The 49,234-nt window shown below is 62.4% G+C and carries 46 protein-coding genes; 16 read left to right on the top strand and 30 right to left on the bottom strand.

Features of this window, described 5'->3' with window-relative positions:
• Nucleotides 1–120 (bottom strand): hypothetical protein (locus tag VK804_RS28110; protein WP_325376309.1); only part of this gene is annotated, 120 nt, incomplete at its 3' end.
• 152 nt (nt 121–272) lie between these two features.
• A complete protein-coding gene (locus VK804_RS28105; protein WP_325376311.1) occupies nt 273–485 on the bottom strand; it encodes a hypothetical protein in 213 nt (70 codons plus the stop codon).
• 155 nt (nt 486–640) lie between these two features.
• Between VK804_RS28105 and VK804_RS28100 the strand changes: the two genes are divergently transcribed.
• The gene (locus tag VK804_RS28100) at nt 641–1,777 is read left to right on the top strand and encodes an alpha-hydroxy acid oxidase (protein WP_325376305.1); all 1,137 of its coding nucleotides are present in this window, start codon (nt 641–643) and stop codon (nt 1,775–1,777) included.
• A gap of 141 nt (nt 1,778–1,918) precedes the next feature.
• On the opposite strand, the gene VK804_RS28095 is transcribed toward VK804_RS28100, so the two are convergent.
• The 14 genes from VK804_RS28095 to VK804_RS28025 form a co-directional block, all read right to left on the bottom strand.
• Nucleotides 1,919–2,536 (bottom strand): hypothetical protein, encoded by a 618-nt coding sequence (locus VK804_RS28095; RefSeq protein WP_414642857.1) that lies wholly within the window; start codon nt 2,534–2,536, stop codon nt 1,919–1,921.
• A gap of 90 nt (nt 2,537–2,626) precedes the next feature.
• Nucleotides 2,627–3,253 (bottom strand): hypothetical protein, encoded by a 627-nt coding sequence (locus VK804_RS28090; RefSeq protein ID WP_325376301.1) that lies wholly within the window; start codon nt 3,251–3,253, stop codon nt 2,627–2,629.
• A gap of 168 nt (nt 3,254–3,421) precedes the next feature.
• Nucleotides 3,422–4,261 (bottom strand): shikimate dehydrogenase, encoded by an 840-nt coding sequence (locus VK804_RS28085; protein ID WP_325376299.1) that lies wholly within the window; start codon nt 4,259–4,261, stop codon nt 3,422–3,424.
• A gap of 142 nt (nt 4,262–4,403) precedes the next feature.
• Nucleotides 4,404–6,152, bottom strand: a complete 1,749-nt coding sequence (locus tag VK804_RS28080) for a SulP family inorganic anion transporter (RefSeq protein WP_325376297.1) — start codon at nt 6,150–6,152, stop codon at nt 4,404–4,406.
• A 56-nt stretch (nt 6,153–6,208) separates the two neighbouring features.
• On the bottom strand, nt 6,209–6,475 hold the full coding sequence (locus tag VK804_RS28075) for a helix-turn-helix transcriptional regulator (protein ID WP_325376295.1): 267 nt from the start codon (nt 6,473–6,475) through the stop codon (nt 6,209–6,211).
• 233 nt (nt 6,476–6,708) lie between these two features.
• Nucleotides 6,709–8,757: an elongation factor G gene (locus tag VK804_RS28070; protein WP_325376293.1), complete on the bottom strand. Its 2,049-nt coding sequence runs from the start codon at nt 8,755–8,757 to the stop codon at nt 6,709–6,711.
• A gap of 1,304 nt (nt 8,758–10,061) precedes the next feature.
• Nucleotides 10,062–10,313 carry a cupin domain-containing protein gene (locus VK804_RS28065; protein ID WP_325376291.1) on the bottom strand — a complete coding sequence of 84 codons (252 nt, stop codon included), beginning with the start codon at nt 10,311–10,313 and terminating at the stop codon, nt 10,062–10,064.
• Nucleotides 10,314–11,639: 1,326 nt separating this feature from the next.
• On the bottom strand, nt 11,640–14,036 hold the full coding sequence (locus VK804_RS28055; RefSeq protein ID WP_325376289.1) for a bifunctional diguanylate cyclase/phosphodiesterase: 2,397 nt from the start codon (nt 14,034–14,036) through the stop codon (nt 11,640–11,642).
• Nucleotides 14,037–14,207: 171 nt separating this feature from the next.
• Nucleotides 14,208–15,221 (bottom strand): MEDS domain-containing protein, encoded by a 1,014-nt coding sequence (locus VK804_RS28050; RefSeq protein ID WP_325376287.1) that lies wholly within the window; start codon nt 15,219–15,221, stop codon nt 14,208–14,210.
• A gap of 232 nt (nt 15,222–15,453) precedes the next feature.
• Nucleotides 15,454–16,614 (bottom strand): LLM class flavin-dependent oxidoreductase, encoded by a 1,161-nt coding sequence (locus VK804_RS28045; protein WP_325376285.1) that lies wholly within the window; start codon nt 16,612–16,614, stop codon nt 15,454–15,456.
• A gap of 170 nt (nt 16,615–16,784) precedes the next feature.
• Nucleotides 16,785–17,762 carry an ABC transporter substrate-binding protein gene (locus VK804_RS28040; protein ID WP_325376283.1) on the bottom strand — a complete coding sequence of 326 codons (978 nt, stop codon included), beginning with the start codon at nt 17,760–17,762 and terminating at the stop codon, nt 16,785–16,787.
• Between the two features lie 210 nt (nt 17,763–17,972).
• Nucleotides 17,973–18,458, bottom strand: coding sequence for a DUF992 domain-containing protein (locus VK804_RS28035; RefSeq protein WP_325376281.1), 486 nt, complete (start codon nt 18,456–18,458; stop codon nt 17,973–17,975).
• A 320-nt stretch (nt 18,459–18,778) separates the two neighbouring features.
• On the bottom strand, nt 18,779–19,291 hold the full coding sequence (locus tag VK804_RS28030; RefSeq protein WP_325376279.1) for a DUF992 domain-containing protein: 513 nt from the start codon (nt 19,289–19,291) through the stop codon (nt 18,779–18,781).
• Between the two features lie 190 nt (nt 19,292–19,481).
• A complete protein-coding gene (locus VK804_RS28025) occupies nt 19,482–20,684 on the bottom strand; it encodes a pyridoxal phosphate-dependent aminotransferase (RefSeq protein WP_325376277.1) in 1,203 nt (400 codons plus the stop codon).
• A 202-nt stretch (nt 20,685–20,886) separates the two neighbouring features.
• Here VK804_RS28025 and VK804_RS28020 point away from each other — a divergent pair, with 202 nt between their 5' ends.
• From VK804_RS28020 to VK804_RS28005, 4 genes are all read left to right on the top strand, one after another.
• Nucleotides 20,887–22,116 carry a glycosyltransferase family 87 protein gene (locus VK804_RS28020; RefSeq protein ID WP_325376275.1) on the top strand — a complete coding sequence of 410 codons (1,230 nt, stop codon included), beginning with the start codon at nt 20,887–20,889 and terminating at the stop codon, nt 22,114–22,116.
• A 192-nt stretch (nt 22,117–22,308) separates the two neighbouring features.
• Entirely contained in the window at nt 22,309–22,962 is a 654-nt protein-coding gene (locus VK804_RS28015) for a glutathione S-transferase family protein (RefSeq protein WP_325376273.1), read from the top strand.
• Between the two features lie 178 nt (nt 22,963–23,140).
• Nucleotides 23,141–23,317 (top strand): hypothetical protein, encoded by a 177-nt coding sequence (locus VK804_RS28010; protein ID WP_325376271.1) that lies wholly within the window; start codon nt 23,141–23,143, stop codon nt 23,315–23,317.
• A 75-nt stretch (nt 23,318–23,392) separates the two neighbouring features.
• Complete coding sequence (locus VK804_RS28005; protein ID WP_325376269.1) at nt 23,393–23,530, top strand: hypothetical protein; 138 nt, start codon at nt 23,393–23,395, stop codon at nt 23,528–23,530.
• On the opposite strand, the gene VK804_RS28000 is transcribed toward VK804_RS28005, so the two are convergent.
• Nucleotides 23,508–23,861, bottom strand: a complete 354-nt coding sequence (locus VK804_RS28000) for a DMT family protein (RefSeq protein ID WP_325376268.1) — start codon at nt 23,859–23,861, stop codon at nt 23,508–23,510. The genes VK804_RS28005 and VK804_RS28000 overlap by 23 nt on opposite strands.
• Nucleotides 23,862–24,064: 203 nt before the next feature.
• Here VK804_RS28000 and VK804_RS27995 point away from each other — a divergent pair, with 203 nt between their 5' ends.
• The 3 genes from VK804_RS27995 to VK804_RS27985 all read left to right on the top strand — a co-directional run bounded on the left by VK804_RS27995 (nt 24,065) and on the right by VK804_RS27985 (nt 26,824).
• Nucleotides 24,065–24,880, top strand: coding sequence for a PAS-domain containing protein (locus VK804_RS27995; protein WP_325376266.1), 816 nt, complete (start codon nt 24,065–24,067; stop codon nt 24,878–24,880).
• 104 nt (nt 24,881–24,984) lie between these two features.
• Nucleotides 24,985–25,446 carry a GNAT family N-acetyltransferase gene (locus VK804_RS27990; protein ID WP_325376264.1) on the top strand — a complete coding sequence of 154 codons (462 nt, stop codon included), beginning with the start codon at nt 24,985–24,987 and terminating at the stop codon, nt 25,444–25,446.
• 439 nt (nt 25,447–25,885) lie between these two features.
• Nucleotides 25,886–26,824, top strand: coding sequence for an aldo/keto reductase (locus tag VK804_RS27985; protein WP_325376262.1), 939 nt, complete (start codon nt 25,886–25,888; stop codon nt 26,822–26,824).
• 158 nt (nt 26,825–26,982) lie between these two features.
• Here VK804_RS27985 and VK804_RS27980 read toward each other — a convergent pair whose 3' ends face one another.
• From VK804_RS27980 to VK804_RS27970, 3 genes are all read right to left on the bottom strand, one after another.
• Nucleotides 26,983–27,225 (bottom strand): endonuclease domain-containing protein, encoded by a 243-nt coding sequence (locus VK804_RS27980; RefSeq protein ID WP_325376307.1) that lies wholly within the window; start codon nt 27,223–27,225, stop codon nt 26,983–26,985.
• A 143-nt stretch (nt 27,226–27,368) separates the two neighbouring features.
• Complete coding sequence (locus tag VK804_RS27975; protein WP_414642856.1) at nt 27,369–28,604, bottom strand: DUF1501 domain-containing protein; 1,236 nt, start codon at nt 28,602–28,604, stop codon at nt 27,369–27,371.
• A gap of 5 nt (nt 28,605–28,609) precedes the next feature.
• Nucleotides 28,610–30,178 (bottom strand): DUF1800 domain-containing protein, encoded by a 1,569-nt coding sequence (locus VK804_RS27970; protein ID WP_325376258.1) that lies wholly within the window; start codon nt 30,176–30,178, stop codon nt 28,610–28,612.
• Nucleotides 30,179–30,281: 103 nt separating this feature from the next.
• Here VK804_RS27970 and VK804_RS27965 point away from each other — a divergent pair, with 103 nt between their 5' ends.
• Nucleotides 30,282–30,482: a hypothetical protein gene (locus VK804_RS27965; protein ID WP_325376256.1), complete on the top strand. Its 201-nt coding sequence runs from the start codon at nt 30,282–30,284 to the stop codon at nt 30,480–30,482.
• A gap of 148 nt (nt 30,483–30,630) precedes the next feature.
• Here VK804_RS27965 and VK804_RS27960 read toward each other — a convergent pair whose 3' ends face one another.
• The 5 genes from VK804_RS27960 to VK804_RS27940 all read right to left on the bottom strand — a co-directional run bounded on the left by VK804_RS27960 (nt 30,631) and on the right by VK804_RS27940 (nt 33,894).
• Complete coding sequence (locus tag VK804_RS27960) at nt 30,631–31,326, bottom strand: glutathione S-transferase family protein (protein WP_325376254.1); 696 nt, start codon at nt 31,324–31,326, stop codon at nt 30,631–30,633.
• Between the two features lie 231 nt (nt 31,327–31,557).
• Entirely contained in the window at nt 31,558–32,265 is a 708-nt protein-coding gene (locus VK804_RS27955; protein ID WP_325376252.1) for a glutathione binding-like protein, read from the bottom strand.
• Between the two features lie 141 nt (nt 32,266–32,406).
• Nucleotides 32,407–32,763 carry a hypothetical protein gene (locus VK804_RS27950; protein WP_325376251.1) on the bottom strand — a complete coding sequence of 119 codons (357 nt, stop codon included), beginning with the start codon at nt 32,761–32,763 and terminating at the stop codon, nt 32,407–32,409.
• Nucleotides 32,764–32,881: 118 nt separating this feature from the next.
• Nucleotides 32,882–33,118 carry a hypothetical protein gene (locus VK804_RS27945; RefSeq protein WP_325376249.1) on the bottom strand — a complete coding sequence of 79 codons (237 nt, stop codon included), beginning with the start codon at nt 33,116–33,118 and terminating at the stop codon, nt 32,882–32,884.
• A 14-nt stretch (nt 33,119–33,132) separates the two neighbouring features.
• Nucleotides 33,133–33,894, bottom strand: coding sequence for a sulfite exporter TauE/SafE family protein (locus VK804_RS27940; RefSeq protein WP_325376247.1), 762 nt, complete (start codon nt 33,892–33,894; stop codon nt 33,133–33,135).
• Between the two features lie 107 nt (nt 33,895–34,001).
• On the opposite strand from VK804_RS27940, the gene VK804_RS27935 reads away from it, so the two are divergent.
• Both VK804_RS27935 and VK804_RS27930 read left to right on the top strand, forming a co-directional pair.
• Entirely contained in the window at nt 34,002–34,934 is a 933-nt protein-coding gene (locus VK804_RS27935; RefSeq protein ID WP_325376245.1) for a LysR substrate-binding domain-containing protein, read from the top strand.
• A gap of 134 nt (nt 34,935–35,068) precedes the next feature.
• The gene (locus VK804_RS27930) at nt 35,069–35,269 is read left to right on the top strand and encodes a hypothetical protein (protein WP_325376243.1); all 201 of its coding nucleotides are present in this window, start codon (nt 35,069–35,071) and stop codon (nt 35,267–35,269) included.
• Nucleotides 35,270–35,422: 153 nt separating this feature from the next.
• Here VK804_RS27930 and pgm read toward each other — a convergent pair whose 3' ends face one another.
• Complete coding sequence (pgm, locus tag VK804_RS27925) at nt 35,423–37,072, bottom strand: phosphoglucomutase (alpha-D-glucose-1,6-bisphosphate-dependent) (protein WP_325376241.1); 1,650 nt, start codon at nt 37,070–37,072, stop codon at nt 35,423–35,425.
• Between the two features lie 177 nt (nt 37,073–37,249).
• The gene (locus VK804_RS27920) at nt 37,250–39,235 is read right to left on the bottom strand and encodes an alkyl/aryl-sulfatase (RefSeq protein ID WP_325376239.1); all 1,986 of its coding nucleotides are present in this window, start codon (nt 39,233–39,235) and stop codon (nt 37,250–37,252) included.
• A 54-nt stretch (nt 39,236–39,289) separates the two neighbouring features.
• On the opposite strand from VK804_RS27920, the gene uvrB reads away from it, so the two are divergent.
• Nucleotides 39,290–42,535, top strand: coding sequence for an excinuclease ABC subunit UvrB (gene uvrB / locus VK804_RS27915; protein ID WP_325376238.1), 3,246 nt, complete (start codon nt 39,290–39,292; stop codon nt 42,533–42,535).
• A 38-nt stretch (nt 42,536–42,573) separates the two neighbouring features.
• On the opposite strand, the gene VK804_RS27910 is transcribed toward uvrB, so the two are convergent.
• Both VK804_RS27910 and VK804_RS27905 read right to left on the bottom strand, forming a co-directional pair.
• Complete coding sequence (locus tag VK804_RS27910) at nt 42,574–43,209, bottom strand: MT-A70 family methyltransferase (protein WP_325376236.1); 636 nt, start codon at nt 43,207–43,209, stop codon at nt 42,574–42,576.
• 16 nt (nt 43,210–43,225) lie between these two features.
• Nucleotides 43,226–45,565 (bottom strand): DGQHR domain-containing protein, encoded by a 2,340-nt coding sequence (locus tag VK804_RS27905; RefSeq protein ID WP_325376234.1) that lies wholly within the window; start codon nt 45,563–45,565, stop codon nt 43,226–43,228.
• Nucleotides 45,566–45,780: 215 nt separating this feature from the next.
• Between VK804_RS27905 and VK804_RS27900 the strand changes: the two genes are divergently transcribed.
• Complete coding sequence (locus VK804_RS27900) at nt 45,781–46,056, top strand: hypothetical protein (RefSeq protein WP_325376232.1); 276 nt, start codon at nt 45,781–45,783, stop codon at nt 46,054–46,056.
• Nucleotides 46,057–47,011: 955 nt separating this feature from the next.
• On the opposite strand, the gene VK804_RS27895 is transcribed toward VK804_RS27900, so the two are convergent.
• Nucleotides 47,012–47,371 (bottom strand): hypothetical protein, encoded by a 360-nt coding sequence (locus VK804_RS27895; RefSeq protein ID WP_325376230.1) that lies wholly within the window; start codon nt 47,369–47,371, stop codon nt 47,012–47,014.
• A gap of 190 nt (nt 47,372–47,561) precedes the next feature.
• Here VK804_RS27895 and VK804_RS27890 point away from each other — a divergent pair, with 190 nt between their 5' ends.
• From VK804_RS27890 to VK804_RS27880, 3 genes are all read left to right on the top strand, one after another.
• Nucleotides 47,562–47,705 carry a hypothetical protein gene (locus VK804_RS27890; protein WP_325376229.1) on the top strand — a complete coding sequence of 48 codons (144 nt, stop codon included), beginning with the start codon at nt 47,562–47,564 and terminating at the stop codon, nt 47,703–47,705.
• 384 nt (nt 47,706–48,089) lie between these two features.
• Entirely contained in the window at nt 48,090–48,539 is a 450-nt protein-coding gene (locus VK804_RS27885; protein WP_325376227.1) for a nuclear transport factor 2 family protein, read from the top strand.
• Between the two features lie 278 nt (nt 48,540–48,817).
• Nucleotides 48,818–49,096: a hypothetical protein gene (locus tag VK804_RS27880; protein ID WP_325376225.1), complete on the top strand. Its 279-nt coding sequence runs from the start codon at nt 48,818–48,820 to the stop codon at nt 49,094–49,096.
• Nucleotides 49,097–49,234: the final 138 nt, after the last annotated feature.

Raw genomic sequence — 49,234 nt, 5'->3', positions numbered from 1 at the left:
ATGGTCGCCACGCCGGAAGGTGAGCCCCGCCGCCTGGCCCACTTTGAGCGCCAGTTCCGGCGTGATCACGCCGTTGGCGAGGCCGCGAATGCCATCGGTGCCGAAATATTTGCGAACCATTGACGGGGCCCCATGCCTCTCCCCGGCGCGGATATTAACCCGTTCTGCCTGTCGTCCGCTTCAAAAAATATTCGACATTCTTACCGGTGGAACTAACGCCTCGTTCACCATAAAACAGGCGAAAGCGAAGCGATATCAGCGGCAAGCGAGGCCTAGCGTTTGGGTTTATCGTACGGACTGTGCGGCGGCTGGGTGACGGAGACCGGGTCGGAACCAGGAAAGGTCTCCTCCAACCCCACGTCTAGCGCCTCGTCGAGCTTCTTCTTGCGGTCGGCGTCCAATTCCCGGCGATACTTGGTGTCATCGCCCAGATCGCCATCGAAGTCGTCATGGTCGGATCGGAGCGATCGATACCTGTCCATCATCGTCGTTTTCCCATTATTGCCGCCGGCTGCAGGGCGAATGTCCTGCTTGCTTGAGGCAATAACCCCCGGCAGGGGCCGTGGTTCCGTCCCGGGTGCCCAAGCGGAGCGGCCCTTTGTGCTATCAAAGGCGGGTGAGAGCTGGGACCCCGCACGCCATGAAAACCATGACCTGCATCGAGGACCTGCGGCAGACCTATCATCGCAAGGTCCCGCGGGCCTTCGTCGATTACTGCGAATCCGGTTCGTATGCCGAGCAAACGCTGCGCGCCAACCGCGCCGATCTCGAACGCATCACGCTGCGTCAGCGCATCCTGCATAACGTCGCCGATCGCAGCACCAAAACCACGATCCTTGGCGAGCCAGTGGCGCTGCCACTGGCGCTGGCGCCGGTCGGGCTGACCGGCATGCAGCACGGCGACGGCGAGATTCTGGCGTGTCGCGCCGCGCAGGCGGCGGGCATCCCATACACGTTATCGACCATGTCGATCTGTTCCATCGAGGACGTGGCGGCGGCCGTCGACAAGCCGTTCTGGTTCCAGCTCTACGTCATGAAGGACCGCGGCTTCATCAAGGAGCTGATCGAGCGCGCGATCGCGGCCAAATGCAGCGCGCTGGTGCTGACCGTCGACCTGCAGGTGATCGGGCAGCGTCATGCCGACATCAAGAACGGCATGACGGTGCCGCCGGAATGGACGATGTCGAAATTTTTCGATTTCGCCACCAAGCCGGCCTGGGTCGCCTCGGTGCTGCGCGGCAAGCGCCGCACCTTCGGCAATCTGGTCGGCCATCTCAAGGGTACCGACGACATCACCGCGCTGGGGACCTGGATCTCCACGCAATTCGACACCACGCTGAACTGGAAGGATGTCGAATGGATCCGCAGCATCTGGCCGGGCAAGCTGGTGCTGAAGGGCATTCTCGACGTCGAGGATGCCGAGGAAGCGGTGAAGACCGGCGCGCAGGCGCTGGTGGTCTCTAACCATGGCGGCCGCCAGCTCGACGGCGCGCCGTCATCGATCGAGGCGCTGCCGGAGATCGTCGACGCCATCGGCTCGCAGATGGAGATCATGTTCGACGGCGGCATCCGCTCCGGCCAGGACGTGATGCGTGCGCTCGCGCTCGGCGCCAAATCCTGCATGATCGGCCGCGCCTATATCCACGGCCTCGGCGCGTTCGGCGGCGAAGGTGTTGCCAAGGCGATCGACCTGATCGCCAAGGAACTCAGCGTCACCATGGGCCTGTGCGGCGTCAACAGAATCGCCGAAATCGACGACCATGTGATTGCGGTGTGAATCTCTCGTCGTCATCCTGAGGTGCGAGCCTCTTCGGCGAGCCTCGAAGGATGACAGGCACAGGTGCCCGCGGCCATCCTTCGAGACGCCGCGCCAGGGGCGCGGCTCCTCAGGATGACGTTCTGTCCGCGGAAGCAGCCCTCACATCGGCGGCGTGATGCCGTCGAGGCCGACGCCGACGCGGCCGGCTTCGAGCGAGCCGTCGTCCTTCTTGGTGGCGCCGAAGATGATGATCTTGGCGCCCGGCTTCAGTTCGGCCTTGTCGCCGGTGACGAACGCGACGATCGGCGTTCCCGGCGGCACCACGACTTTCTTCTCGCCGTCCTTGTACTTGACCATGATGTTCTGGCCGTCGGTGCTGGCGACCGTCTCGGCGACGGTGGCATTGGTCATGGTCGAGTTGGGACGCAGATCCCAGGGCCTGAAACCTTCCGCCGCGCCGCGTTGGGCCTCGGGGAAGATATGGACGGCGAGCGCCTTCTGGGTGCCGTCGGGCTCGGGCATCGCCGAGACGCCGATATAGGAACCCTCCTTGATGTTGGAAAGCTCGCTCTTGGCGATGCCGACCACCACCACATTGTCGGTCATGCGCACCTTCATGTCGGTGCCCTCGCGCGACTTGATCGAGAGCATGGGGCCGTCGACGGCTTCGATGGTGCCGCGGATGCGTACCGTCGGTGCCGGCTGGGCGAAGGCCGTCGTTCCCAGAACGGACAAGATCGCCAGCGAAGCCAGCGCACGCGGTAGAAACGAAGACATCGGCATGGATTTTCCCTCCCAGGGCGGTTTGCGGTCAAAGACAGAACCCCGCCATTGCCGGGCTATTCCGCCGGCCAAATGGCGCGCAAGTCACATGGGCGGGGTCAGCCCGTTGAGACCGACGCTGATCCGGGTGGCCTCATAGGAGCCATCCGGCAGCTTCTTGAAGAAGGCGATGATCTTGGCGCCGGGCTTCAGTTCGGACTTTTCGGTGGGTACATAGGTCACGACCGGGGTATCCGGCGACACCACGACCTTCTTCTCGCCGTCCTTGTATTTGACCAAAAGCGTATGGCCGTCATTGCCGGCGACGCTCTCGGCCACCGTGGCGTTGGTCATGGTCGAGTTGGGCCGCAGGTCGAACGGCCGCGATCCCTCGCCGGTGCCGCGCATGTCCTCCGGAAACACATGCACTTCGACGGCGTTGTTGCTGCCGTCCGGTCCCGGCACCGTGGTGGCGCCGACGAAGGAGCCGACCTTGATGTCGGACAGCGATATCTTGACGATCCCGACCAGCTTCATGTCGCTCGCCATATGCAGCTTGAAATCCTCGCCGCTGCGCGACTTGACCGCGAGCATGTCGCCGTCGACGGCCTCGATGGTGCCGCGCACCCGCGACGGCGTCGGCGGCTGCTGGGCGAGCGCCGCGATGCACGATGCGGCAACGACGGCGATGGCGACAAGGGGACGCGCGAACGTTGAACGGTGGATGGGCATGAAATGGTCTCCGGCTGATATGATCCTAGCAGGACCCCGGGGCTTCCCGGGTATTCCGTCTCTCAACGGCGCGCGATCAGCAAGAGTGTATGCGGTTTTGCGTCCGATCGCGCGCCAATTATTAGTGAGCGCGTGATCTTTTCGCCAAACCGCTCACACTTTGGCGAATCACGCGCGTGTGAGATCGGCCTCGACCAGCGCGCGCAGCTCCGGCGTAACCGTGGGCCTTTCACCGAACCACAATTCGAACCCGCGCACCGCCTGGTGCAGCAGCATGCCAAGTCCGTCGGCGGTCTTCAATCCCCGTGCCCGCGCCGCGGCCAGCAGAGGGGTTTGCAGCGGCACATAAACCAGATCCGCGACAACGGCATGTGACGGCAGCAAGCCGGTGTCGAGATCGAGCGGGGGCTGGCCGTGCATGCCGAGCGAGGTCGTGTTGACGAGCAATTTTGCTCGCGGCAGCAGATCTGCAACGGCATCCCAGGCCACTGGCAAAACGTTGGCGCCGAATCGATCCGCGAGCGCTCCGGCACGCTCGAGGGTGCGGTTGGCCAGATGCACGCGCTTGATGCCGCGCTCGATCAGTCCGAACACCACTGCGCGCGACGCTCCACCGGCGCCCAGCACCAGCGCTTCGGTCGCTTCATCCCAGCCCGGCACGCAGGCGTCGAGATTGTCGACAAAACCTTCGATGTCCGTGTTGGTCGAGCGCAGTTCGCCGTCCTCATACCACAGCGTATTGGCGGCGCCGACGGCACGCGCGCGCGCATCCGGCTTCGACAGCGCCAGCGCATGCTCCTTGTGCGGACGGGTGACGTTGGCGCCGACGAAGCCATGGGCCTTCAGATGCAGCACGAATTCCGCAAAACCTTCCGGCGGCACCGCCTCGATATTGTAGCCGCCCTCGATGCCGAGCGTCTTGAGCCAATAATGATGGATCAGCGGCGAGCGCGAATGCGCCGCCGGCCATCCGATCAGGCATGCGGCGCGGGCTTTTGTCTCCGCCATGTTGGAAACCATCTCCTCCGTCATGGCCGGGCGTAGGCGAGCGGTAGCGACGCCGTCCTCCGGCGACTATTTCGGGCCGGGACGATCAATTTATCTTCTGCCGGACGGTGTCAAGAACGCTGTTATCCCGCTCAGCGCCAGGCTAGCCCGCGGCGAAATCGTCCGGCACGACGGCCGGTTGTTCGCGATGCCCCCTGATATCGGCGATTGCCCGCGCGATGGTTTCGCGATATCGGGCGCGCGGCGGAATGACCCCGTGGGTCAGCAGCACGCGGCGCACCGTCGGCGACGCGCCGGTGATGAAGAGACGGATGTTCTGCCGCTTCGCCTTGGCCGCGACCCGGCTCATGGCATTGGCCGCGGTGGAATCCAGAAACGGCACCGCCGCGAAATCGACCACGAACGCCTTGCGCGTGTCGGCGATGCTGTCGAGCACCGTCCCCACCGTCGATGCCGCGCCGAAGAAGAACGCGCCGGTGATCCGGTACACCAGTACGTCCGGGTCGGCGGCAAGGCTGACATCGTAGGGCACGCGATCGCCGTCGTCGTCGGCCCGGTCGACAGTCGCCAACGGAGTTTCGGACTCGATGCCCGTCATCTGCGCCATGCGGTTGATGAACAGCACCGCGCCGAGAGCGAAGCCGACCACGATGCCTTCGGTGAGATTGCGAAAGATCGTCAGCAGGAAAGTCGCGAGCAGCACGGTGGCATCGCCGCGCGAGGAGCGGATCAGGGTCGCGAACTCCTGCTTTTCAGCCATGTTCCAGGCGACAACCACCAGCACCGCTGCCAGCGCGGCGAGCGGAATGTAGCTCGCCAGCGGCGCTGCGATCAGCATGAACAGCAGCAGGAACACCGAATGCAGCATCCCGGAGATCGGGCTGCGCGCGCCGGCGCGGACATTGGTCGCGGTTCGCGCGATGGTGCCGGTGACGCAGATGCCGCCGAACAACGCCGATCCGATATTGGCAAACCCCTGCGCCACCAGTTCGCAATTGGAGCGATGCCTGCGGCCGGTCATGCCATCGGCCACCACGGCCGACAGCAGGGATTCGATGGCGCCAAGCAATGCAAAGGAGATCGCGTCGGGCAGCACCGCTTGCGCCTTCTCCAGCGAGAACACCGGCCATGCCGGCCACGGCAGTTCCCGGGGAATGCCGCCGAAGCGGGTGCCGATGGTTTCCAGCGGCAGCGCCAGCGCCCAACTGGCGAGTGCGGCGACCACGACCGCGATCAGAATGCCAGGCCAGTGCGGCCGCAGCCTTTTGAGCACGACGATGATGGCGATGCTGACGGCGGCCACCGCGACCGCCGAGAGGTTGGCGGTGTGCAGCGAGTGCGCCAGCACCTCCAGCTTCGGAACAAATTCGCCCGGCTCTTTCACGGTCAGCGTGATGCCGAGGAGGTCCCTGAGCTGGCTGGCGAAGATAATGACGGCGATCCCGGCGGTGAATCCCACCGTCACCGGATAGGGAATGAACTTGATGTAGGTGCCGAGCCGCAGCAGGCCCGCGGCAATCAGAAACACGCCGGCCATCGCGGTGGCCAGGATCACGCCGTCGACGCCTTGGCGTTCGGCGGTCAGCGCCACCACTACGATGAATGCGCCGGCGGGCCCGCCGATCTGGAACCGGCTGCCGCCGAGCAGCGAGACGATGAAGCCGCCGACCACGGCCGTATAAAGCCCGCGATCCGGGGTCACTCCCGACGCGATCGCGATCGCCATCGACAGTGGCAGCGCCACGATCGCCACCGTCAGGCCGGAGACCACGTCGGCGCGAAAGTCCGCGAAATGGTAGCCTTCGCGAAGCACAGTGATCAGCTTGGGCGCGTACAATTCGGCAAAGGTCGGTCGATGAGTTCGATGCGTTCGCTGGCCCGCGATGCTCATTGCCACGATGCTCCCGTATCAGGCCGCGAGATCGCCGTCGCGACGCCGCTACTCTGTCAGATCCGGCGCGGCGGACCCGGCTCTCTCAATCGCACACCGCGTCCGCCGTCATCGCTGCGCGCGTGCTCGCCGATCAGTTCGACACCGGCGCCATTCAACGCATCGACCACCCGGGTCAAGGATTCGACGACGCCGCGAACGGTGCCGACGCTCGCTTCCATCCGTTGGATCGTCGGCAATGAAACCCCCGCCAGTTCGGCCAGCGTCCGCTGGTCGATGCCCAGCAACGCCCGTGCCGCTCTCATTTGGAAGGACGTGATCACGTCGCCATTCTGTATATAGAGAATGATAAATGATATCCCATCCACTTACAATGATGTAAAAAACATCATGTGGCAAGCACGAACTCGCATCTGCGCGGGGAGAGGTCGCCGCGCTTCGCGCGGCGGGTGAGGGGCGAGGCACGCTATTGGATTTGGCATTGTCACCCGGGGACAGAGCCCCTCACCCCACCCTCTCCCCGCAAGAGCGGGGCGAGGGAGCGGACCACCGTCGCTTACGCCGCGACGCGGTGCGCTGCGATGATCTGGTCGGCGGCACGTCCGGTGACTTCGGCCATGCGGTCGAACTGACGGGTGAAACTGCCGGCGCCGGCGGTGGCCGAGCGCAGTTCCACGATCAATTCGCCGATCTCGGCCTCCGGCATCATGGCGCGGACGCGGTCCCAGCCCGGCCAGCCCTCGCGGGTGTCGAAGCCGAGAATTTGCCCGCGCCGTCCCGACAGGATGGCGTTGATCTTGGCGGTGGCTTCCGTCGGGCAGACGATCTCGACCACATGGATCGGCTCCAGCAGTACCGGCTGGCACTGCGGCAGCGCTTCGGAGACGCCGATCCGCGCCGCGGTGCGGAAGGCGAGGTCGGAGGAATCCACGCTGTGATAGGAGCCGTCGGTCAGCGTCACCTGCACGTCGATGACGGGAAAGCCGAGCGGCCCGCGCAACAGCCCGTCGACCACGCCCTCTTCGACCGCGCCGATATAGTTGCGCGGCACCGCGCCGCCGACCACCTTCTCATGGAACACGAAGCCGCTTCCGCGCGGCAGCGGTGTGATCTCCAGCACGACGTCGCCGAACTGGCCGTGGCCGCCGGACTGCTTCTTGTGCCGGCCGCGCTGGGTCGCCGATTTGCGGATCGTCTCCTGATAGCCGATCGCCGGCGGATGCGATTTGACATTGACGCCGAAACGGTCGCTGAGCCGCTCCAGCGCCACCCGCAGATGCATCTCGCCCTGTCCCCACAGCACGATGTCGTGGGTGAGCGGATTCTGGATCATGGTCAGCGAGGGATCCTCCTCGTTCAGCCGCAGCAGGGCCTGACCGAGCTTGACGTCGTCCTTGCGGTCGCTTGCCGCAAGCGCCGTCGCCAGCACCGCAGGCGAGGGTTCGATACTGACGAGAGCTTTCGGCGCGGTCTTGCCGCTCGACAGGGTATCGCCGGTCTTGACGGTGTCGAGCTTGCCGAGCGCGACCGTGTCGCCGGCCTCGGCGGACGCACGCTTCGCGTCATGGGCGCAGTTGGCATTGGTGATGCCGGACACCCGGCCGCTCTCGCCCGATGAGGCCTGCAGCGTCGCGCCGTCGTCGAGGCGGCCTGAAAGCACGCGCGCCAGCGACAGCTTGCCGCCGTGCTGCAAATGCACGGTCTTGAAGACGTAGGCGAGCGCGTCCTTGCCCGAGGGCGCGCCGAGCCGCTTGGCGGTATCGACTACGCCGGGCGATTCATGCCGCAGCGCCTTCATCAGCCGCAGCACGCCGTTTTCGCGCAGGGCCGAGCCGAGCAGCACCGGGCAGATCAGTCCCTCACGCAGTTCGCGCGCGAGGTCGTCGAATACCGCGTCCCGCGGCGGCGCGATGTCCTCGAGCAGTTGCTCCATCAGCGCATCGTCATGGTCGGCGAGCTTTTCCAGCATCGAGAAGCGGGCTTCCTTCTCGCGGTCGAGATCGCCGCCTTCCAGCGCGATGACTTCGGAAGCCTTGTGTTCACGGTAGACGAAGGCGCGTTCCAGCGCCAGATCGACGAAGCCCGCGATCAAATCGCCGTTCCAGATCGGAATCTGCCGCAACACCAGCGGAATCCGCGACGCCGGCTGCAAGGTCGCGAGCGTCTCGCGGATGCGCTTGCTGGCGCGGTCGATCTTGTTGAGAAACAGAAAGCGCGGAATGCCGAGATCCTCGAGCTCGCGCAGGATGATCTGGAGCTGCGGCAGCTTCTTCTCGTCGGCCTCGCAGACCACCACCGCGGCGTCGACCGCCGGCAGCGCCGCGCGCATGTCGTGCGCGAACTCGACCGAGCCGGGACAATCGATAAAGGTGTAGCTGTCGCCCATGAAAGTCGTGGTCGCGGCGGAAAGGCCGGTACCCATCTTGTGATGGCGGGCCTCGGGACTGGAATCGCCGACCGAGGTTCCGGCATCGACGCTGCCGGCGCGCGGGATGGCGCCGGTGCGCGCCAATATCGCTTCTAGAAGTGTGGTTTTACCGCTTTGGAAAGGGCCCACCAGTGCAATGCACCGTGGACCGCGGGGACTTCTGACGTCCTGTCCCATTGCCGCCTCCTTGGCTGGAGCTCGGCCCATGATTGGGTCGGCGGGCCTGATGCTCCCCCTCCTCTGGCGATTTGGCAAGCCGGAAAAACGTCGCTGCGGTGCATTGTGAGGTGCGGAGGCCGGCGCCCCACCCATCGGCCGTCATTGCGGGCGCCAAAGGCGCGAAACAAAAAATCGCGAAAACAACCCCATGCAAAGTAGAATGGACCCCGACTCCCGGCACCCGTTGCTGCGCTGCATCCGGGGCACGAGAGGAAAATGCTGCGTCGTCACGGCGTGCCACCGGCCGTCATTGCGAGCGCAGCGAAGCAATCCATTCTTTCTTTGCTGGGTGGCATGGATTGCTTCGCTACGCTCGCAATGACGCTGCGAGAGTTCCAATTGATTTCAAACAGCAGATACACGAATGCGATCTCGCGGCATGAGCTTGCCCGAGTTTTGCGTTTCGTTGTCCCTCAAACAGGAGGGAGCAGGGAATGCCGGATGCGCGCTGCACCCGCGGTCCCGTGTGAAGGGTAGAAAGAAAATCGCACACGAGCATACAGGGCAGCGGGAGAACATCCGACATTCCCTGCGCAATGGGCTTTACGGCTTATATCGCGCTCACCCCGGGTATCGGGCTTTCTTGCCTCCGTCGCCTCCCGGAAACCGGCACTTGGGCCCGGTTGGGCCTTCGCCTTCGAAAGACTTGACGCCGACCTCTGAGGCGTCAGGACCACACGACTTTACCGTACGCTTCGGCACCGCTCGTCAGCGTGTCCGGCGATCGCTCACGGAGTTTATCCCGCCCTGCAATCCCCATTGCGCGCACGATGCCGCCGCGTCCACCGCATCCCATCCCAACGTTCGGTGACGATGGCCAACGCCCCTTCCTAAGAGGACAAGATGGCGTGAATCGTAAAAGTGATTTGCCCGACGGCGAAAGGGAGATTTTGCCCGTCGGGTTAATTTGTCGCAGGCAGGGATGAGGAAGGATGGGTGCGAAGCGCCCGCAGGATGGTTGGGCGCTTCGAAACCCGTCGTAGGCAACTGCTAAGCTGTTCAGTTGGTGAGGAACTGAAATCATGAACGAGACACTTGGCGGACGTCCGCTTTGGTACGCACAACGGACTCGGATCAGACTTCGCATCATGTACGTTAAGTGCCAGAAACGGAAGTGGGTTCTCCTCATCCGCTCACCTCGAGAATGGCAGCAGTATCCCCGACCCATCCGGCTATTTCTTGCTTGAGTCGTCGGAGGGATTCACATATGTGATCGCGAAAGGACCTTGGGCGTGAACCTGAATGACGGTGGGACTGGTGGCTCAAGCATAGTGGTTCATTTTTGCAGGAGCTTCGGCGTAACCGCCAGCCGTTAACAGCATTCCCTTCTTTTCATCAAGCTTGTCGCCCATCCCAAGATGAAGGTTGCCAGATATAACGGTTACCATTTCATCCGTCGGATGGTTGTGAGCCGGGATTTTATATCCAGACGGCATTTTCATCCGAACCACGTACAGACCGTCCTTGAAGGGGTCTCCGGAAAGCACTGCGATCTGCGCGCCCTTGGGAAACACTGAAGGCGCTGGTCCCCAAGTTCAGGACACTAGCGCTTAGAAGCCTTCGTCGATCCAGCGAGATTCCCGGCCTTGGTTAAGACCTTGCCGGAATTAGCGGTTGCCTTCCTCCTCGGGGGCACTCGCGGCATCGAGCGCGAACGCCCGGGCTTTCCGGCCCACTCTGATTTGCATCCCAAGGATGGCAATCCCGTGAGATGCAGATAGTCTATCACCTTCACGCCGGAAGGCAGCCGCGGCCAAGTCTTCCTCAATCTGATCTTCCTGCTGTCGATCGTCATGCTTCCGGTGACAAATGGATTTTTACGGCGTGTAGCCTAGCGGTGGTCAACTTAGTTCTTGTCTGTGATGTGTCGTATGACCATTTCCGAAAGATGAATGACGAGCGCTTTAAGCGACTTGTTTTCTTTCTGACAAGATTCCAGTGCACGCCTAATTCGCGTCTCGTCGTTTAATTCCAGGGGCCAGAGCGTGGGCGGACTTTGCTCGGGGACTGCCATCGGGTGGCTTGCCTCGGCGTCGTGTGTACGTGTCTTCATTACGATTTCGGTCTCCCGTTGCAGCCTTTGCAAATGGCTTTCAACTCCGAGTCGAGAGCAAATGCCGTGACGCTTAGGTGGCTTCCTGTCTCTTTACTTTCTTGAGGGCCCTTCGCTTCTGGGTGGCGGTCATTTTCAGGGGTTTGTACAGAATCTTGACGGCGTTACGCTTTTCGACGCCAGAATTCGCATGCTTTTTGGTGCGTCCACCTGCTGGCATCATTATCATTGTATGTCCAATCCCTCAAAGGCGCGGTGATCGCTCGTAACGGGAAAGATATGCCGGACAATCCGGTCTCCATTTTCGAATATTACAGAAGTGCCGTACGGATGTAACTGGTATGAATACGAGGAGCGCTTGCGGGACAGAGCATTTGCCGCATTTCTTCGAGAGGAAAGGGGGCGATGAAAGGCGCGCCCCAGGAATTGGATCCCGAAGAAGCCATGACGAAGTCGAAAAATTCTTGGCGTGGAGGCACTGATTTGCCAGGCCAGCCCGATCCTGCTTCTGGACAAGGAGCGGAGTCACTCCGGGCACCACAATCGGAAAATCAGCGTCTTCGGAAGCTGGTCGCTTGCCCTTCGGTCGCGGAAGCTGCAGGGGGATCCCCTCAACACTCCAGGCCATTCCAAACGCGGCCCCAAGGTGGGTGCCGCACGGATGAGCCGATCGTGCTCAACGACCTGCCCGGGGTGATCCCCGTCACCAGGCGGGAACTGGAGATCATCGAAACATTCCTCGGCAATCTGATCGACCGGCTGCTTTTGGACGCCGCCTCATCATCATTCAAACGACCCTCAACCGTCCGGCGATCAGACCGCCTCCACTGTCTTTGGGTGCTGGAAGAAGCGCGGGCGGCCGAATGAATCGTCCGCGCAGCAAAGCCGTGGCCTGGGCAGCGTCAACTGGGCGGCTGAAGAAATAGCCCTGCGCGAATTTGCAGCCAGCAGACGACAAAAACCGCGCATGCTCCGCATTTTCGACGCCTTCCGCAAGCACTTCAGTGTCCAGTTCTTCGGCAAGATGAATGGCGGCGCGAACCACCGCGGCGCATCGGATTTTCGTCGTGCAATTGAAGATTAGCTCCTGGGCAATCTTGATCCGGTCCACCGGAAAGTTGGTGAGATAGTTGAGCGATGAATAACCTGTGCCGAAATCGTCGATCGCAAGTCTCAGCCCGAGTGTTCGCAGGCGTGCAATGATGTCGCGATGGTGTTGGGTGGCTTCCATTAGAACGGATTCCGTCAGTTCGAGTTCGATACGACCGGGCGCAATCTTCCAACGCGTGAGACTCGCGACGATATCCTGCTCAAGCTCTGGTCGCTTACACTGGATCGCGGACACGTTGACCGCGACGGAGGGCGCATCAATACCTTCGTCCTGCCAAACCCGCGTCTGACGGCAAGCTTCATCGAATACCCATTTCCCCAGGTCGACGATTGACCCGGTCTTCTCTGCGATCGGGATGAACAGCGCAGGTGATATTGGGCCGCGCTGAACATGATTCCAGCGCACCAAGGCTTCGAGCCCGACAATGCGGCCGGAATCGATGTCAACCTGAGGCTGGTAATGCAGGGCGAGGCCGCCGCTTTCGATGGCAGCCATAAGTTCTCGACCGAGAATTACGCGGTCGCACGCAAGCTGATCGAACGTCTTGTCATGAATGCAAGCGCGATTTCGGCCGGCATCCTTTGCCCGGTAAAGCGCGAGGTCCGCTTGCATGAGCATGGCATCAGGTCCGTCCAACTCCTCGACGTAACGCGAAACCCCGATGCTGGCCGAGATGCGCGCGGCGTGTCCCTCAAGCATCGACGTCTCATTGAGCGCCGCTACAATTTTCTCGGCCAGCGCCTCGCTGGCGCCTTCTGCACCTGCATTTGATTGCAGGATGGCGAATTCATCGCCGCCAAAGCGCGCAACGCAGTCAGCGTCGCCTGCTACGGCGAGCAGCCGTTTGCCGACTTGTACCAGCAGAGCGTCACCGGCCGGATGACCCATCAAATCGTTGAAATCCTTGAAGTGGTCGAGATCGATATACAACACGGCAAAGCGTTCGCCGCTACACTTTGCCTTCTCGAACGCTGCAGCCATCCGGTCTTGAAAGACTCTGCGATTGGCAAGTGCGGTGAGAGGGTCAGTACGCGCCAACTCACTGATGGTCTTGTTGGCTTCAGCCAGTTTACGGGTGTGCCGGTTCGCCTGCCACATAAAGGCAAAGACCACCCCGGTGAGGCATAGGCCGGCTGTGAGGATGATCCAGGCCCTGAGGTGCAAAAGGATAGATCTTTGCTCGGGAACAGCGATCATCTCCCATTGACGATCCGCAATGGCGACCTTGCCCGACCAATGAAAAGCCGTATCGATCTTTCCGCGCCGGCTTGCTGCGAGCGGCTCACCCGACGGTTTTAGCAGACTGGTGTAAAGCGGTCGCGCGCTTGAACCGGCTTCGGACGAGAAGATGTAATAGTCGGCCGGAATCTGAATTCCGCGCAGCGTCGCGGCGATCATGGTGTCGATCTGAAATACGCCTTGCACAAAACCCACGAGATTGCGGCGGCGCTCTTCGATCGAGTTGTGTGGCAGACCGCGCTTGTAAATCGGCAGGACAACGAAGAAGCCGATCCGGTCGCCGGTTCCCGATTGCAACGGGAATTCTTGCGAGGCCGCCAGCGTACCGCCGTCTCGCGCCTTTTCGAGGGGCTGTTGGCGAATGCCGCTATCGGCCAAATTCAACCCACGCACCACGTGAGTGCGGATTTTTTCCGTCGTGTAGTAGACTGGAAAATACTCGGCCGCAGCCGGCGACGGACCGAGCGTGCCGTCTTTGCTCACCGAACGGATGCGATAGTCTTCGCCGGTCGCCTGTTGAGCTGCTTGCTCGTGGGCCGCCCTTTCCTCGTTTCGAATAAGGGGCACCCAGGAAAGGCTCAAGATTGCCGAATGATCTCGCAGCAAACGATCGGAAAAAGTTAAAAATTCCTGCTCACCGACCGCCGCTGGGGCGGACTCAAACAACGCGCGGAGCGCAGACAAGTTTGCTAAGTACCCATTTATGCCGTTTTGAAGGACCACCGCCATATTGTTCGCACGAAGATTGAATTCGGCCGCCGAAGTCCGGTCCTCAAGACCTGAGACGATGAACCAACCCGTGATCGACAAGGCCGTCCCAAGAACAGCGATCATCCATATCGGCGCTCGATGCCGAATGCTATGCGGTGTCGTACAGTTCATCGCAGACACGCTCCAGTGACAACTGGCCGTCATGAGAGGCGATGGAGCAGATTTTGCACCGGTATATCTACTAGTTTGACGGCGTACTTCGTCAAAGACGGTAACCAAATGGCAAAGGAACCGTCAGTCACCAGTTTCGGAACGCTCGAAGTTTCCGACCACGATCCGCACCAGGTCGGCTACGTTCTTGGCGTCGAGCTTCTGCATAATGTTGGCGCGATGAAAATCAATCGTGCGAGGACTGACGTTGAGCCAGCTGGCCGCCTCCTTGCTAGAAGCGCCGCGCACGATTTGAGCGAGAACTGTTCGCTCCCGCGAGGTCAATAACTCGTGACCTGCGAACGGCCGCGACAGCACGAGCAAGGCTTTGCCAAGACTTTTGATCTCCCTCTTGGCTTGCTTAAGTTCTGGGGTCTCCGAAAATTCCCACTGACCTCGCCGTCGGGCGACGGTGAACTGATGGGCTCGCGCAACGTCGAGTACGTCGACCGCACGGCTCGCACTGAGCGAATAGGTGCACAGGACAAGCATAGGCCGGTCTTCCAGCGATTCATCCAATTCTTGTTCGTATTCACGAAACTCGTTCCAACGATTGTGTTCAACCCAAAATGCATTACCGCTGATCCGCAAGCCCTCAAAGCCCTTGTCGAGCGCAAATTGCAACTTTTCATGCCAGCCGCTCGTGATCTTTTTTGAATCGAACTCGTCGCCCTTGAGGTACCAATCGTAACCAGGGAGAATCTCGAATTGACCGCTTGCCGCGCGATTATCGAGATCAGGAATGTCGCGACGCAACACAGCCCACGCCTCATCCTCCGTGATCGGTTCTGAGATTGCCCAAACGCAGTACTCATTGCTGTCGAGGCCAGCCTTGATGTACACGGCGTTGGCATCGAGCAGATCTGCCTTGGTCTCGTAAAACAGGCAGATATGCGAACCCCAGGGCATATCGCCCATGACGCGAATGCCGGTGGGCCGTAATGGCGACCGCCCGCTCAAATCAGAAGAGCCGCCCTCGCGGGGGTGCTCAGGGGACTGCTCAATGTTTGCTGATTTGCGCGACGACTTCGTTTTCCCGAGGGCCTTCATCGGCTGCTCCGCAAGATTTCGCGCGAATTGTGCGTCAGTTTTCGCCATCACTCAAGGGTCGAGCAAGCCCCCACGGCTTGAGACTCAATCTGGAGCATTTCCTGACGGCAGAAGCGTCAGGTGGTCGAAGCTCAATGTCCGAGAAGGGTCAGAGCCGGAAAAGCTCTAGGCGAGCACATGTCTTCCGCTTTGGTCCCGATAGCGGACCAGGTCGGGCACGGTTGCCGGATGTCCGTTTCGTGCCGAGTAGCGGACTCCAAAATGCCGTGAGCCCGTTCCTTCAGGTCCCGGTCTTCGCCTGCCGCGCCGCCAGCTTGTCGATCTCGGACTGCACCGCCTGCGCCGCCTGGCCGGCGAACTCCTTCTGCTGGGTCGCGGCCGCGGCGTAAGCGTCGACGCGCGGCGCAAAGCTGTTCTGGAAATGGGAATGAACGTAGCGTGCCATCAGCTCGTAGTGGCGGCGGGTGGCGTCCCAATCGGCCCAGTTATGGGCGAGCTCCATGATCACGCCGAAGCCGCCCGAGCCCTTGAGCAGCTTGTCGATGTAGGCAATCGCGTCATCGGGCGTGCCGATGCATGCGGCGCCGGTCTCGACCAGCCAGTCGTAGTCGTCGGGCACGTCAGCCGGGATGATCGGGAAGGTCGCGATCTCGCGGAAATAGTCGGCGAACGCCTTGAGCCCGAACTTGACGTTCTGCTTCGCCTGCTCGCGGGTCTCGGCGATATGCATCAACGTCACGACGCGCCACTTGGCGCGATCGGGCACGTGGCCGGCCTTGCGCGCCTCGGTCTCGTAGAGATTCCAGTTCGCGGTGTGATGGGCGATCGAGGTCGGCGTCGCGCCGCCGATGGCCAGCATGCCGATGCCGTGGCGCGCCGCCGCCATCGCGCCGACCGGCGAGCGCGCGCTGGCGACCGCCATCTCGATCATCGGCCTGGTGTAGGGCGCAAGCTGCAGGCTGGCGTTGCAGAGCTTGAACCAGTCGGTCTCTTTGTTGACCGTCTCGCCCTTGAACAGCGCGACGATGACGTCGAGCGCCTCATCCATCATGCGCCGCTGATTGGCGGCATCGATCCCGATCTTGTGGGCGTCGTACACCAGAGCGCCCGGACCGACGCCGAACATCGCGCGCCCGCGCGTCATGTGATCGAGCTGGACGATGCGGCTCGCGAGCATGAAGGGGTTATGATACGGCAGCGACGACACGCCGGTGCCAAGCCGAATGTGCCTGGTGCGTTCGGCCGCCGCGGCGATGAACATATCGGGAGCTGCGATGATCTCGACACCACCGGAATGATGCTCGCCGATCCACGCCTCGCTGTAATTCAGCCGGTCGAGATGCTGCAGCAGCTCGAAATCGCGTTCCATCGCCAGCGTTGGATTGTCGGCTTTGGCATGAAACGGGGCGAGGAAAATACCGCTGCGGAGAGGCGTATTCATCGGTGCTCCCTATGGTTCTTGCCGGCGGTCGCTTGCCGCCGATTGGGCTTAAAGCATGTGCGACTGAGGCAGTTAGTTGTTCGCTAGGCTATCAGGTCCGTAGGGCGGATTCCCTTTAATCCGCCATCTCGTAGGGATCGGCGGGTTAAAGGGAACCCGCCCGACGCGAACTATTCGATGACCTCGTCCGCCCGCAGAAGCATCGATGTCGGCATGGTCAAGTTCAACGCCTTTGCGGTCTTCAAATTCACGACCAGATCAAATCGCGTAGGGCGCTCCGCCGGTAAATCGGCGGCCTTTGCTCCTTTCAAAATCTTGCCGGCCATCGCTGCGGTTTCCCGGTAAAGGTCCTCGAGATTCGGTCCGTAGGAAATCAGCCCACCGCTACGAGCAAAATTTGCAAAAAGAGAAATCGCCGGTAGTCGATGTATGAGGGCCAGTTCCGCGATTTGTTTTGAGCTGATGGATACGATCGGCGAAGACAAAATCAGAAGCCCGTCCGGTCGACGGGCGCCGGCGGCCTCAAAAGTTGCCTCGAGATCTGAAAACGACTTTATTTCCAAAACCTCGGTCTTGACACCGACAGACTGCGCCGCATTGGCAATGGCTCTGGGTTGAACGGTCGACGTAGCCGGGTCCCACAGCGCCACAACATTTGAACAACTGGGGATCGTTTCCTTGAGGAGTTCCAGCCATTTACCGCTGAACTCCGGGAAATCGGAGAAAACACCGGTAATATTCCCGCCCGGATGTGCGTATCCGCCAAGCCAGCCGCTTTCGATCGGGTCGGATTCCAGATCGAATGTCACGATCGGAATAGTTCGCGTCAGGGTGCGAGCCGCTCTCATGCACGACGGGCCAGTGGGAATCAGAAGCTCTACCCCTTCAGCAATCATCTCCTTGAGCTGCGGGACGATCCTTGCTTCGTCTCCACCTGTCGCGCGCGCGACAAGTATGAACTGATCAGGCTCGTGAAAGCCTTCGCCACTTAATCCCTCAAGCAGCAGGGCCATACGTGACTTCAGCGCATCCTCGGGCCCGGGAAAAAGAAAGCCGATTTTTGGAACGGCATTTCGCGATTCCGCCCTCACCAAGCCGGGACCTGTGAGCGAGCCGGCAGCCCCAAGAATGAAATCGCGCCGTCTCATGAAACCACTTTTCCTCGGGGTTCTACCCTGCGGCTTCATCCTGATACCATGGGGGCCTTCCGATATCACCAATAGACTACGCGACCGCCGATATCCGTTCGGATCAAAAGGCGATATCTGCCAACGACCCGACCACGCCTGCTCCTCCTCCAAGAACGGATATCGGCGAAGCGATAGCCGGTATCAAACCCCGCAGTCGCGGAGACCGCCTCACCTTCCCGGCCGCAGCTCCAGGCTTTCCAACCCGGCCGCGACGTTGAGCCCGACCTGGCCCTGCACGCTGAGCGGCTGCAGCGCGATCGAATTGTCCGAACCGCCGATCAGCGCATTGCCGCCGACGCCGACGCCGACCGAGGCCGAGCCCTGCGCGCCCGCATAATTGCCAGAGAGCGCGCCCGGCCCGAGCCGCGCCGTCGGCGCGAACACGCCCCAGGCCAGCGCCGATTCCTGGGTGATGCCGAGATCGACGCCGACCTTGCGGATGGTGGCGATATAGCGGTCGTCCGGCATGCCGTCGGCGCGCAGCACGCAACCGAGATTGGTCACCGAGCCGACGATGAAGCCGATGCTGGCGCCGCCGCGGCATTCGAGCACGCCGATCTGGACGCGCTGCATCGGCTGCTGTGCGGAAGCGCCGGCGAGGGATGCCACCAGCGTGGCCATGGCGACACCGGCAAGGATGAGGGAACGGCGCATGAGGAAATCTCCGGCTGAAAGATGTGATGCGAGCAGAATCGAACCAGCGCCATTGCCCCGGCGCTCGCACCTCTATGGCACAACATCGGCGGCCGTGCCAGATTTTGGCGTGACCTCATCCTCCACGTCATTCCGGGGGCGATGCGAAGCATTGAACCTCAGATGTGCAGTTGCACATCGGGGAATCTCGAGATTCCGGGTTCGATGCGGAGCCTGTCATCGGGCCGCGCTTCGCGCGGACCCGTTGGCGCGCCCGGAATGACGGCCCATAAAAAAAGGCCCGCTTCCGCGAACCTCTTTCGTTAACATTTTGCGGCATCTCAGCCGTGATGATGATGCCGGTAATGGTGCCGATGCAGGCCGAACCGCACCGGCTCCAGTTCGATGTCGGCGACGCCGGCCGCGACGTTGAGACCGGTCTGGCCCTGCACGCTGATCGGCTGCAGCGCGTAGGCATTCGCAGGTCCCCCGACCAGGAAATTACCGCCGCCGCCGACCCCGACCGAGGCGTTGGCGCCGACGCCGCCGTAATTGCCGGCGAGATCGCCGCGGCCGACCCGGTTGGTCGGGGCGCTCACCGCCCAGGTCAGGCGGGTGTGGTCGGTGACCCCGAGATCCAGCCCGATGCGGCGCAGCGTTGCGATGTAGGGTTCCGGACGGTGGCCGTCGCTCTGGAACACGCATTCGAGGCTGGTCGTGGAGCCCACGACGAAGCCGACATTCTGGCCGCCCTGGCATTGCAGGAGGCCGGCGCGCACCGGCGGCATCGCGCTGGCGCTTCCGAACGAGGCTGCGAGCGCAGCGATGGCGATAGCTGATGTCAGGAGTCGCATGAGTCAGGGTTCCCCGCGTGATGAATGAGTAGCGGGGCGGACAGGAAGGAAGCGCCGTGTCCAAAACAAGGCGCTTGCTTCATGCTGCCGTCAAAACATCAAGAGTGTGCTTCGAGATGTGATTTGACAGCCTTTTTTCTGACGCGTTTTCTCGGACAGCGAACCGGCGACCACTTCGCTTGAAAACGCTCTATCTCAAATTGCCACAAAAGCGCTGGATGCGCTTGCAGGCTTCCTCGAGATCGCTGTTTTTCGCGGCATAGGAAATCCGGAACGCAGGCCCGAGCCCGAACGCCGAACCCTGCACCACCGCAACGCCTTCGTTCTCCAGCAGTTCAGTGACGAAATCCTCGTCGTTGCCGATCACCTTGCCCGACGGCGAGGTCTTGCCGACGGTGCCGGCGCAGGACGGGTAGACATAGAACGCGCCCTGCGGCCGCGGGCAGTCGATGCCCTTGGCCTGGTTGAGCATCGCCACCACCAGATCGCGGCGCTCGCGGAACGCCTTGTTGTTGACCGGGATGAAATCCTGCGGGCCGTTGAGCGCCTCGACGGAAGCCCATTGCGAGATCGAGCACGGGTTCGAGGTCGACTGCGACTGGATCGTCGCCATCGCCTTGATCAGCTCGGCAGGACCGCCGCCATAACCGATGCGCCAGCCGGTCATGCAATAGGCTTTCGACACGCCGTTCACCGTCAGCGTGCGGTTGTACAGTTTCGGCTCGACCTGCGCCGGCGTGGTGAACTCGAAATCGTCATAGACCAGGTGCTCGTACATGTCGTCGGTCATGACCCAGACGTTCGGGTGCTTCACCAGCACGTCGGTGATCGCCTTCAGCTCGGCGCGCGTATAGGCGGCGCCGGTCGGGTTCGACGGCGAGCACAGGATGATCCACTTCGTCTTCGGCGTGATCGCCTTCTCCAGCGCCTCGGGCTGAAGTTTAAAACCATGCGCGGCGGTGCAGACCACGGCGACCGGTTCGCCGCCGGCCAGCGCCACCATTTCCGGATAGCTCACCCAATAGGGCGCGGGGATGATGACCTCGTCGCCCGGATTGATGGTGGCCATCAGCGCGTTGTAGAGCACCTGCTTGCCGCCGGTGCCGATGATGACCTGGTTCGGCTTGTAGGTAAGGCCGTTCTCGCGCTGGAACTTGCCGATCACCGCTTCCTTCAATTCGGCAAGGCCGTCGACCGCGGTGTACTTGGTCTTCCCCGCCTCGATGGCATGGATCGCCGCCAGCTTGATGTTGGCGGGGGTGTCGAAATCGGGCTCGCCGGCGCCAAGCCCGATGACGTTGCGGCCGGCTGCTTTGAGCTCGCGCGCTTTATCCGTGACCGCGATCGTCGCGGACGGCTTCACACGGTCGAGCGCAGCGGACAGGAACGGCATCGTCATCTCCTCAAGGCCAAGGCAAAAGGCCAACACACCACGTGTCGCCAGCGATCCACGACTCTTCTGTTGTTGGGATCGCGGCACTCTAAAGCGGGCCACGCTGCATCGCAAGAAGCTTGGGCCGCGGCGCCCCAAACTTTAGGAAACGTTAAAGGGCCCCTTGTAGCTTGGCGCAACATTCATAAAGTTCCGCGGCGAAATGACAAATTTCTGGCAAGGCCTGCGATCCGGCCGATGGCTGACCGCCTCGCGCGCCCGTGGCTACAGCCTGATCCTGCTCGCCATCTGCGCCGTCGCGGTGATGGGGTGGATCGCCTTGTCCGACGGCCTGATCGATCGCAACGGCAAGCCGATCGGCACCGACTTTTCCGACATCTATGCCGCGGGAACGCTGACCTGGCAGGGCCGGCCCGCGGACGCCTATACGCCGGCGCTGCAGCACGAGGCGGAGAAGGCCACCTTCGGCGGCCGCGAGGTGCCGTTCTTCGGTTGGCATTATCCGCCGCTATTCTTTGCCATAGCCGTCGTCGTGGCCGCCTTTCCCTATGCCTGGGGCCTTGCGATCTGGCTCGCGGCGAGTTTTGCGGCCTATATCGCAGCGATACGCGCGATCCTGCCGCGGCCGGAAACGCTGTTGATCGCCACAGCCTTCCCCGCCGTATTCGTCAATATCGGCCACGGCCAGAACGGATTTCTCACCGCGGCCCTGCTCGGCGGCGCGCTGCATTGGCTCGACCGCAGGCCCTGGCTCGCCGGCGTGCTGATCGGATGCCTCGCCTACAAGCCGCAATTCGGCGTCCTGATTCCGATCGCGCTGCTCGCGGGCGGACGATGGCGCACTGTCGGCGCGGCCGTTGTCACGGTCGCTGGCCTCGTCGCGCTCAGCTTCGCAACGCTGGGCGGCGGCGTCTGGCACGCGTTCGCGGATTCCACGACCTTCACCCAGACCGTGGTGCTCGAACAGGGCGGCACCGGCTGGGAGAAGATCCAGTCGATATTCTCCGCGGTGCGGATGTGGGGCGGCAGCGTCCATCTGGCCTATATGACGCAGTTCGCGCTCGCCCTCGGGCTTGTCGCAAGCCTTGCCTGGCTGTGGCAGAGCGAGGCCGCCTTCGAACTCAAGGCATCGGCGTTAGCGACCGCCAGCCTGCTGGCGACGCCCTATGTGCTCGACTACGACCTCGTCGTATCAGCGGTCGCGATCGCGTTTTTCGTGCGCCATGGACTCCGCCGCGGCTTCCGCGACTACGAGATCAGCCTGTTGGCCGCGGCCTTCCTCGTGCCCCTGTTGTCGCGCGGTATCGCCGGCCTAACCGGCATACCGCTGGGGCTTTTGGTGTCGTTGACGCTCTACGCCTTCACGCTGCGGCGCGCGCTGTCGGATCGTATCCCCGTCGCGGTCCCGATTCGCGGCATCGCGCAGGCGTGATCCGATTTGTTCGCCCGTGTTGGCATAGCCTTCTACGCGTTTGCAGTGCGGCAGAAGTTTTCGACCTTTTGCTGCCTGCGGGTCTTGCGACGCAGCGGCAGCGGCATCATTGTTTAGCCGCGTTGCGGGGCGACAACACAATCGCTCTCGCGCATGCGAGGAAACGTCTTAGGCGGTCGAACTGATTTTCGAATGTACAAGCTCTATTCGATGCAGCGCTCCGGCAACAGCTACAAGGTCCGCCTTGCGCTGGCGCTGTTGAATGCGCCCTACCGCGCGATCGAGATCGACATCCTGCATGGCGAGAGTCGCACGCCGGATTTCCTGGCCAAGAATCCGTCAGGACAGGTGCCGCTTCTGGAAGTCGCCGAAGGACGCTATCTCGCCGAATCCAACGCCATCCTGTGGTACGTCGCCGGCGGAACCCCGCTGGCGCCGGAATCGCGGATCGAGCGCGCCGAGGCGCTGCAATGGATGTTCTTCGAACAGCACGCGCTGGAGCCGAACATCGGTGCGGCCTATTTCTGGCTGGCGCTGGTCAAGGGCGGCCGCGACCTGCAGACCCATGCGCTGGAAGACTGGATGGAGCGTGGCTACGCCGCCTTGCAGGTGATGGAAAATCACCTCAAGACCCACGCCTATTTTGCCACCGGCCAGCTCACGGTCGCCGATATCGCGCTGTACGGCTACACCCATCTTGCCGACCGTTGCGACTACGATCTGGCCACCTTTCCGGCCGTTCGCGCCTGGCTGCGCCGGGTCGAGCAGACCCCGGGCTTTGTCGCCATGGATTGGCGCCCGGACGCCAATGTCGACGATTCCGCTGATGTTGCCGCCGAGGCCTGAGGCGCGCGAGAACAGCGGGGATAACCGGAGATAACAACGGGAATAGCGGGCATAACCGGCTTGCCTGCCGCCTTTTTGCCATTTTCGATGCCGCCCCGCCCCAATATTGCCAGCGATTCCATCGACATTCTCGGATGTTGCGGGTGATTCGCCCGCGCCTAGTTAAGGATTCCGGACCATGATTCGGTCGCCCGGCGCGGCAGGCTTCAACGGCCGCTCCGCGCCCGTTGCATCGTCCCGGCTGAGGAATGCGGTTGCGGCCTCGCTCGCGATCGGCTCGCTGTCGTTGTGCGTCATCCTCACGTTGACGGTGCTGGCGACCAAGGTCTCCATGGCGATGCCGATCCCGGCATAACGAAGAAATCTTTTTCCCGACCATTGGCAATTCGGCACGACAACACGCGGTGCTTGGCACCGCGAGCGGGCAACGATGAAGACACCTGTCGTCCTCGTGACAGTAGCGCTGACGGTGGCGATCCTGCTCGCCGCCTCGCTCTTGATCGTCACCAGCACGCGCGGCGCGGAGGCGCCGGCGGGCGGCGGCCTCACGACCACTCGTGAAAGATGAAAAACGCGCCGAGCGCGATCAGCGCAAAACCCAGCGCGTGATTCCAGCCCAGCGGCTGCTTCAGGTACAACACAGAGAATCCGGCGAACACGATCAGCGTGATCACCTCCTGCATGGTCTTGAGCTGCGCGGCCGTATAGACCGCGCTGCCCCAGCGGTTGGCCGGCACCGCCAGCCAGTATTCGAAAAACGCAATCCCCCAGCTCACCATGATGACGAGCGGCAGCGAGACCTCCTTGAATCGGAGGTGGCCGTACCAGGCGAATGTCATGAAGACGTTGGAGCCAAACAGCATCAGGATCGGCAGCAGCTGCGGTGAAATGGCTGGCATGAATATCCCTTCGAAAATCTCAGCGCTTAACATCCGGGCGCGAGCCCGGTTCCATCCGCTTTCGTTATCATTTGATCGAATAGTTCGGAAAGGCCTCACGATCCGGTCAACCGCCCCTTAAGGATGCGGCGAGAAAACCCTCGCCGCACGCAAACCATCGTTCAGGCTGTGCCTCTAATCTCATGCGTCAAATGAGAGGCGACATGCAGTTCGACTGGCGTGCGATCTCCGGTCCGGCCCTGACGGCAGCCACCGCGCTGATCGCCATCCTTGTCGACCGCACCCTTGTCACGGTTCCGAACCCGGCGCCGCTGCTGATCTGCATTATCGCCTTCGCAGGCTCGCTGTCCGGCCTTGCCTCCGGCATGATCAGCGCGACCATCGCGATCGCGGCGTCGACGCTGTTTTTCCTCAATCACCGCGCCACTCCCGGCTACGACGTCGCCGATCTGGTCCGCCTTGCGATACTGGCGATGACCGCGGCCGGCACCGCCGCCATCACCGGCCTGTTGCGCCAGCGCATGCTGGATGCGTTCGGCTGGGAGCGCCGGCATCACGCCACCGCGGAGCGGCTGTCGGCGGCGCTCGACCGGGTCGACATCGGCATCGTGCTGCTCGATAGCGACACCCGCGCGGAATTCATCAACCGCGCCTTCCGCGATTATTTTTCGCTCTCCGACGCCAAGGCCGACAGCAAGCCGCCGTTCATCGCGCTGATGTATCACGGCCGCGATACCGGGGCCTACGAACTGCCGGAGGACGAATTGAGCGCTTTCATCGCGCGCCGCACCGAGATGATGCGATCGGGCGACACCACGCCGCTCAATATCGCGCTCAAGGACGGGCGCGTGCTGCGTTTTTCCTGCGCGGTGTTGCCCGACGGCGGACGGATGCTGAGCTACACGCCGGTGACGGACCTCGTCCGCCATGACGACGACCCCTCAAGCGCCGAATTCCACCGCGCGCTGCGCGGCGGCGGCGACCGAGGTCTCGTACGGCACCTGCGCGCCGCGGAGTGAACGCCGGCAGGGCATCGCCCCGCGAACGCGATTGATCCAGCACTGCGATTTCCCTAAACAGGGGATGCGATGCGAATCGTCCTCTCGCGCATGTTGCTCCCTGCATGAATGCCAAATCCCAAAACTCCGACGAGTTGTCGGTCCGCTTCGTGACCCGGCAGGATTACGTGCAATGGCTCCCCCTGTGGGACGGCTACAACGCGTTCTACGAGCGATCGGGTCCGACCGCGCTGGCGCCCGACATCACCGCGATGACCTGGGCGCGCTTCTTCGACGCCTATGAGCCGGTTCATGCGCTGGTCGCGGAGAGCGGCGGGCAATTGCTCGGCCTGACGCATTATCTGGCGATTGCGCCGCTGTGTTATCTGCAGGATCTGTTCACCACCGAGGCCGCGCGCGGCAAGGGCGTCGGCAGGGCGCTGATCGAACGCGTCTACCAACAGGCGCGATTGGCGGGATCGCCACGGGTCTATTGGCAGACCCACCAGACCAACCAGACCGCGATGCAGCTGTATGACAAAGTAGCCGAGCACTCAGGTTTCGTGGTGTATCGCAAGCCGTTGTGAGGCGTGCCCCGGATGCTGCGCAGCGCCATCAGCGCGTTCACGCGCGTCTTCGACGCACTGTGCCTTGCGGCGTGATGCGCTGCTGATCCGGGGCCCATTCATCGTCTGGACGATTGGGTCCCGGCTCTGCGGAGCAGCGTGAAAGGCGCTGCACCGCGTCCGGGACACGAGATGATCTGCTGTCCACGCCGCCCTGTGGATAAATAATCCTGTCACGGCCGCGTAACAAAGCAGGGCTAGGTTCCGCTCGCGTCTGATCAGGCCCCCGTCACAGATCACGCGCCCCAGCGGTCCCCGTCAGTCGCCGCGTCTGACCGGGACCGCATTTTTTTGGGCCCCTGCCTGGCGCATGGCGTCAGGCGCGCCGCCACCTTGCGGCAGGCGGCTCCGCGCGCCACAATGCCATCCCGCTCGCGTCCCCATCCCACAGGACCCACCCATGCAAATTCGCAATCTCGGCGGCTCCGGCCTGCGTGTTTCCGCCGTCGGCCTCGGCTGCAACAATTTCGGCCAGCGCATCGATCTGGAGGCCTCGCGCAAGGTGATCCACAAGGCGATCGACCTCGGCATCACACTGTTCGACACCGCCGACATCTATTCCAACATGGGCGGCTCCGAGACCGTGCTGGGCGAAGTGCTCGGCGACCGCCGCAAGGACATCGTGCTGGCGACCAAATATTCCAAGGCGATGTCGAACGACGGCACCAAGCAGGGCGCGTCGCGCCGCTACATCATGGAGGCCGTGGAAGCGAGCCTGAAGCGGCTGAAGACCGATTACATCGATCTCTACCAGCAGCACGACTACGATCCCCTGACGCCGATCGAGGAGTCCTTGCGCGCGCTCGACGACCTGGTGCGGCACGGCAAGGTCCGTTACATCGGCAATTCGAACTTTCCGGCCTGGCGCGTCGCGGAGGCCGAACATGTCGCGCGCGCGATGAACGTAACCCGCTTCATCTCCTGCCAGGACGAGTACAGCCTCGTGGTGCGCGACATCGAGAAGGACCTCCTGCCCTGCGCGCAGGAATATAATCTCGGGGTGCTGCCGTTCTTCCCGCTCGCCAGCGGCCTGCTCACCGGCAAATACCGGAAGGGCGAGGCCGCGCCCGACGACACGCGCTTTGGCAAGGTGCCGCGGCTGCGCGACCGCTACGTCACGCCGCGCAACGAGGAAATCGTCGAAAAGCTGCAAGCCTTCGCGCAAGCCCGGGGCCACAGCATGCTCGAACTCGCCTTCTCCTGGCTGGCGTCGCGTCCGCAGGTATCGAGCGTGATCGCCGGCGCGACGCGGGTCGAACAGGTCGAGCAGAACGTGAAGGCAATCGGCTGGGCGCTGAGCGCGGAGGAGACGGCGGAGATCGACAAGATTTCGAAGTAAGCTCCTCCCCCTCTCCCCGCTCTTTCGCGGGGAGAGGGTCGGGGTGAGGGGCTCTCTCCGCGAGCGCTGAACTCGCGATAACACTCTGCCATGCCCCTCACCCGAAATTCCCGCTTCGCGCGAATTTCGACCTCTCCCCGCAAAAGGGCGGGGAGAGGTTAAGAGATCAGCTCGCTTTGAATCACCGTCAGCACGCCTTCGAGATTGCCAAGGACATCGTTATTCCAAAATCGAAGCACTTGATATCGGTCTGCGGTCAGGCGCTGATCCCGTATCTTGTCGGTTACGGATTCGCTATTCTGCCCACCATCCGCTTCAATGATTAGAAATTTTTCGCGACAGACGAAATCACAAATATAGCCGCTGACCGGTTCCTGACGTACGAATTTGTATCCGTCGATTTGGCGATTGCGAATTCGAGCAGCCGTCTTGCGATTCGGGTCATCTTCCGATCTGGCCCGCGCATTGTGCCTCGCCCCTCACCCGGATTGCTTCGCAATCCGACCTCCCCCCGCAAAAGGGCGGGGAGAGGTTGAAAAAGAGATCACGCGATGAGCCCCGTCATCCCCTTCACGGCCACGCTCTCCGGGAACACCCGCTCGGCCAGCACGCGCTCGGCGATGCCGAGATGGTCGCGCAGCACGCCCTTGATCGCGGCGCGGAGGTCGGTGGTGGGCTTAAGATCGCGGTTCTCATAGAGGTTGGCGGGTTTCAGGCCGGGCCAGTCTGATATCACCCGGCCGCCTTTCACCGCGCCGCCGGCGAGCAGCGCGATGGTGCCGGTGCCGTGATCGGTGCCTTCGGTGCCGTTGATCCGCGCGGTGCGGCCGAACTCGGTGGCGACCACGACCACGGTATCGCGCCAGCGTTCGCCCAATCCGCTTTCGAATTCCGCGAACGCGCCGTCGAGCCCTGACAGCAGGAACGCCAGACGGCCGACCGGACCGCCTTCATTGGCATGGGTGTCCCAGCCGTCGAAGGCGAGTGCTGCGATCCGCGGGCCGTCGTCGGCCGCCATCAATTTGGCGGCGCCGCGCGCCACCTGCCGCATCGCCGCCACGGCATTGCCGCCGGGTTTCGGCTTCATGTCGTCGCCCTGCGCTGCCTTGTCGAGCTGCAGGCCCTGCGACAGTGCCGACGCCAGCGCCGGATCGCGATGACGGTAAAGTTCGACCAGCCGCGTCGCGGTGTCGTCATCGGCCTGCGGCAGCGCCACCGGCGCCCAGCCGACGGTCGGTGCCGCGCCGCGCAGCACCAGCGGCGTGGTCGGCCCGACCGCGAGCGCGCTCGTCACCCGCTGGCCCTTCGGCAAGGCTTCCAGCGCGCGGTTGAGCCAGCCGGATTGCACCCGGCCGGGCCCGGCAAAGCCGCTTTCGAGCACGTCCTGGCCGTCGAAATGCGAGCGGTCGCGATACGGCGTCGACACCGCATGGATCACCGCGGCATGCTTCTCCCGGTACATCCGCGCGAATTCCGGCATCGAGGGATGCAGCGCGAAAAACGAATCCAGCATGGGCGCTGCGTGCGGACCATCGGCGGTGAGCGCGATCGAACCATGCAGGGCCGCGTAATCCGGATCGCCTACCGGCGCCACGGTGGCAAGGCCGTCGAGCGCACCGCGCAGGATCACCACGATCAGGCGCGGGTCGCGGCCGTCGGCGGCGCGCGCGAATTTCGGCAAGTAGGCCCAGGCCGCGAACGAGGCGCCGCCGAGCAGCAGCGCCCGGCGCGATGCCGGGAACGAGGTGCGGCTTTCGCAGCAATCCATTCTCGTTTCCATTGCTGTCATCTCCTCTGCAATTCCGGCGACATCAACAACAGCGCCAGCGCCTGTTGCCGCGTCTCCGCGCGCTCGATGGTGCGCCTTGTTTCCGGTGAGGCGGCGTCCGCCGCGGCAAACTCCAGCAGGTCGCGGGGATCGATATTGTTGCCGAGGCGCGAGGCGATCTGCGCCGAGATGTCGAGCCGCAGCTTCATGCCTTCGGGCGCGGCCCAGGCCGCATTGGTGTCGGCAAAACCGTTCGGACCGGCCGGGGTCCATAGCGGCTGGCCCAACTGGTTGAGACCGCCGAGATAGGCGCCGGGATCCTCGGGAACGCGCGCCAGCAGGCGGCCGGTCGCGACCAGGAATTCATACGGCGAGCGCATCTTGGTCAACGGCGCCCGCCAGGCCTCGTCGGAATCGACCAGCGCCATCGTCATCTTCAGGAGGTCGCCGTCGGATTTGCGGAATACGTCCTGCAAACGTGCCACCAGCACGGGCGGCGGATCGTCGGCGACGAAGTGGCGGACGAATTTGGTGGCGATGAATTTCGCGGTGGAGGGATGGCGCGCGATGTCCGAGAGCGCCGCTTCGCCCTGCGCCACGCCGTTGGCCTCGTAAACCCTGCCGAGCAGCGGTTGCGGACCCGGCTGATGCGCATTGGCGTTGAAGACGAAACTGCCGGGCGCGCCGAGCTGTCCTTGCCGCCCGGCAAAGGTCCAGCCGGTGATGATGCGCGCCAGCGAGGTCACGTCGTCCTGGGTGTAGCCGCCGCCGACGCCGAGCGTATGCAGCTCCATGATCTCGCGCGCGAGATTTTCGTTCAGCCCGCGCTTGCGGTTCTGCCCGGCGCGACTGTCCGGGCCCAACGACTGCTGGTTGTCGAGGAAGAACAGCATCGCCGGATGCTGCTCGACCGCCCTGAGCATGTCGGCGAAATGCCCCAGCACATGCGGGCGGATCGCCTCGCGCTCGAACGAGCCGGCCCACATCCGCGCCAGTTCGCCCTTGTTGGCGGAGATGCAGAAATGGTTGGACCAGAACGCCACCAGCCGCTCGGTTATTCCGCAGTCGGCGATGATCGAACGCTGCAGCCGCGCCAGCGCCTCGGCGCGGTAGGTTTTCTGGATGACGTTGAGCGGCTGGGCCTGTTGTTTGGCGGCGTTTTGCTGAGCCGCGTCGGGCGCAGTCATCGTCGCGGCGGGATTGGCGTTGTCCGCCGTCTTCATCGCCGGATCTTTTCCCGCGATTTCCATCGCGACGCTGTTGAGCGAAAGGCTTCGCCGCGGCGTCTTGCCGTCGGGTTGCGCCGGCGGCGCCGGATTGGCCTCCGAGGGGGCACCGCCCGCCTTTGCCGCCGCCTCGCGCGCGGCCTTGACCTCGGCCTGATAGGCGAACACCGCCTCTGCCAGCGCCGGGGTCGACTGCAGCCCCGGCATCTCCAGCAGCACGCCGTTGGGACGGCTCAATTCCGCCTTGACATAGCCGCGCGGGTCGGAGGCGGCATTGACCAGATCGCCGGAGGCGCCGCCGCGGGCGCCAAAGCCGAAGCGATTGAGCGCGACCAGCGCTGTTAGCGAATCGCGGGCCATCGGATTTCCCTCAGGTGAATCCTGCGCGTATATTGCAGGCGGAGTATACCCCAGTTCGGCATGAACCGGACATGAAGAACGCGACTGCGATTCGGTTCAATTGATGACAAATCGGTTAGAAATGCCGCCGTCCCGGCGCCTCGCCTGTTCCCGATGCGGAACGGAATTCAGCTGCGGCCTGTCGGGATCGTGCTGGTGCGCCGAGGAAGGTGCCCGCCTGCCGCTGCCGGGCGATCAGGCCGAGGATTGCCTGTGCCGCGAGTGCTTGCGGAAGGCTGCGGGACACACGCAGGCTGTGGAATAATCGGCGCGCTATTCCATCGTCATGGCCGGGCTTGTCCCGGCCATCCACGTCTTTCATTCGATAGGACAAGCAAGAACGTGGATGCCCGGGACAAGCCCGGGCATGACGAAAAATTATGCCCTACTCTGCTGGTCCCGCGCACGAGAGCCTACACCGGATAGCCCGGCGACCGCCGCGCCATGCCGTCGAAGGCGTCGAGCAATTTTTCCCGCCAGGCATGGATCGGATCATTCTCGGCGAGCAGTTTGAAGGGACTGACCACGCGCGCCCACTGGAACGGGCCGAATACGATGTAGTCGGCGTAGTTCGGCTTCGCGCCACCGAGAAAGGCTTGCGTCTTCAGGGTCTGCCGCATCGGCTCCAGCGCGCGGCGGAAACCCTCGACAGCCTTGTCGCGCCCGGCCGCCACTTCTTCCAGCGGCTTGCCGAAGCGCACTTCGCGCGTCTTGCGGAAATAGTCCGCATCGACCGGCTTCAGATGCGGCGGGATATCCGCGACGATCAGCGGAAACATGCCGCCGACCACGGCGATGTCGCCCCACCAGTTCATCATCCGCCCGACGGCGCGGCCGCCCTCGCCGCCGAACAGCGACGGACGTTCCGGATATTTGTCCTCGAGATAATTCGCGATCGCCCAGGAATCGGCAACCGAACTGTCGCCGTCGAGCAGCACCGGCACCTTTTCGGATTGATGCGGGGCGATCGCGTCCTTGTCGGTGAAGCACCAGGGAATGGTTTCCGCAGAAAACCCCTTATGCGCCAGCGCCATCCGCGTCCGCCAGCAGAACGGGCTGAACGGGCGCGATACGTCGGTGCCGACCAGTTCGAAGAGTTTGAGTGACATGATTTTTCCTCGCCTATCTCAAGCCGTCATTGCGAGGAGCGAAGCGACGAAGCAATCCATCTTCCTGCTTGTTGATAGATGGATTGCTTCGCTTCGCTCGCAATGACGAATTATACATAAGCTGTCATGCCCCGCGAAAGCGGGGCATCCAGTACGCCGTGACGTCCGGGTGACTCACGACCGGCTGCGTTTACTGGATCATCCGCTTTCGCGGATGATGACATCGAGGCGTCACTTCACCACTGCCGCGGTCTGGCCGAACAGCAGCTTGCGCTCTTCCTCGGTGCGGATCGCGGGCTGGCCGAAATTCGGATTGACCTCTTTGGCCATGGCGTAGGCGCGCACCGTGGCCGCGCGCGCGCCGATGGTCTCCAGCCAGCGTTTCAGATGCGGGAAATCGTCGATGTTCTGGCCCTGGTTCTTGTAAGGCACGACCCAGGGATAGCTCGCCATGTCGGCGATCGAATAGTCGCCGGCGATGAATTCGCGATCCTTCAGCCGCTTGTTGAGCACGCCATAGAGCCGGTTGGTCTCGTTGACATAGCGAGTGATGGCGTAGTCGAGTTTTTCCTGGGCGTAGTTTCGGAAGTGATGGTTCTGGCCGGCCATCGGCCCGAGCCCGCCCATCTGCCAGAACGTCCACTGGATCGCGTCGTAGCGGCCGTAGAGGTCGGCGGGCAGGAATTTGCCGGTCTTCTCGGCGAGGTAGAGCAGCATCGCCCCGGATTCGAAAATCGAGATCGGCTTTCCCCCGCCCTTCGGCTCGTGATCGACCATCGCCGGAATCCGGTTGTTCGGCGCGATCGCCAGAAATTCCGGCTTGAACTGGTCACCCTTGCCGATGTTGATCGGGAAGACCTTGTAGGCGAGCCCGGTCTCCTCGAGAAACATCGTGATCTTGTGGCCGTTCGGCGTGGTCCAGTAATAAAGGTCGATCATGGGCGTTCCTGTCCTGCTTGGCTGCGCAAATTGGATGCGATTGCATGAAGTTCACCGCATCACCGCGGCGAAGTCAATGGCGGGGGGTTGCTCGTCGCGCCGAATTGATGCGTCGGCCGGCCCACGCCGAAGAGCCGCCTGCTATTGAATCGTCGCGCTCATCTGCACCGTTGCAGTGACATTGGTACCGGCGTCTCCATCGCCAAATACGGCAAAGGTGAAGGAGTCATTGCCCTTGAAGCCGGGCTTTGACCGGTAGGTCACGCCGATCGGCCCGGCCGACGCGGACCCGTTTTTCGGTGGCGATGTAATCTTGACCGACTTGATTACGGTTTTGGATCCGGTGCGGGTCGTGGTTACCGCGCAGGACTCGCCGCTTGCCGCAAGCAACGTGCCGTTGGTTACCTGACCGAACACGAAGGAAAATCGAAAGGTGCAGGCCTGCGCGCTCGCGCAAAACAGGAAGGAGAAGGACAAAATCAACAGGAGTCGCGACACGACTATCCCCCATGAAGATCGAATTGCCGCTTGGGGATTTTAGGCGTGCCGTCCCAGCCTTTGCAAGTCCGCATCGCTGCCGTGGTGCGTGACGGCTGGCTGGACCGGCGCAGCCCTGTCAGCCGGCGCGGCCGTGCGCGCGCAAGAATTTTTCGCCGACCTCGGTGATCGTGACCAGCACGCCGCTTCCTGCGACCGTCTCGCGCTCGACAAAGCCGCGGTCGACCGCGTCCTCCCAGATCGTCAGCCGCGGGCACGACGTGCGCCAGGTCGCGATCACCTCGGAATAAAGCCGCGGCTCCCGCGCGATCCATTCGACCAAATCGAGCACCAGCGGATCTGCGGTTTCGACCATCGGAATCTCCTTCGTCAGAATGCCAGCGCGTAGCTGCGCGAAAGCAGCAGCCAGCCGCCATAGAGGATGTAGTAGCCGGCGACCGTGGTGATCAGCCGCTGCGCCCAGGTGCGGAATTGCAGATCGGTCATGGCTTCGAGAATGCGCCGCGCCAGCGACGTCCCGAGCATCGATGCGGCGATGGCGACGCCGGCCAGCACCGGATCGAGGGTCGCGGCCTGGTCGATGATGCCGCCGAAATAGATCAGCTTCAGGAAATGACTGGCGACCTGGCAGGTCGCCTTGGTCGCGACGATGCCGCGGCGGTCGAACTGGCCGCCGAGGAAGAAGGTGTCCATCAGCGGGCCGGAAACGCCGGTCATCAGCATCAGCCCCATGCAGATCGAGCCGTAGAGCGTGCCCTGCCAGACGCTGTTGGGATCAGGTTTCAGCTTGGGCGGCATCAGCCGCGCCATGAACGGCGTCACCCCCAGCATCAACAGCGCCACCGGCTTGTCCGGCACGTAGCGGGTGATCGACCACGCCGCCAGTGCCGCGGCGCATCCGATCAGATAGACCCCGACCGGCCGCCACCGGATGTGGCGGCGCCACAGAAAGGCGCGCCAGCCGTTGGACGCCATCTGCGTGATGGCATGCAACACCATCGCGGTCGGCAGCGGCATCAGCGCCAGCAGCACGCCGATCAGGATCAGCCCGCCGGCCATGCCGAACAGGCCAGACAGGAACGCGGTCGCGACCATCAACAGGCCAAGCGCTGCGATCATCAGCGGCGTCATTGCAAATCCCCCGCCGATATTTCTGCCCTGCTTGTAACGGGCGTGCAAACCGAGTTATCTTGCCCTGGCATCAGTTTTCCTGAGGGTGGCAAGTTTTTTGGGATGGCATGCGGCGGCTCCTGTTTCTCAACGGCATCAAGGCGTTCGAGGCCGCGGCCCGCAGCGGCAGTTTTGCCGGCGCCGGCGCCGAGCTCAATGTCTCGGCGGCGGCGGTGAGCCGGATGGTGCACCTGCTGGAGCAGCGGCTCGGCGTCGAATTGTTCGAGCGCAAGGCGAACCGGCTGGCGATGACGCCCGCCGGCCGCGCCTATCAGGGCGGACTGACGCCGATCTTCGATGCGCTGGCGAGCCTGACCGCGCAGGTCACCGCGCCCTCTGGGCTGCGCGTGCTGACCATCGGCGTCGGGCCGACCTTTGCGATGAAATGGCTGATCCCGCGGCTGGCGGATTTTCGCATTGCCGAGCCCGACATCGAGGTGCGCATCGCCACCGGCGGTGCGGCGGCGCCGTTCGCCGACGACTGGAGCTGCGGCATCCAGCTCGGCGACGGCGAATGGCCCGACCTCACAGCCGAGCCTTTATTCGCCGCCGATCTGTTGCCGGTCTGCGCGCCGCGGCTGGCGGCGCAGCTGAAACGCGCGAGCGACCTGCGCGGCCCGAACCTGCTGCGCGTGGCGCATGCTTCGGAGGATTGGCCGCTGTGGCTCAAGGCCGCCGGCGTGGCCCGGGTCAGCGCGCGCGGGCCGGAATTTCAATTCTACGGCCAGGCGCAGCAGGCGGCCGCCGACGGGCTCGGGGTTGCGATGGGCATCCGGCCCTATATCGACGACGACCTCGCCGCCGGCCGGCTGGTGGCGCCGTTCGCGCTGAGCGTGCCCAAGGGCATGCGCTGGTACCTGGTCTATCGCGGCTTCCGCACCGAGCAGCGCGATTTTGCCGCCTTCAGGCGCTGGATCATCCGCGCCGCTGTCGGGCCAGCCGGGCGCTGCGCGGCAAGGCTGCCGGCCGGACGCAGCGCCCCGCCGGTTGAGACTTCTTGAAAAGAAAATCGGAGGATGTGAACGGCTTCACATCCGTCCCGGCCGGCGCATGTTTTGGTTCGGACATCCAATGCGGTGGGCTGCGCGGACGAGACCGTCGGCGGCTCACCCGATTTGAGTGCGGCAGGCATCCCATGTTTGGATCCGACACCATATCGAGCGAGCAGCCTTCCCGGACGGTGCGGTCCGACTGTCCGGACTGCGACGGGCGTCTTTCGATCCTGCGCGTCATCGCGGGCAAGGCGGGGTCCGAATACTGGACCATGCGCTGCACGAAATGCGGCGGGATTCATCTCGATATCGTCAAGGCGCCGGCGCCTTCGCACGCGAGCTGAGCTGTTTTCGAGTCACCTCGCCCCGCTTGCGGGGAGAGGTCGAAATTCGCGGCAGCGAATTTCGGGTGAGGGGGACTCACCGCGCATTCGGTTTTTGTTGAGGCAGCCCCTCACCCCACCCTCTCCCCGCGAAAGAGCGGGGAGAGGGAGCGGTCAGGCGGTGAACGCCGCATCAATCGCGGATTGCGCCTCGCGCTGAATCTGCCGCAGGTGGGTTTCGCTCTTAAAACTCTCCGCATAGATCTTGTAGACGTCTTCGGTGCCCGAGGGCCTTGCCGCGAACCAGCCGTCGTCGGTGATCACCTTGATGCCGCCGAAGGATTGGCCGTTGCCGGGCGCGGCCGTCAGCGCGGCGCGAACCGGCTCGCCGGCGAGTTCCTTCAGGCCGAGCTTTTCGCCCGTCAGCGCCTTCAGCAGATTCTTCTGCGCCGACGTCGCCGGCGCATCGATCCGCTCGTAATAGGGCACGCCGAGTTCGCGGGTGAGGATGTCGAACAGCTGGCTCGGATCGCGTTTCGTCCGCGCCGTCATCTCGGCGGCGAGCAATCCGAGGATCAGGCCGTCCTTGTCGGTGGTCCACACCGTTCCGTTCAGCCGCAGGAACGAGGCGCCGGCGCTCTCTTCGCCGGCGAAGCCGAAGCCGCCGCCGATCAGGCCTTCGACGAACCATTTGAAGCCGACCGGCGTTTCCACCAGCTTGCGCCCGATTTTCTTGGCGACGCGATCGATGATCGCGCTACTGACGATGGTCTTGCCGACCGCGCTGTCGCTCCGCCACCCCGGGCGATGCTCGAACAGATAGGCGATCGCGGCCGCGAGGTAGTGGTTGGGATTCATCAAGCCGTTGGAGCGGGTGACGATACCGTGGCGGTCGGCGTCGGTGTCGTTGGCGAACGCGACGTCGAACTTGTCGCGCATGCCGATCAGCCGCGCCATCGCATAAGGCGACGAGCAGTCCATCCGGATCTTGCCGTCCCAGTCCACCGTCATGAAACGAAAGGTCGGATCGACGGCGTCGCTGATCACGGTGGCGGCGATGCCATAGCGCTCGATGATCGGCTGCCAGTAGCGCACCGCCGCGCCCCCGAGCGGATCGATGCCGATCTTCACCCCTGAGCTGCGGATCGCCTCCATGTCGACGACATCGGCGAGGTCGGCGACATAGGGCCCGATATAATCGTAGCGATGCACGTTGGCCGATTTGCGCGCGCGATCGTAATCGATGCGTTTTATTCCCTTGAGACCGTCCTCGAGGAAACCGTTCGCGGCGCGTTCGATGGCGGAGGTGATGTCGGTATCGGCCGGCCCGCCATTGGGCGGATTGTATTTGAAGCCGCCATCCTCGGGCGGATTGTGCGACGGCGTGATCACCACGCCGTCGGCAAGCCCGCTCTCGCGACCCTTGTTGCTGGTGAGGATCGCATGCGAAATGACCGGCGTCGGCGTGTAGCCGTCATGTTCGTCGATCATCGCCTCGACGCCGTTGGCGGCGAACACTTCCAGCGCGCTCGCCAGCGCCGGCTCCGCCAGCGCGTGGGTGTCGATGCCGATGAACAGCGGCCCGTCGATGCCGGCGGCCTTGCGATGATCGCAGACCGCCTGGCTGATGGCGAGGATGTGGTTTTCGTTGAAAGCATTGTTGAGCGCGGAACCGCGATGGCCCGAGGTGCCGAACGCCACGCGTTGCGAAGGTATGGCGGGATCGGGCTTTTCGGCGAAATACGCCGTCACCAGCCGCGGAATGTTCGCCAGCATCGACGGATCGGCCGGTTTGCCGGCGAGCGGGTTGATGTTGGCGGCCACGGCGGTTCCTTCGTGCGTTCAGGGAAGCATTGTAGAAGGGTTTTGCGGTGACGAACAAGGGATCGCTGGTCCCCAGCCGTCATTGCGAGGAGCACTTGCGACGAAGCAATCCATCTTGCTTCCCTGACGCATGGATTGCTTCGCTTCGCTCGCAATGACGGCTGATTAAGCCGCCCCCTACTCCACACTCGCCTTCTTCGGTTCGACCACTTCGAAATCCGGGGTGAAGTCGTCGAGCAGGCCGAACAGCTCGCGCAGCTTCAGGGGGTTGCCCGATATACCGACGTCGCCGGTGGCGATGCTGCCGACGAAGGAGCGCTGCTTGAGCGTGATGGCGTCGAGCGCCGCGCGGGTCAGTTTCACGCCGGCATCGGCGTCGTCGGCGAGTTTGCCGGCGCGGTGGGTCAGCGCCGAATTCTCCAGGTTCATCACATAGGTCTCGTTGGAATCCGTAAAAGTCCAGTTGATGACGATGTGCTTGCCCTCGGCCTTCGCGGCATTGAGGCGGACGCCGAGGAAATCGAAGGCCAGATCGATCGAGACCCCCTTGAGCAGTTCGGCGCTCCCCCCAGAGGCCGGCAGCGGCGGCACGCCGCGGCGCAATTCGGCCGCGCCGACCAGATAGGCGTTGCGCCAGGTCGCGGCCTCGCTCTGATAGCCCAGCTGCTCCAGCGCGTCGGCGCCGAGCGCGCGGGCTTCCTGGTTGGCGGGATCGGCGAACACCAATTCGCTCATCACGCTCGCGACCCAGCGATATTGCCCCTTGGCAAAATCCCCGCGCGCGCGCCTCAGGACGGCGTCCGCGCCGCCCATATATTCCACCTGCTTGCGCGCCTCCTCGCTGCGCGGCAATGGATTGAGATCGGCGGGATTGGCGTCGTACCAGCCGAGATAGAACTGGTAGACCGCCTTCGCGTTGTGGCTCAGCGTGCCGTAATAGCCGCGCGAATACCATTCGCCGGCAAGGCTCGCCGGCAGTTTCAACTGCTCGGCGATCTCGGTCGGCGTCAGGCCGTGGTTGAGCAGCCGCACGGACTGGTCGTGGATGAACTTGTAGAGGTCGCGCTGCTTCTTCAAAAAGGCAACGATCCGCGCATTGCCCCACATCGGCCAGTGATGCTGCGCGATCACGGCGTCGGTCTTCTCGCCATAGCGCACGATCGCCTCGTCGATATAGCGCGACCACAGCCGGCCGTCGCGGATCTCGGCGCCGCGCAGCGTGTAGAGATTGTGCATGTTGTGGGTGGCGTCTTCCGCCATGTCGAGCAGCCTGAACTGCGGAAAATACATCAGCATTTCCGAAGGCGCCTCCGAGCCCGGCACCAGATGGAATTCGATCTCGACGCCGTCGACCGTCCGCGTCTCGTAAGGCGCCTTGATCAGATCGTTCGGCGCGATCAGCGAGACCGTGCCGCGCGACAGCGCCTTGCCGAGCCCCTCGTCGACCTGCGCGCGCTCGCCGACCGGCAGCGTCACGCCGTACATGTATTGCGCGCGGCGGCTCATGGCGTTGCCGGCGATGACGTTCTCGGCCACCGCATGCTCCATGAATCCGTCCGGCCCGATCACCCTGATCTTGCCGCTGGCCGCGTCCTCCGCCGACATCACGCCCTTGGCCCCGCCGAAATGGTCGATGTGGCTGTGGCTGTAGATCACGGCGACCAGCGGTTTTGCGGGCCGGTTTTGCAGATAGAGATCGAGCGCGGCTTTCGCGGTTTCGATCGACAGCAGGGGATCGATCAGGATCAGGCCGCTATCGCCCTCGATGATGGTGAGGTTGGCGAGATCGAGGCCGCGCACCTGGTAGACGCGCTCGGTCACCTTGAACAGGCCGTTGACGGCGTTGAGCTGCGCCTGCCGCCACAGGCTGGGATTGACGGTGGCCGGCACCGTGTCGCTCTGCAGGAAGGCATAGGGTTTGGTGTCCCATACCGGTTTCGCACCCGGGCCGGCGACGACGCCATCCGGCAGCGTGGCGATGAAACCGCGCTTGACGTCGTCGAAATCGGCGCGGTCGGCAAACGGCAGCGATTTGGCGAAGAGGTCATTGACCGCGCGCGTCGCCGGTTCCGCGTCCCGGGATTGTGCTGACACCTGCTGACAGGAGAGCGCGCCGGCCGCGAGCGCGATGAGCCATGTCGTCGCCTTCAGAGGACCCTTCATCCGCGCTTCTCCTTTGCCCTTTTCTGGCAGCCGGACTCATCCCATATTCGCCCCATGGCGAAGAATCCAGACCAACCGAAAAAGCCTCGTAAAACCCCGAAATCGAAGGCCCCAAATTCCAAGGCTTCGCGCCCCGACGTGCAGCCGATCGGGCCGGCGCTGGCCGAACTGCTCAATCCCGCGATCAATCGCGGCGACGCGGGCCTCGGTTCGGGCACCGGCCTGCAGCCGCCGCCCGACAATTCCTGGGACCGCCGCGCCGGCGGCGAAGCCGCCGCGCATCGGGCACGGAAGTCGACACGCGCGACCGGCGACGATGTGGCGAAACGGGATGCTTCCTTCCCCCCTCCTCCCGCGCGCCCCTTGGCGCGTGGCGGGGAGGGAGCCCGCCCCGGACTTGATCCGGGGTCGGGGGTGGGGGGTGGTGCAGCGAGTCCGACTGCCCGCGAGTACGACGAGGGTGGTGCAGCGAGTCCCTCTGCCACCGAGTCTGCTGAAGCACCCCCCACCCCCGACCTCGAGAGCGAGCTTCGCTCGCCTCGGACCCCGCCGCTTCGCGGGGGGAGGGGAGAAGAAAGAGGCGGCCTCGGCGAATCCCCGCAACGCGAATTCGCGCCGGCCAATTACGGCACCGCGGCCACCATTCCCACGCTCGATCCGGAACTGGCAAAGCAGCTCGGCTTCACCACCGAGGAGGAAGACGCCGCTGCGATGGCGCGGCCGCCGCGCAACAAGATGGAGGCGCTGGGCGTCGCCGCGACCGCGGATGCGCTGGACGCGCTGATCCGCGACGGCCGGCCCGAGTTCAAGGGCGCGGACGGCCAGATCAAAATCTGGACGCCGCATCGGCCGCCGCGCCCGGAGAAATCCGAAGGCGGCCAACGCTTTGTCATCAAGTCCGAATACGAGCCGAAGGGCGACCAGCCGACCGCGATCGCGGAGCTGGTCGAGGGCATCGCGCGCAACGACCGCACCCAGGTGCTGCTCGGCGTCACCGGCTCCGGCAAGACCTACACCATGGCCAAGGTGATCGAGGCGACGCAACGCCCCGCCATCATCCTGGCGCCGAACAAGACGCTGGCCGCCCAGCTCTATGGCGAGTTCAAGAATTTCTTCCCCGACAACGCGGTCGAGTATTTCGTCTCCTATTACGACTACTACCAGCCCGAGGCCTATGTGCCGCGGACCGACACCTATATCGAGAAGGATTCTTCGATCAACGAGCAGATCGACCGCATGCGCCATTCGGCGACCCGCGCGCTGCTCGAACGCGACGACGTCATCATCGTGGCTTCCGTGTCATGCATTTACGGTATCGGCTCGGTCGAGACCTATACCGCGATGACATTTGCGCTGAAGAAGGGCGAGCGCATCGACCAGCGGCAGCTGATCGCCGACCTCGTCGCCCTGCAATACAAGCGCACGCAGGCCGATTTCACCCGCGGCACCTTTCGCGTTCGCGGCGACGTCATCGACATTTTTCCGGCGCACTACGAGGATCGCGCCTGGCGCGTCAATTTGTTCGGCGATGTCGTGGAGAACATCGAGGAATTCGATCCGCTCACCGGCCACAAGCAGGACGAGCTGGAATTCATCAAGATCTACGCCAATTCGCATTATGTGACGCCGCGCCCGACGCTGGTGCAGGCGATCAAGTCGATCAAATCGGAATTGAAGATGCGGCTCGACCAGCTCAATAACCAGGGCCGCCTGCTGGAAGCGCAGCGGCTGGAGCAGCGCACCACCTTCGATCTCGAGATGATGGAAGCCACCGGCAGCTGCGCCGGCATCGAGAACTATTCGCGCTACCTGACGGGACGCCGCCCCGGCGAGCCGCCGCCGACGCTGTTCGAATATGTGCCCGACAACGCGCTGGTATTCGCCGACGAAAGCCACGTCACGGTGCCGCAGATCGGCGGCATGTTCCGCGGTGACTTCAGGCGCAAGGCGACCTTGGCGGAATACGGTTTCCGCCTGCCCTCCTGCATGGACAACCGCCCGCTGCGCTTCGAGGAATGGGACATGATGCGCCCGCAATCGGTCGCGGTGTCGGCGACGCCTTCCGCCTGGGAGCTGAACGAGAGCGGCGGCGTGTTCGTCGAGCAGGTGATCCGCCCGACCGGGCTGATCGATCCGCCCGTCAACATCCGCCCGGCGCGCACCCAGGTCGACGATCTCGTCGGCGAGGTCCGCGCCACGGCGCAGGCCGGCTATCGCAGCCTCGTCACCGTGCTGACCAAGCGCATGGCGGAAGACCTCACCGAATATCTGCACGAGCAGGGCATCCGCGTCCGCTACATGCACAGCGATATCGACACCATCGAGCGCATCGAGATCATCCGCGACTTGCGGCTCGGCGCCTTCGACGCGCTGGTTGGCATCAACCTGCTGCGCGAGGGCCTCGACATTCCCGAATGCGCGCTGGTCGCGATCCTCGACGCCGACAAGGAAGGATTTTTGCGCAGCGAAACCTCGCTGATCCAGACCATCGGCCGCGCCGCGCGCAACGTCGACGGCAAGGTGATCCTCTACGCCGACCAGATCACCGGCTCGATGCAACGCGCCATCGCCGAAACCGACCGCCGCCGCGAAAAACAGGTCGAATACAACACCGAAAACGGCATCACGCCCGAAAGCATCAAGAAATCCATCGGCGACATCATGAACTCTGTCTACGAGCGCGACCACGTGCTGGTCGAGATCGGCGACGGCGGCATGGCCGACGACGTCATCAGCATCGGCCACAATTTCGAGACGGTGCTGGCCGACCTCGAAACCCGCATGCGCGAAGCCGCCGCCGATCTGAACTTCGAGGAAGCCGCGAGACTCCGCGACGAAGTCAAACGCCTCCGCGCCACCGAGCTCGCGGTCGTCGACGACCCCACCGCCAAACAGCGCACCGTCCAAGGCAAAGCCGGCGCCTATGCGGGATTAAAGAAATACGGCGAGTCCGCGAACCTCCCCACCGCCTCGCTGAAAAAGCGCGGCGGTGGTGCGATGCGCGCCGCCGCCTCTTCCCCCTCGCCCCGTTCTTCACGGGGAGAGGGCCGGGGTGAGGGGCGATCCACGGGCGGTGCCAACACCCCCGCCTCCAAAATCCACAAACCCCACCTCGACGAAATGCACGGCCCGGAATCCCTGCCCTTCCGCCCGAGCGGCGCCCTGCCCAAGAAACCATTCGGCGACAACAGCCGGATCATCCAGCCCACCGACTCCCGCGAATCCGGGCCTGAATTCGGGCCATCCCCGCGATCGACAGGCGGCGCACCGGGACATCGCGGCGGGTGGAAGAAGCGGTAGGGCGCCGCCCGGTCATGGTACCATGCAAAATTAAGCGTTCATTCCGCCGCGATCAATCTCGCTTGCGAATGGTTTGCGTAAGTCTTCCACGTCGGGGTATAGCCTTCGTCGGCCTGATCGCCCCATGTTATCCAACCCTTGCGAGTCCCTCGACCAAATAATTCGAGAAACGGACCCGGACTGCATGACTCGATGATCTCGTATTGCTCGTCCGGTTTTCGCGAATGTTCGCGTTTGCGCGTGCCTAGCAAATTCACTTGACTCCGACCGGGCGCGAGAGTCCGCGCGTTCTTGCCGCGCACGCCAAACAATATGAGTTCGGTGACATTGCGGAAATAGAATCCGACGCCTCGCCCATCGGAACCACCGTCCTTACGTATCTTGTGCCAAACTAGGTTGGATTTGTAGTTGAACCCCCAAGCTTTCATGACGGCAAGGCCGTCAGGCAAGAGCGCATTGGGGCACCACAGGTAAAGATGTGAAGTTGGCGCAGATATCTGCGCCACCGGCAACGCGGCAATTTCATTGAGCTTCATAGTGTCGTAGCGATTAAGGCGCTTATGCTCGGGTGCGACCTTGCCGGTTTTGTTTGCAAATTGCCAAGGTGGGTCCGCAAGAACCGTTCCAACACGTCTTCCACCAGTCGCTTCCCACAACTCTTCAACGCCGCACATCAAGCACAATCCTCTCTCATACTTCAAATCCCGCAGCGGTGAATTGATCAAAGAGCTGCGCTTTGATGAAGGACACAAATTCAAGGTCTTCTTCGCTGTACTGGCGGTAAGGGCTCTTATGTGCGCTTACTCGGCGAATCTCATTCAATTTTTCAAGCCAAGTCAGATAATATTTTTTTCCTTTCTCCCCAGCCATTGGCACGTTAAATATCGGCTCAAACTCCGTCCAATTGGACGGTTGCTTTATTATTTTTTCAAAATCGATGAGATCAAGATATGCCTCCTTCGGAGCACGCTTGGCTACAGTCGCCTGCTGCTGTTTCTTGTAGGCATTCTGCTTGATCTCGACATTCTCGATACCAGTATCCCAATATGCCTTTTCGCCAGACGGCAACTCGTGAGTCCCATGGATCCTTTTCAAAGTCTCAATGACAACTTTTGAAATTGCACCTTGTAGATCACCGATATCCTCGTCAGCTTGTTGGACTCGCGCGTCGGCGGCATGCGCCTTGTATTTCTTGAAATCCTCTCCACCAAAATCTTTATGCTTCTTCTGGACGATCTCACAAAGATTGTAGAAATAGTCTCGCACACCTCCCTCTCCAAACTTCCGAGCAAAATTTGCCTCAATCTGTTTGTCGGAAGCGGCAGCAAGGAAAGTGCGAATGGGCTCGATGAATGAGATCAACGCTGCAGCTACTTTTTCAGGACTCTCGATGCTCGGATCGAAGTCTCCAAGTTCCGCTAGAGAACGCAAGATCTCTTGTATAAGTTGGAAATGAGCACGAATTCCAGGATTGACACATACGTGCGCAGCTCGCCCTTTTTCCCATCGAAGGGGATTAGCATCCATTAGCGAGCGGAAATATCCATTTGTTATCTTTCGAGCGCGCGCGAGCGTCTCATCGTCGGTTTGCCCCGCAAAGAATCCAGGAATCTTCGACTTTTTCGGCAAGACCCGCCCGAAAAGATTCGAACGCACCAAGCCTTTTACCGCCTCCGCAATAGTAAGATTCTGGGTCTCGGTTGGCAGAAGACCAGGGATCTCAAACCTTCTAAAGAACGGGCTTGTGTTGTCGCTGTTGATTATCCGAACGAGGGACGACGCCAGCGCGGAGATTGACTCTTTTGGGTCGCCAGACCCCAGCTTTAAATCTGCCTGAAGTGTGACAAGCAAACCCTTAGGAACACTTCGTTGCTCATGATTTATTGTGATGAACAAATCCGCTTCGGCTTTTGTATCCATCTTCTCGAACGCCAACACAAATAGACTCGTGTCCAAGAATCGATCCGGAATATTCGAAAATCCGTAGAGCCGATGTTGTCCATCGATTACCCAAGCAGATTTAAATTTGCTCGGTAAATACAACAAGCCAAATTTGATATTCGGGTCAGCATTGTCTTTGTTTGATAATAGGTCGAAGCGACATGTCTCGGTGAAATTGACCAAGATATTCGTTGGAAAATAGCCGCCGCGCTGAATAAACGCTCCGATGTCAGTGATCCGCTTCTTGTTGATCATGCGTTGATAAGCGGGGCGCCCATCTGGATGGTTTAGCGCCTGATGATTGACGAATGCGATCTTCAAGAGGTGTCGAGCACTTATGACGAAGCTGTAGTAAGTGTGAGCGCCAAATCGACCGCGTACGGCCGGAATGCGGACATTCTCCAAATGAGGAATTTCCTGCCCTTCCAGAAATTCGGCGAGAAATTGATATCGGCCTGCAGTGCCGATGTGTGAAACGAACGCTTCGAAATACTGAAGTTCGTTCTCAGTAATGATACGAAGGTTTGCTTGCTCAGCCCGTTCGACATCTTTTTCGGCCCAGATCACGTTTGCAGTCGCAAAGAGCCAGATGATTTTTGGATTATAGCCGTTTCCAAAATGTGATCGCACAGCTTGACTTACTTTCCGCTGCGTCTGCTCTATCTCCTCAATTTCCTTTTGTAGAGATCTTCTGCCCCTAGTTTCTCGCGCCCGACATTCAACGATTATTGCCGTTTCATCGTCCTTCGCGAATACATCGACCCACTTCGAGCCAAGAGTACCATCCGATTGCTTGTATTGAATTCGAAATTTTTCGGAGCTTAAAACAGGATACCCCATTTGAAAGAATAGAGACCAAATGCGATCCTCTAGCCTCGCATCGGGTGATTTGGATTTTTTCATCCAGGTATGAGTGCGTGTTGGTTTGTGTACTACCCAGCCTTGATCCAAATGATGCCGTTCTTCATCTGACGAAATCTTCTTGTAAACAAACGGGTCCCTTCGACGCCTGGAGGTTGCTCGCAACGACTCTTGGTCGACTAGAGGGCCCAGAAGCCCCTCGCGTTCTGACCCAACTTTGGTAGGCATGCGTTCCCTCAACCCAGTCAGCTCTTCATCGCTGAAGGCGTCCCTTCGGGGCGTGACTATGCACCATCACAATCGAGCGTTGATAAAAGGATTAAGAAACGGTTAACGTCGCCCCTAAACTATTGAAAACACTTATGCTTCCTGTTGCAAACTGTGGATTTATTTTGATTTCATTTCACGCGGAGGTTATCATTTGCGATCTTGAGGAGGCTCGCATGGCCTGGTTTCTCAACTTCTACAAGTGCGCCCGCTGCAGGCGCAGATGGACCGACGAATGGTCCTGCATGTGCGACGACGAATGCCCGCACTGCGGCTTTCGGGATATGACGCCTTACGAGAGCGAAGAACTGACGACGATCATCGAAGAGGAAGGCAAAGAGTTCGTCGTCCTCTGGTCGCCGGAGACAGCCGAGCACAATCCCGATTATCGCGAGCTTGGCCGCTTCCCGTCGCGCGAGAATGCGCTCGAGTTTATCGGCGCAGACGGGTGAACTCGTCATTCCGGGATGGTCCGAAGCACCAGACCCGGAATCACGAGATTCCGGGTTCGCGCTGCGCGCGCCCCGGAATGACGGCGGAGACCGCACGATTTGCCCGTCGGGTTATTTTGTCGCACCCTTTTCATAAACTTCTTCTTTACCGAATATTCGGAATATCCTATATTCCCTCTGTCCCGCCCCACTAAAGGGGCGTTGCGCAACGTCAACAACGCGGGGCGGGATGCGGTGGACGCTGAGGGTGCCTTTGACGAATGGCGCCGGAAGCGTACGGCAAAGACGTGTGGGCCTGGCACCCCGACGCTGGTGTCAAGTTCGCGTTAAGGAACGCGGATGACGGTGGCCAACAAGCCCGGAGCACCGGGGCGAGCACGTAGCAGCCGTAAAACCATTGCGTGGGGAATGCCGGGTGATTCCGGTGTGACCTGCTAACGTGTGTGCGCTCTACCCACTCCCATTGCACACACGGCTATCGGGCGCATCGGCCGCCCGGCATTCCCTGCGCCCTTTGTTTGCAGAGGGCGGGAAATAAACCAATACCTCGCGCAAATGCATGCGGCGAGATCGCGAAGTCATGCACAGTTGTCGTCACCCGCGAAAGCGGGTGATCCAGTATTCCAGAGACGCCAGTGATTGAATCGAGAAGCCGCGGCGTACTGGGTTGCCCGGTCAAGCCGGGCAATGACAGGGAATGTGGGCGGCGCTTTGCGCCGACCCGTTGGCTCGCAATGACGGTTTCCAGATCGTTCGCGTCCCAGGCTGTTTGAAACGTGAAGCCGCAAGTTCTTCCTCGTGTCCCGGACGCGGTGCAGCGTTCTTCACGCTGCGCCGCAGAGCCGGGACCCACGGGCAACACGATGGACCCCGGATCAGCAGCGCATCACGCCACAAGGGTGGCGCGCTGCGCAGCATCCGGGGCACGTGGGAGCGCGCCTTGTGGTGCGGGCTGTTACGACCCCTTCGTCACCACGTCCGCGATCTTCTTGTCGGACGGGTTCACGATCAGGACCTTGTCCTGGGTCATGGCGTAGCGGTAGGGTTTCACGGCCGGCACGTCGCGGGCGGCCTGGCGCGGCAGCGGATAGGTGCTAAGGCCGGAGGGGATCGCCTGGCCCGCGGCCGCGTTGAAGCCGGACGGCGCGGGCTGGTTGGTGGCGTGCAGCCTGAGATCCTTCCAGATCTCCTTTTGCTGCGTGGCCGAGAGGTTGAGCGTGTCGCCGGCCTTGGTCATGTGGCTGGCGGCGGCAGCGGCGGACACCCCGGACAGCAGCAATGCGGCGGCGACGGCGACGGACGTGGATTTCCTCATGTCGGATACTCCTTGGAGAAATCGTCGCCCGTGCCGATCAAACCGCCCGGGACGTGCAAGGTTGCATTAAATCGGGGAAAGGCTCCGCGCCCTGCCGCGCGACCTGCGATGCCGGGCATACAAAGCCGCGCGCATTTGCTAACATCGCCCGCGCGCCAAATTCTTCAACCCGGCGCAAGGGAGAGCAGCCATGGCCAAGGGTCAGATGCGCAGCAACAAGGAAAAGAAGAAACCGAAGGCCGACAAGAACCTCAAAAAGGGCGGGGCGGCGCCGTCGCCGTTCGCCACCGGCAAGACGCCTTCGGGCCAGAGCCCCAACAGCAACAAGAAGTGAGGATTGCCTCACCCCGGCCGGCTGACGGGCCACGCGCCCGGGCCGGCCGGCCCTGAAAGATCTTCGCATTGCAGGGTTTTCGGTCGAGGGCCGCCGCGCGCGACACGATGCGCCGCCGCCTTCGCTCATTGAGCTATGGCGGACGGATTGCGGCATGCGATGGCCGGATCCGGCGGCCGGATTACGCCACGCGCGCCCGATAGCGCCGGCGCCCGGCCAAATAAAGGCGGGTGCCTTCTCCAAAATACATCTCCTGGTAGTGAACCGTTTTTGATATGTTAACGTCAAACGGGTTGAAATGCGCCGCCGATCGATCGGCAGGCAATTCGGCCCACCCTGCGGGCTGCAATCCGAGTCGGGCCCCCACCACCGGCGGAGACGAAGATGGTCGAGCAACTCAACCGGCAGCGCGTCATCAACATGCTCGAGACGTTCTACGCCGGCGACATCGAGGGCGCGCTCGACCGCTGCACCGACGACGTCGACTACATCGCCTCGGCGCCGGTCGACATCCTGCCGCATCTCGGCCACCACCGCGGCCGGGCCGAGGTCCGGCAGATGTGGCAGACCGTGCGCGCCCGCTATACCAGCATGCGCTACGAAGCGCCGATCACGGTCGCCGAGGGCGACAAGGTCGCGGTCTATATCCGCGCCTTCTTCACCAAGCGCAGCAACGGCCGGGTCATACAATTCGACGTCGCGTTGTTTGCCACGCTGCGCGACGGGCGCATCGCGCAAGTCCGCGAGGTCATCGATTCCTTCGATCTGGTGCAGCAGGTGCTGGAGCGCGACCTCGCCGCGCTGCTGGCGGAGACGCGGCCGGACAAGGCGTAGGGGCAATAACGTGTCCCGGACGCGGTGCAGCGTTCTTCACGATGCACCGCAGAGCCGGGACCCAAGGGATACGGAGTCACCATGGGCTCCGGATCAGCAGCGCAGCACTCCGTGCTGCGCAGCATCCGGGGCACGCACCTCGATTATGGTGAGACAAGGCCGCCACCATCATATCGGCTCGTCGACCGAACATTATTTCTCCCGCCGCGTTGAACCTCGCTGCCCCCAGCCGCGACACATCTCGGGAAATTGCTGTTACCGACCGGCGAACCATCCTCATGAAAATTGCGTTGCTGGCGTTGCTGGGACTGTTGCTGGGCGCGCTCGGCGGCGCGGCGCTCGGGATCGGCGCGGGGCTCGCCTGGGTCGAAATCTTCCAAACCACCGGTTTTGAAGGCTATAGCGGCATGCTGGTGTTCTTCACATTCATGCCGATCGGCGCCGCAATCGGCGGACTCGCAGGCGCGCTGCTATTCGGCGTCACGGCGGCCCGCGACGCCGAAATGGCTGCAAGACAATCGCCCACTGCTCCGTTTGACGGTACGGCAGGACCTTGAGGCGGAATTCGTGCCATGCAAAAAGGCGCTTGCATTTTGTATACATATCACTATTTGAAGCTTCAAATAGTGCAGCCTCCAGGCAGGGCGTCGCCAATGACACCCATCAGGGCCGGTCGCTGATTTGCAAAACCATTT

Source organism: Bradyrhizobium sp. (genome assembly GCF_035484855.1).
In the GTDB taxonomy this organism is placed as follows: domain Bacteria; phylum Pseudomonadota; class Alphaproteobacteria; order Rhizobiales; family Xanthobacteraceae; genus Bradyrhizobium.
This window is presented reverse-complemented; position numbering and strand designations above follow the sequence as displayed.

Bases quoted from the DNA above. Each gene is read 5' to 3' on its own strand.
- VK804_RS27905 (WP_325376234.1), bottom strand. From the start codon at position 45,565: ATGCCTACCAAAGTTGGGTCAGAACGCGAGGGGCTTCTGGGCCCTCTA.
- VK804_RS27880 (WP_325376225.1), top strand. From the start codon at position 48,818: ATGAAAATTGCGTTGCTGGCGTTGCTGGGACTGTTGCTGGGCGCGCTC.
- VK804_RS28100 (WP_325376305.1), top strand. From the start codon at position 641: ATGAAAACCATGACCTGCATCGAGGACCTGCGGCAGACCTATCATCGC.
- VK804_RS28085 (WP_325376299.1), bottom strand. From the start codon at position 4,261: ATGGCGGAGACAAAAGCCCGCGCCGCATGCCTGATCGGATGGCCGGCG.
- VK804_RS28095 (WP_414642857.1), bottom strand. From the start codon at position 2,536: ATGTCTTCGTTTCTACCGCGTGCGCTGGCTTCGCTGGCGATCTTGTCC.
- VK804_RS27895 (WP_325376230.1), bottom strand. From the start codon at position 47,371: ATGAGGAAATCCACGTCCGTCGCCGTCGCCGCCGCATTGCTGCTGTCC.
- VK804_RS28020 (WP_325376275.1), top strand. From the start codon at position 20,887: ATGACAAATTTCTGGCAAGGCCTGCGATCCGGCCGATGGCTGACCGCC.
- VK804_RS27995 (WP_325376266.1), top strand. From the start codon at position 24,065: ATGCAGTTCGACTGGCGTGCGATCTCCGGTCCGGCCCTGACGGCAGCC.
- VK804_RS27955 (WP_325376252.1), bottom strand. From the start codon at position 32,265: ATGATCGACCTTTATTACTGGACCACGCCGAACGGCCACAAGATCACG.
- VK804_RS28105 (WP_325376311.1), bottom strand. From the start codon at position 485: ATGATGGACAGGTATCGATCGCTCCGATCCGACCATGACGACTTCGAT.
- VK804_RS28030 (WP_325376279.1), bottom strand. From the start codon at position 19,291: ATGCGACTCCTGACATCAGCTATCGCCATCGCTGCGCTCGCAGCCTCG.
- VK804_RS28090 (WP_325376301.1), bottom strand. From the start codon at position 3,253: ATGCCCATCCACCGTTCAACGTTCGCGCGTCCCCTTGTCGCCATCGCC.
- VK804_RS27940 (WP_325376247.1), bottom strand. From the start codon at position 33,894: ATGACGCCGCTGATGATCGCAGCGCTTGGCCTGTTGATGGTCGCGACC.
- VK804_RS28015 (WP_325376273.1), top strand. From the start codon at position 22,309: ATGTACAAGCTCTATTCGATGCAGCGCTCCGGCAACAGCTACAAGGTC.
- VK804_RS28035 (WP_325376281.1), bottom strand. From the start codon at position 18,458: ATGCGCCGTTCCCTCATCCTTGCCGGTGTCGCCATGGCCACGCTGGTG.
- VK804_RS27920 (WP_325376239.1), bottom strand. From the start codon at position 39,235: ATGAAGGGTCCTCTGAAGGCGACGACATGGCTCATCGCGCTCGCGGCC.
- VK804_RS27975 (WP_414642856.1), bottom strand. From the start codon at position 28,604: ATGGAAACGAGAATGGATTGCTGCGAAAGCCGCACCTCGTTCCCGGCA.
- VK804_RS28055 (WP_325376289.1), bottom strand. From the start codon at position 14,036: ATGATCGCTGTTCTTGGGACGGCCTTGTCGATCACGGGTTGGTTCATC.
- VK804_RS27885 (WP_325376227.1), top strand. From the start codon at position 48,090: ATGGTCGAGCAACTCAACCGGCAGCGCGTCATCAACATGCTCGAGACG.
- VK804_RS28000 (WP_325376268.1), bottom strand. From the start codon at position 23,861: ATGCCAGCCATTTCACCGCAGCTGCTGCCGATCCTGATGCTGTTTGGC.
- VK804_RS27910 (WP_325376236.1), bottom strand. From the start codon at position 43,209: ATGTGCGGCGTTGAAGAGTTGTGGGAAGCGACTGGTGGAAGACGTGTT.
- VK804_RS27990 (WP_325376264.1), top strand. From the start codon at position 24,985: ATGAATGCCAAATCCCAAAACTCCGACGAGTTGTCGGTCCGCTTCGTG.
- uvrB (WP_325376238.1), top strand. From the start codon at position 39,290: ATGGCGAAGAATCCAGACCAACCGAAAAAGCCTCGTAAAACCCCGAAA.
- VK804_RS27965 (WP_325376256.1), top strand. From the start codon at position 30,282: ATGACAAATCGGTTAGAAATGCCGCCGTCCCGGCGCCTCGCCTGTTCC.
- VK804_RS28050 (WP_325376287.1), bottom strand. From the start codon at position 15,221: ATGGCGAAAACTGACGCACAATTCGCGCGAAATCTTGCGGAGCAGCCG.
- VK804_RS27890 (WP_325376229.1), top strand. From the start codon at position 47,562: ATGGCCAAGGGTCAGATGCGCAGCAACAAGGAAAAGAAGAAACCGAAG.
- VK804_RS27935 (WP_325376245.1), top strand. From the start codon at position 34,002: ATGCGGCGGCTCCTGTTTCTCAACGGCATCAAGGCGTTCGAGGCCGCG.
- VK804_RS28045 (WP_325376285.1), bottom strand. From the start codon at position 16,614: ATGAATACGCCTCTCCGCAGCGGTATTTTCCTCGCCCCGTTTCATGCC.
- VK804_RS28025 (WP_325376277.1), bottom strand. From the start codon at position 20,684: ATGCCGTTCCTGTCCGCTGCGCTCGACCGTGTGAAGCCGTCCGCGACG.
- VK804_RS27945 (WP_325376249.1), bottom strand. From the start codon at position 33,118: ATGGTCGAAACCGCAGATCCGCTGGTGCTCGATTTGGTCGAATGGATC.
- VK804_RS27900 (WP_325376232.1), top strand. From the start codon at position 45,781: ATGGCCTGGTTTCTCAACTTCTACAAGTGCGCCCGCTGCAGGCGCAGA.
- VK804_RS28040 (WP_325376283.1), bottom strand. From the start codon at position 17,762: ATGAGACGGCGCGATTTCATTCTTGGGGCTGCCGGCTCGCTCACAGGT.
- VK804_RS28005 (WP_325376269.1), top strand. From the start codon at position 23,393: ATGAAGACACCTGTCGTCCTCGTGACAGTAGCGCTGACGGTGGCGATC.
- VK804_RS28080 (WP_325376297.1), bottom strand. From the start codon at position 6,152: ATGAGCATCGCGGGCCAGCGAACGCATCGAACTCATCGACCGACCTTT.
- VK804_RS27970 (WP_325376258.1), bottom strand. From the start codon at position 30,178: ATGGCCCGCGATTCGCTAACAGCGCTGGTCGCGCTCAATCGCTTCGGC.
- VK804_RS27930 (WP_325376243.1), top strand. From the start codon at position 35,069: ATGTTTGGATCCGACACCATATCGAGCGAGCAGCCTTCCCGGACGGTG.
- VK804_RS27960 (WP_325376254.1), bottom strand. From the start codon at position 31,326: ATGTCACTCAAACTCTTCGAACTGGTCGGCACCGACGTATCGCGCCCG.
- VK804_RS28070 (WP_325376293.1), bottom strand. From the start codon at position 8,757: ATGGGACAGGACGTCAGAAGTCCCCGCGGTCCACGGTGCATTGCACTG.
- VK804_RS27985 (WP_325376262.1), top strand. From the start codon at position 25,886: ATGCAAATTCGCAATCTCGGCGGCTCCGGCCTGCGTGTTTCCGCCGTC.
- VK804_RS28010 (WP_325376271.1), top strand. From the start codon at position 23,141: ATGATTCGGTCGCCCGGCGCGGCAGGCTTCAACGGCCGCTCCGCGCCC.